Raw genomic sequence first — 57,671 nt, 5'->3', positions numbered from 1 at the left:
CCGAGCACGGCCTGGCCGGATACATCTTCACCCGTGACCTCCAGCGGGCGCTCCGGTTCGCCGAGGGGCTGGATACGGGGATGCTCGGCATCAACCGTGGTCTGATATCGGACCCGTCAGCTCCGTTCGGAGGCGTGAAGCAGTCCGGGATTGGCAAGGAGGGGTCGCACGAGGGCATCCGTGAGTACCTCGACCTCACCTACGTGGCGATCGACCTACCGTGACCGGCCCGTTTCGGGCGCCCGCCGGCCCCACCTGTGACACCCGGGCGGCCAACCTTGCCGACGCCGTCCCGGTCTCGCAGGTGACCTGGACGTCCGCCCAGCACATCGCCGCCGACGTTCCGAAAGAGGCACTGACATGCTTGAAACCGTCCGCGGACCACGCCAACTGATCGTGGGCGAAGGGGTCGCGCAGAACATCCCACGAGTGGTGGCCGAGAGTGGCTCGCGAGTCCTCATCGTGACCGACCAGGTTCTTCTGGGGCAGCCGGGCGTGGCAGAGATCGTGGCCGCCGTGCGGGAGAAGGTCGGTGTCGTCGGGATGTTCTCCGACGCGACTCCAGACGTGCCACTCACCGATGTCGCCCTGGCCGTCTCGGTCGCCGCCGAGGTGGACGCCGACGTGATCCTCGCCATCGGGGGTGGCACGGTGATCGACCTCGCCAAAATCGTCGGCGTCATCCGACGCCACGGTGGGACGCCGCGCGACTTCTACGGCGAGTCGAAGGTGCCGGGGCCGACGCTTCCTCTCGTCGCAGTCCCGACGACGTCAGGCACCGGCTCCGAGCTCACACCCGTCTCGGTGTTGACCGACCCGGACCGCGAGCTGAAGGTGGGGGTTTCCAGCGTCCACATCGTGCCCGACTTCGCGATCGTCGACCCCGAACTCACCTACACCTGCCCTGCGACCGTCACCGCCCACTCCGGCATCGACGCGTTCTGTCACGCGGTGGAGAGCTACACCGCGCGACCCCGGGCCCACGGGCCGCGCGACCCGGTGGAGCAGGTGTTCCTCGGCCGCAACCCGATCACCGACCACTACGCGCTCCTGGCCGCGGAGCGGATCGCCCGTAGCTTGCGTCGCGCTGTCAGGGACGGAGGCGACACGGACGCGCGCGCGGACATGTCCTACGGGTCCATGCTCGCCGGGCTCGCATTTTCCCACGCCGGCAACGCGGCCCCGCATGCTCTCCAGTACCCCATCGGCGCAGCCACGCACACACCGCACGGCCTGGGCGTCGGGCTGCTACTGCCCTACGCGCTGGACGCGGCCAGGGATGCCATCGAGGACCGGTTGGCCACCCTCGCCGGGGTGTGCGGGCTCGACGTGAACGACTCCTCGGATGCTGAGGCCGCAGACACGTTCCTCACCTGGCTCGACGGGCTCCTTGCCGACATCGGCATCCCTCCCACCTTGGCGGACATCGGCGTGGCACGCGCCGACCTCCCGCGCTTCGCGGAGATGGCCAGTGGCGTCACCCGCTTGATCCAGAACCATCCGGGCCCGACCGACACCGCCAGCCTGACCGCGATCCTCGAAGCGGCCTGGACCGGGGACCGGACCCGACACGTCCTGGCCTCCGAGCAGAGACAGTGACCGACCTTCCACATGACGACGAGTCGCCTGCCCCACCCGTCCACTCACCTCCATCGGATCGGCGACGGATCATGATGTGCTACGGTAACCGAGTTGCAGTTTTGATTTCCGTAGACGTTTTCCAGCGCCTGATGGGGTATCAAACCCGTCCAGGCGCTTTTCGTTTTTCGTGTCGTTTCGACGCGGGTGATCAACGCAGCGGCGTAAGGGTCCGCACAGTGCGGTCTCTAACAGCCTGCGAGGAGCAGACATGACTACAGGTACCGTGAAGTGGTTCAACGCCGACAAGGGCTTCGGCTTCATCAGCCCGGACGACGGCGGCGCTGACGTCTTCGCCCACTTCTCCGCGATCTCGGCGAGCGGCTTCCGCAGCCTCGACGAGAACCAGAAGGTGGAGTTCGACATCACCCAGGGCCAGAAGGGCCCGCAGGCGGAGAACATCCGCCCGCTCTGATCCACACTCTGCTAACGGCGGCCCGACTGATTCAGCGGGCCGCCGTTCGGCGTTTCATGCGCTCACCACGGCATCTCATCAGATCGCCCCCGTGTCATGTCGAGCCCGACACTCGCAGCAGGGCCGACGTTTGGCGGGTTACGTGTGTCTGGAGCGGATCCAGACACAGCAGGCCGTCCGGTGAGTAGAAGTACCGACGTACATGCGTAGCCCAGTCTTCGATCTTCGGGTCTTCCCCCTGCGACAGCCACTCAGACAGATGCGCGTGCTCGTCGGTGTGTCCGTTGTCCAGGAGCCACTGAAGCGTCTCGCGCCTGCCCGCTCCGAAGATGGCCTGGGCATCGAAGCCGATGCCCAGATCCATGTCACCTGTGCGGAACTTCGCTTCATACAGGCGTGGCGAGTCCGCGGGATCGCCGATCAGGAACAGCAGGAAGGCTGCTACGTAGATCTGCTCGTACTCGTCCCTCTCACCCGGGTCCGGACCTTCGCGCCACGTTCTTTCGAGGTCGAAGATCTCGCGGAGCATCGCGTGCTGGGGTCCAGGATCGTCTACGTCGACCATCCGGAGCGCTTCCCGACGCGCAGCCGGACTTGAGACGTCCAAGGACTTGGCCATGGGTGAACGTTAGCTGGGCAAGGGCAAGTCGTGGAGCAGATCATCGTGCTCACCAAGTTCGACACCGACGAGCACATCCGCGCGCGGTCCGTCCCGGCGCTGTCAGCCGCTGGTGACGCTGGTCGACATGCGGGCGCGGTACGCGGCGACGGCCGCACGATTTCCGCAACGACCGTCGCAGTACCTCTTGGACCTGTTCTTGGAGAGGTCCACCATCACGTTGTGGCACTCGGGGTGGGCGCACGAGCTCAGCCGGCGAAGCTCTCCCTGACGAAGCAGGTCGGCAACGGCGATCGATGTTCTGATGGCAAAGCGGGTCGCGAGTGGCGCATCCGCCGGCGCGACCTCCAAGCGATAACCCCGCTTGCCGCATTTCACCAGCTGCGGAAGCGCGTTGAACTCGTGGAGCAGTTGATTGACCACGTTCGCCGCGGCATCTCCGGTCGCCTGCCAGAGTTCACGGAGGCGGGGGCGGAGGCTGCGGAGCGTCTGCAGGTCGTTCCTGCCACAGGTCGGCCCCTCGTCCCAGGCCAGGATCTGAACAATGCGTCTGAGCGCGGCATCATCAGGCTGGACGCCGTCTGCTCCGGTCGTGTTCACCAGCGCCGCGGCGGCAACCAGTGCCCGTGCCGCGTCGCGAGGGAGGACCGTGCTGGCCCCCTCATGCCCACCGATATCGGGTTCTGCCCGCCATCGAAGCGCGTCTCCGCTGGTCAGGTCCGGTTCGTCGAAGGAGGCCATCATCTGGTCTCCGCCGAAATCTCGCACGGCGGGCGAACCCGGCCGCGAAGCCCAGGCCTACGACGCGATCCCGTCGATGACGCTGGCCTGATGGGACAGGAGCCGTACGGACCGAACCCATCTGCCCGCGACGGCTGGCTCCCCGCAGGTCCGGCGAGCCGCGATGTCACCGCGCGCTGGAGGTCGGGGCCACCGGCCAGTCGATGTCGGAGGCCGAGGCGGGGCTGGTCGTGCACAGCACGGAGACGAGGACGGCAACGGCGATCATGGCGCACCTACGCACAGTCAACTCCAGATTTGAGGGATGCGGGTGAGGGCAAAGCCGGCGGTCGTACCGCGTCGGGTTGTCCGCTCTGGTACGACCAACCTATCTGGAGCACCAGGGCTTGGCAAGGTTTTGCCAGAGGTTGGCACGAGTGAATCTCCGTTTAGGCAACTGCGGTCTAGGTGCAGAAATACGCCACAGATAGGGACAGGCCGGCCATGCCACAGGCACGCGAGCGCACGTTCATGGACCAGAGCACTGCCATGGGAGACCTCCCGTGTTGCCTCGAATATGCCAAGCTGGTTGTCTCGGACAGCGCAGATTTCACCCATGCGTCGAGCCGCGGCCGCCACACGGCGGTGACCCGGCTCCCCCGACGGCTGCTGGTCGGCCTCGGGTCAGCCGAGCACCCGCTTCAGCCAGCCAACGCGGGCCTGGTGGGCGGTTCGGGACACCGTGGCGGTAGGTACCCACTCGTCGAAACTGTGGAACGCGCCCGACCAGACGTGCAGCTCGGCCTGCCCGCCGGCACGCCAGATCCGGCTCGCGTACTCGATGCCCTCGTCGCGCAGCGCCTCGACCGAGCCCACTTCAATGAAGGCCGGCGGCAGACCGGTCAGGTCCGTCGCCCGCGCCGGGGCGGCATAACAGGACACCGACGGCGTGCCTCGGCGCTCGCCGAGCAGCGCGGTCCAGCCCGCCTCATTGGACAGCCCGTCCCACAGGCCGACCCGGCCAAGCTGACGGCAGGAGTCCGAGGCGCACCGGTCGTCCAGCATCGGGAACTGCAGCAGCTGCCCCTTGGGCCGGAGACCACTGCGGTCCCGCGCGAGCAGGGCCAGGCCGGCAGCCAGGGCGCCACCGGCACTGTTGCCGCTCAACACGATCCGGTCGGGATCGAGGCCGAGAGAGCCGGCGTGACTGGCGAGCCACAGCAGCCCCGCGTGGCAGTCCTCCACCGGGGCCGGATCAGGGTGCTCGGGCGCGAGCCGGTATTCGACCGACACCACGGCGAGGGAGAGCGCCTGAGCTCGGTCGAGCTCGCCGATCAGCTCGGTACTCCGGTGGCTGCCGGCCACCATGCCGCCGCCGTGGGTGTGGTAAACCACCGGGACCGGCGTCGTTACGCCCACCGGTCGGCAGATCAGCAGATTGATGTCAGGGGCACCGGCCGGGCCGGGGACCTTCCGTTCCTCGATCTCGAAAACCCCATCGCGGCGGATCTGCGCGTCGGTCAGACGGCCGGTCCAGGAGCGGTGCCGTCGGTCGGCAATCAGGTCGGCGGTGAGCGGCATCGGAAGCTGGGACAGGATCTCCGAGAGCGGACCGGCCAGCTCGGAATCGAACGGTGGTGGGGCCGCGGCGGCCACGGTCTCGATCGTCACGCCTCCTCCAGCAGTGCCAGAGCGTCCACTTCAAGCAGCAGGTCCGGGCGGTAGAGCGCGACAACCTGCACCACAGTGCTGGCCGGTGGCCGGGAGGTGTCGATGAACTCGTCGCGTACCGCCAGCACCGTCGGGACGAACGCGACGTCGGTGACGAAACAGGTGAGCTTGACGACGTCGTCGAAGCCGCCGCCGGCTGCGGCGAGGCAGCGGCCCATGTTGGTGAAGACCTGCCGCGCCTGCGCCTCGGGATCGTCGGGGCCGACCAGCTCCCCATCGGCGTCGAACGCCATCTGCCCGGCGATGGCGGCGAGCCGGCCCCGCGCGACGACGACATGGGTGTAACCCGAGCTTGGCTGCACGCCGGCGGGCTCGGCCAGGTGCGTGATACGTGGTGTTGGCACAGGTGTCCTCCCGAGGATTCGATGATGGTGCGGGCGTACGCGGCCACCACGGCGTCAGGACGCCGAGCGATCCGGGCCTGATTGCCGGGCGGGCGCGGCGGTGGTAGCCGGTTACCGCGCCCGCAGCCGGACCGGCAGGCTCTCCGTGCCGTTGACCGCGATCGAGCTGACCCGGCGGACCGGGCCGTCCAACTTGATGTCGTACGCCCCGTTGATCAACTCGGAGAAGAGCACCCGCATCTGTGCCCGGGCCAGCGTGGCCCCGATGCAGAAGTGCTCACCGACGGCGAGGGCGATGTGCCGATTCGGCGTACGCGTGATGTCGAACTCGTACGGGTCGCTGAACACGTCCTCGTCACGGTTGGCGGAGGGAAGCCAGAGCACGACCTTGTCGCCGGGGGCGATGCGCTGCCCGCGCAGTTCGTACGGGCGCGTGGCGGTCCGCGCGCTGTGGGTGGCACTCGACGTCCACCGCATGATCTCCTCGATCGCGCTGGGCAACAGCGCCCGGTCATGAGCGAGGCGTTGCCACTGCTGCGGGTGTTCGAGTAACGCCTGTGCCCCGCCGATGAGGGCCAGGCGGCCGTTCTCGGTGGCGCCGATGAGGTTCTCGCAGTTGAGCACGACCTCGATCTCGGTGAGCAGGTCGCCGCCCACCGTGCCGTGCAGCAGCGCGCTCACCAGGTCGTCGGTCGGTTCCTCCATCCTCCGGTACAGCAGGTCCATGAAGTAGTCGACGATGTCGGGGTGGGAGACGAGCGAACTGTGGGCCGCGAACGCCTCGTCGGTCCATCGGTACAGCTTGTCGTGGTCGGCTTCGGGCACCCCGAGGATGTGCGCGATCACCATCAGGGACAGCCGTCCCGCCACGTCGGTGGCGAAGTCGCAGGTGTCCTGCTCTGCCGCGCGGTCCAGGACGCCTCGGACACTGGCGCGCACGTAGCCCTCCAACGCCCGCACCGCGCGGGTGTTGAACCAACCGGCCATCAGCGTCCGCAGCTGCTTGTGACGGGGGGCGTCGGTGAGCGCGAGCGTGAGGTTGCCGCCCGGATCGGGGCCGGCTGCGGCTGGCCGCAGCAGCACCCCCTGCGCCGAGCTGAACGTGGCGCTGTCCTGGTAGACGGCGCGGATGTCCGCATGCCTGGTCAGTGACCAAAAGCCGGGCAGCTCGGTCGCGGGCTGCCAGTGCACCGGGGCTTCAGCGCGCATCCACGCCCACAGTGGGTGCGGATCCCCGCTGGCGTACAGGTCCGGGTCGGTGAGCCGGGACAGCGGCGGCGTGCCGGCCATGGCCCGGCCGGACGCGTCGGTCTCTGCTGGCTCGGTGGTGGTGGCCGGAATGGTGCTGATGGTCATGGCCGGACTGCTCCCGTCGCCTGGCTGTACACGTGCTCGGAAAAGTGCTTGGCGAGGTCGGCCGCGGTTTTCTCGGTGACCACCGCGGGGTTGTAGGTGACCTCCAGCCGCAGGCCGTCGCCGTCGGGCCACAGCTCGGCGTGCAACTCCAAGGGCAGGTCGAGATACGGCTGCCGGACGAATGTGACGCGGGCGTCCGGAATCCCCAGCTCGGGAACGGCATTGTTCTGGTAGGCGAACAGCGTCTGGTACGCCGGTGGCCGCCCGGCCTCGCCGAGCAGGTGGAACCCGGCCAGACTCTGGGCCGCCAGCATCTGCTGGACGGTACGGCCCACGATCCGGACGGCACCGGTGTCGCCGGCGCACGCGGCATCGCGCAGCCGCAGGCAGACCATGGTGATGTGGCAGCCGATCGCGCGTTCCAGGGCGGGGTCGTCGCGGCGGGCCACCGGCACCCCGAAGGCGATGTCCCGCTGGCCGGTGACGTCGGCGACGCTGGCCGCCCAGAGGGCGAGGAGGACGACGAAGCGGGTGACGTCGGCGGCGACGGCGGCGGCGTCAACGGCCGCGAGGGCGTCCGCGACCAGTCTGACCTCGACCCGCTCGGGTTGCCGGCGCGACCTGATCGGCACGAGCACGGATGGCGCCGTCGGGCCGGTCGAGGGGTCGAACGCGGTCGCACCGTCCGCTGCGTCGCGCTCGGCGGATGCGACGCGGCCGTCGGATCCCGTGCCGTGGCCGTCGAGGGTCGACGGATCGGACGACCACCGCAACGGCGGCACACCCGCCAGGGCGGCGCGCACCTCGGCGAGGCGGCGTTCGGGCTCGGCCAGGCGGCAGCGGGCCAGGTCGGCGCGGGCCAGGTCGGCCAGGGCCGGGCCGGGACCGAGCGCGGCCGCGAGCCGGTCGGGGTCGGCGTCGCCCAGGGCGATCCGGTACGCGGTGCCGAGATCGTTGGCGAGGACGGCCTCGGACCAGCCGTCGAAGGCGACGTGGTGCACCGCGCATCCGAACACGGCCGTGGGCGGTGCCGGCTCCGGCATGTCGACAGGCACGAGGACGGTGTGCCATATCTGGGCGTCCTGCGGTGCCAGCGGCGCGGCGAGCGCCTCGCGGGCGGCGGCGAGGGCCGCGTCGACGCCGGCCTGCGGCGGCAGCACGGTCAGCGCGGGCGCCGGCACGTCGTCGGGATACGCCGCCGGCTCCGGGTCGAGCAGGTATGCCGCGCGCAGTGACTCGTGCCGCAGGTGTACGGCGACGATCGCGACGGACAGGGCCGACCGGTCGAGTTCGCCCTCGACGACCCAGCTGAGCAGGCAGTGCCCGGTACGGTCGGCCGGGTTCAGCAGTTCCCGGGTCAGTTGCATGACCTGGACGGCGGTCAGCGGGGCGGCGTCGTCGTCGGGTACCGAAAGAGCGGCCTCCCGCCCTGCCCCCGAGACGGCGGTCGCGTCGGACAGCCGGCGAGCGAGGCCGCTGACTGTCGGGTACTCGTACAGCCAGGACACCGGCACCGGAATGCCGGTGCGCGCCGAGAGACGGGCACACACCCGGCCGGCGTCGAGCGAGGTCAGGCCCATCTCGGGGAACGGCGTGTCCAGCCGGATCGTGCCGACACCGAGGACGGCGGCGGAGCACTCGGCGACGTCACGCAGCACCGGGTCGTCCAGTGTGGCCGGGTCGCAGCCCGCAGCCGGGTCGGAGTTGGCAGCGGGGGGTGTCAGCAGCGCCAGTAGCGCCCGCTCGTCCAGCTTGCCCTGAGCGGTGAGCGGAAACGCGGCGACGCTGACCACTGCGGCCGGACGGTGGTAGGCGACGAGCGCGTCGCGGATCCGGGACATCGCCTCGGGCAGCGGGTCACCGTCGCGGACGGGCACGCAGAACGCGACCAGCTCCCGATCGCCGCGGCCGGTGGCGCGGGCCACCACGCGGCAGTGCCGTACGTCGGAGAGCAGTTCCTCGATCTGGCGTTCGACCTCGGCCGGCTCCACCCGGTTGCCACGGATCTTGAGCTGACGGTCGGCGCGGCCGGTCAGGTGCAGCAGTCCGTCCTCGTCCCAGGTGCCGAGGTCGCCGGTGCGGTAGGCGCGGACATCCCGATCGCCGACGCGGATCCGGGTGAACTTGACGGCGGTGAGGGCGGGGTCACCGAGGTACTCGATCGCCAGTCCGTCGCCGGCCAGGCAGATCTCGCCGGTTTCGCCGACGGCGCAGGGGCGCTGCCCGTCCAACACGTACACCTCGGTGCCGGGCACGGGTCGCCCGAGCGGAATGCCGCCGGGCCGGTCGCAGTCGTCGGCTCGGATGCGGTGGGTGGTGGCGAAGACCGTGCACTCGACCGGGCCGTAACCGTTGAGCAGGACGGTGTCGGGATGCAGCGCCAGGAACCGGCGTACGTGCGGCACGGACAGCCGCTCCCCGCCGATCATCACCTGGTCCAGGCCCTCGAACGCGTCGGGCGCCTCGTCCATGATCAGGTTGAACAGGCTCGCGGTGCACCACGCGGTGTTCGCACCGTGCCGGGCCACCCCGTGGCGCAGGGCCGACGCCGACAGGTAGGGATCGGCCACGATCACCGATGTGCCGCCGTTGAGCAGGGCGGACCACAGTTCGAGGGAGAACGCGTCCCAGGGGGTTGCGGCGGCGAGCGGGATCACCGTCCGGTGGTCGAAGCGGGCGAAGCCGCCGGGCTGCAACAGGCGGGCGGTGGCCCCGTGCGGGCTGACCACCCCCTTCGGCCGACCAGTCGTGCCGGAGGTGAAGAAGACGCAACAGGCGTCGGCGGCGGCGACGGCCACGGACCGGAAACCGGCGTACGTGGTGACCGGTGCGGCCGAGATCGGCCATGCCGGCACCGCGAGGTGCCCGGTTGGTTCGGCGCCGGTGACCACCAGTGGGGGCCGCAGGTCCGTGAGCACGGCGTCGAGGCGCGGCGCGGGCCAGTCCGGCGGCAGCAGGCAGTAGGCGGCTCCGGTCTTGAGCACGGCCAGCAGCGCGACGACCAGGTCGGCGCTGCGCGGCAGCAGGATCGGCACCCGGTCGCCGGGTCGCACCCCGGCGGCGACCAGGCCCGCCGCCCAGGCATCCGCGGCGGCGTCGAGCTGCGCGTACGTGATCGTGCGTGGGCCCTCCACGACGGCGGGGGCGCCGGGTCGGTACCGCGCCTGCCGGGCCACGGTCTGGTGCAGCCCTTCCGCCGGAGCGGTGTTGGGCGAGCCGATCGACCATCGCGGGTCTGCGTGCACGCTCTTTCCCCTCGTCGGTACCTCTCGGGGTGACCAGGCGACGTGCGCCGCCATGTTCGACACGAACGTTGCCACGACATTGCCTAGTCTGGCAACCTACTGGCAAGCCGGGCATGTAGACCGCATCGATCCACGCCGGACGGTGCTCCTGGTGACCGATCAAAGGTGGGTGCATGGCACGCGACCGTTCCCTCGACATCGCCGTATCCGGCATGGCCGGCAGGTTTCCCGGCTCACCGGAGCTGACCCAGTGGTGGGACGCTCTCACTGCCGGCCGGGTGCTCACCCGGCGTTACCAACGGCAGGAACTCGTCGGCGAAGGGGTGCCGTCGGACCTGCTCGACGACCCGGACTACGTGGCGGTGCACGGCCACCTCGCCGACGCTGACCGGTTCGACCACGTGCTGTTCCGGATGAGCCCGCGCGAGGCCGAGATGCTCGACCCGCAGCACCGGCTGATGCTGGAGTGCGCCTGGTCGGCCCTTGAGGACGCCGGCGCCAACCCGCTCGACACGGGGCTCACCACCGGCGTGTTCGCCAGCGCCAGCAGCAGCGACTACCTGCGGCGGATGGTGGCCGGCGGCCAGCTCACGCCGCTGACACTGGAGGACGCGCTGCACGGCACCGAGCCCGACTTCCTGGCCAGCCTCCTGTCCTATCGGCTGAACCTGAACGGCCCGGCACTGGCGGTGCAGACCGCCTGCTCGTCGTCGCTGGTGGCGGTACACCTCGCCGTGCAGGCACTGCTCAACGGCGACTGCGACCAGGCGCTCGTGGTCGCCGCCGGGATGGCCTTCCCACAGGCGGGGCACCTGCACGTGCCCGGCGGGATCCACTCCCCCACCGGCCACTGCCGCCCGTTCGACGCGAGCGCCGACGGCATCGTCGCCGGGTCCGGTGTCGCCTGCGTGGTGCTGCGGCGCCTCGCCGACGCCCTCGACGACGGTCCCGCCCCGCACGGGGTCATCCTGGGTACCGCCATCAACAACGACGGATCAGCGAAGGCCGGCTACTACGCGCCGTCCGTCGAAGGCCAACAGGCCGTCATCCGCGCTGCCCTGCGGGCCGCCGACGTCGGCGGCGAGTCCATCGGATACCTGGAGAGTCACGGCACCGGCACCCGCATCGGCGACCCCATCGAGTGGGCGGCCGCATCCGCGGCCCTGCGCGCGAGTGGTGCCCGCCCCGGGCAGGTCGCTGTGGGCGCGCTGAAGGCGAACACCGGCCACCTCGACAACGCGGCGGGTGTGGCCGGCCTGATCAAGGCGATCATGGTGGTCCGGGAAGGGGTGATCCCTCCGGTCGCCGGGCACACCACGCTCAACCCGCTCCTCGAACGCGACGGGTCGCCGCTGTACGTGCCCGAGCAGGTTCGGTCATGGCCCGGCACGGAACCTCGGCGCGCCGGGGTCAGCTCGTTCGGCGTCGGCGGCACCAACGCCCACGTGGTCGTGGAGCAGCCCCCGGTCGACAGCACCGCCCCCCGGGGCACTCGCCCCGGCCGTCACCTGGTCGTGCTGTCCGCAGCCGACGACGCCGCGCTCGACCGCGCCGCCACCCGGCTCGCCGCGCATCTCCGCGCTCACGACGTCCTGCCGCAGGACGTCGTGCGAACCCTGGCCACCGGCAGAGCACACCTGGCCGAGCGACTCGCCGTCGTGGGAACCGACACCGACGAACTCGCCGAGCGGCTGGCGTCCCGTGGCACCACCGCGCGCGGCCGCGTGCCCGCGACCGGTCCGGCACCGCTCGTGTTCGCCTTTCCCGGGCAGGGCGCCCAGTACCCCGGCATGGCCCGGCCGTTGGCCGCCGACCTGCCCGGCTTCAGCGCCGCGCTGGCGACAGTGCTCGACGAGTACGACCCCACCACCGCTGAGCTGGTCGGCCGCGCGCTGCTCGACCCGGGGTTCCCCGCCGACGACCTGGCCGAGACCGCCCTGGCCCAGCCTGCCCTGTTCGCCGTGGAGTACGCCGCCGCGATGGCGCTGCGTGAGCTCGGCCTGCACCCGGCGGCCGTCACCGGGCACAGTCTCGGCGAGATCACCGCCGCGTGCGTGGCTGGTGTGCTCGACCTGGCCGACGCCGCCCGGCTGGTGACCGTCCGCGGGGCGGCCATGCAGCAGTGCCCACCCGGTGCCATGCTCGCCCTGACCTGCGGCGAACAGGAGACCGCTGACCTGGTACGCGCATCCGGCCTGGCGCTGGAGACCGCTGCCGTCAACTCTCCCGACCACACCGTGGTGGCCGGCCCGCCGGACCTCGTCGACGCCTTTGAGGCCTGGCTGGGCGGCCGGGTACGTGCGCGTCGGCTGCGCAGCCGACGCGCGTTCCACACCGCGCTCGTCGACGCCGCGGACGGGCCACTGCGGGAGGCACTGTCCGGGATGCGACTGGGACCGCCCACGCTGCCGTGGGCCGTGAACAGCGGCGAACTGCTCCTCCCGGGAGCCTCCGTCGGCGCGGCCCTGTTCACCGCGCAGGCGCGCCACACGGTGCGGTTCGGACCAGCACTGCGGCGGCTGGGCGACCGGTTCGCGGATGCGGTGGTGGTCGAGGTCGGGCCAGGTCACGCACTGTCCACTCTGGCGGAGAGCGGCGGCCTCACCGCCGTGCCGCTGTGCGGCGGTCGGCCGGGCGCCGACGACGAGGCGGTGCCCACCGCCCTGGGACGACTGTGGGCCGTCGGTCAGCCGGTGGAGATCGACGCGACGTGCCCCACCGGGCGCCGCGTCCACCTTCCCGGCTACGCCTTCCACGGGCCACGCCACCTGGCCGCCGAGGCCAGGCCGGCGCCCGTCGGGCACAACCCGTCGGCTGTCGTTCCGCTGCCCGTCACCGCCCCAGCGTCGGCTGCGACCGCGTTCGCGACCGGGCGCGACGGCGGCATCGGCGCGACGCCCGGCGCCGACCGCCCGGCCGGGGCTGTCGAGCAGGACGTGCCGTCGCTGCTCGGCCGGCTGTGGAGCGATCTGCTCGGTCGGGACCAGTTGTCCGATGACGCCGACTTCTTCGCGCTGGGCGGCGACTCGCTGAGCATCACCCACCTGGCTCGCCGGCTACGTACCGAACTCGGCATCCGGGTGCCGATCCGCGACCTCATGACCCGCCCGACGCTCGGCGATCACACGTCGATGTGCCGGGCCCTGGTCGACAGCGACCGCGCGCCTGTCGCGGTTGGCTGATCGACGCCCGGGGGCGGCCGCCGCCGTCCGCCGCTACCGCACCTCCGTCCGCACCCTTGTCACCAGGGAAGAAGGAGCTCGTCCATGACCACGCTGTCGATAACCCCGCTGCTGGGCACACCGGCCGAACTGCCGTGCCCGGCGTACCTCGGCGGTCCCCTGCCGGACGGTCCGCTGCCGCCGGTGCCGGACCTGGTGACCGCGGTGGCCGCGCGCACGCCGTCCCGGCCGGCGGTGCGCTGCGGCACCGACGAGATGAGCTACGCCGAACTCGGCACACGCAGCTCCCGAATCGCCGCCGCGCTCACGAACGCCGGGGTGGGCCGCGGCGACCGGGTGGCGGTCCTCGCCGAAGCCAGCACGGCCACCGTCGCCGCCATCCTCGCGGTGCTGCGCTGCGGCGCGGCGTACGTACCTCTGGACCCCGGCCAGCCCGACCAGCGGTTGGCCGAGATCCTCGCCGATGCCCAGGTCAGCGCAGCGCTGGTCAGTGACAGCACCGCCGACCGTCTGGCGGGCACGGGTGTGCCCCTGGTGCCGGTCACGGCAGGCGACCCCGCCGCCGGCACCGACGGGGCACCGGTCGACGTCCCCGTGCTGCTCACCGACCCGGCGTACCTCATCTACACCTCCGGCAGCACCGGGGAGCCCAAGGGCGTGGTGGTCGAGCACGGGCAGTTGGCCGCCTCGACCCAGGCCCGGCGCCTCGTCTACCCGGGCGAACCCACGTTCCTGCTGGTGTCCCCGCTCAGCTTCGATTCCTCGGTGGCCGGCCTGTGGGGCACGCTGACCGCAGGCGGCTGCCTGATCGTGGCCACCGGCGCGCAGGTACGCGACCCGGAGCAGTTGGTCAGACTGGTCGACGACCACCGGGCCACCCATCTGCTGTGCATCCCGTCGCTGTACAGCTACCTGCTCGATGCCGCCGCGCGCCTGGGCGGGGGCCGCCTGGAGTCGCTGCGGACCGCGATCGTGGCCGGTGAGGCCCTGCCGCAAGAGCTGGTGGAGCGGCACTTCGTCGAGACCTCCGGTCACTGCGAGCTGGTGAACGAGTACGGCCCGACGGAGGCGACCGTGTGGGCGACCTACCAGCGTTTCACCGCACCAGCCCCGGTGACCATCGGCCGCCCCATCCCCGGCGCCCGGGTGTACGTCCTGGACGAGCAGCTGTGCCCGGTCCCCGTCGGCGAGTCGGGCGAGCTGTACGTGGCCGGCGCCGGTGTGGCCCGCGGCTACCACGGGCGGCCCGAGGCCACGGCCCGGGCGTTCCGCGACGATCCGTTCGCGGCCATGCCCGGCGAGCGGATGTACCGCACCGGTGACCTGTGCCGGTGGACCAACGACGGCACCCTGGAGTTCCTCGGTCGCCGGGACCATCAGGTCAAGGTCCGCGGACATCGCATCGAGCTTTCGGCCGTCGAGGCACAGCTGTGCGCGCTGCCCGGCGTCCGCGAGGCCGTGGCCGTCCCCGCCGCAGGTGACACCGAGCTGGTCGGCTTCGTCCTCTCCCCCGCCGGAGCTGCTCCGGAGTCCCTGCGACAGGACTTGGCCGACCGGGTTCCGGCGGTCATGGTGCCGAGCCGGATCGTCGTCCTGGACCGCTTCCCGCGCACGGCCAACGGCAAGACCGATCGGGCCGCACTGCGCGGCATGGCCGACTCCGGCCCCGCGACCGCCGAGGCGGCGACGCCGACCGGAACGGCCCAGCCACCCACAGCGGACCCGGCCGAGCTGGCCGAGCAGGTCAGTGCGGCGTGGACCGATGTGCTGCAGCGCGACGACGTCCCCGCCGACGTCAACTTCTTCGACCTGGGCGGTCACTCGCTGGCGATGTTCCGGCTACGAGACACCCTGGAGCGGCGTACCGGGCGCCGACTGTCGGTGGTCGCCCTGTTCCAGCACACCACTGTGGCGTCGCAGGTGGCGCTGCTGCGCGACGGCGGCGAAGCGGCCGACGCCGACGCGGCCAACGGCGAGGCCCGCTCCGCCCGTGCCCAGCGGGCCCGCGCGCTGCGCGCCCGGCGTACCGGCCTGATGCAGGAGGCAGAGTGATGACGATGCGCGAAACCACCACCTGGCTGCGGTGCCCAGCCCCGCTCACCGACCCGAACGTGCGTCTGGTGTGCTTCCCCCACGCGGGCGGCTCCGCCGCCATGTTCCATTCGTGGGGCGGGCGTCTGCCCGGCGTCGAGGTGCACGCGGTCTGCTATCCCGGCCGCGCGCACCGGATCGCCGAACCGCCGCCCACCGACCTCCGCCGGCTCGCCACGCAGATCACCGACGCGCTGGTGCCGTTGGCGGACCGCCCACTGATCCTGTTCGGTCACAGCATGGGCGCGGCCATCGCCCTGGAGACCGCGGTCGCGCTGCAGGAGCGTGGGATCGAGCCGTTCCACCTGTTCGCGTCGGGATCGCGCGACGCGCCGTACCCAGGGCCGGAGCAGTTGTCGGACCCGGACGAGCTGAACGACGCGGCGGTCGTGCAGCGCCTGCTGACGCTCGGCGGCACCGACCCGGAGTTGGCCGCCGACCCTGAGTTCCAGGAGTTGGTCCTGCCGTACGTGCGTGCCGACGGCCGGATGTTCCACGCGTACGAACCAGGCGCGGGGCCGATGCTGCGGTGCCCGGTCACGACGATCGTGGGCGACGCCGACGACGACGCCGACTGCCGCCCGTGGTCGACGCTGACCACCGGGACGGTACGCGCGTACGGTGTCCGTGGCGACCACTTCTACCTGGTGGCCGAGCCACCGCTGGCGCTGTTGGGCGACTGCCTGCCCGCGCCGGTGAGGAGTGGGTCGTGACGATCACCTCCGCCGCGCCGGGACCCGTGACCACCGACCTGCCCCGTTCGCCCGCCGACGATGTCGGTCCCGTGGGCGGATCGCCGCGCCGGACCGCGGCGGACGTCCTGGCACTGGTCGAGCGGCACGACGTGGAGATCGTCCGCTTCCTGTGGGTGGACCACAACGGGATCCTCCGCGGCAAGGGCGTGGCCCGGGACGTGCTGCCCGGCCGGCTACGGTCCGGGGTGCCGCTGTCGGTGGGTCGCCAGGCGGCGAGCCTGCTGGACCAGGCCCAGCCGGTGCCGGGGTTCGCGGTCATGGACGAGGTGCGCATCTCCGCCGACCCGGACACCCTGGCGCTGCTGCCGCACGCGCCGGGCTCCGCGGCGATGCTCGGTGACCTGCTCACCAGGGACGGTGCCCCGTGGGGTGCCTGTCCGCGGGCGTTCCTCCGCGACGCCGTGGCCGAGGCCGACCAGGAGGGGTACGCCGTCGTAGCCGCGTTCGAACCGGAGTTCACCCTGCTGCGCGACGGGGTGCCGTTCGACGACGGACTCACGCTCGACAACGAGGCGTTCGACGTCACCAACGACTACGTGATCGCGCTGATCCGCGCCCTGCGCTCGGCCGGTGTGGCGGTGGAGCAGTACCACCCGGAAACCTCGCCGGGCCAGCACGAGGTCACGGTCCGGCCCGCCCCGGCACTGCGTGCCGCCGACAACCACGTGTGGCAGCGGATACTCACCCGCGGTCTGGCCCGGCAGCACGGGCTGCGCGCCACGTTCGCCCCGGTGCCGCTGTCGGGGCTGCGCGGCAATGGCAACCATCTGCACGTGTCCCTCTGGCGCGACGGCAACGCGTTCGCCGCGCCCGGGGCGGGACTGTCGGACGTCGCGCACCACTTCATCGCCGGGGTGCTGACGCACCTGCCGGCGCTCACTGCCCTGCTGTGCCCCAGCGTCAACAGCTACGCGCGGCTGGTGCGGGGCAGGTGGGCCGGCGCCTACGGGTGTTACGGCTTCGACAACCGCGAGGCCGCGGTACGGGTCCCGTCGGTGCTGGGCGGCGACGAGTCCGGCACCACCAACGTCGAGATCAAGCCATGCGACGGCACCGCCAACCCGTACCTGGCGCTGGGCGCCGTCATCCACGCCGGGTTGGACGGGGTACGGCGGCGGCTCGACCCAGGCCCTCCGCTGACCGTCGACCCGAACACCCTGTCCGACGCGGAACTGCGTCGCCGCGGGGTCACCGTCCTGCCCGGCAGTCTGGCCGAGGCGGTTGCCGCGTTGGAACGCGACGAGCTGTTGATGTCGGTGCTGGGTTCGCCCCGCCGGGACCTCTACACCGCGATCAAGCGTGCCGACGTTCGCGACCTGGCGGCGATGCCCGAGTCGGAGGTGTACGCCATACACAACACCCGGTTCTGACCCGGATACACAGGGTTGCCGGCGCGGCAATGCGTCGGCAACCCGCCCAGGCAATCCCTGTGCCGTCACGCTGTCACGCTGCCCGCCGGCGTGGCTATACTCCGTTTCACCACATACCGTCGATGGCAATGCCGAGTCATTACCGGCGGTCATACCTGCGGCGCTTGATGTCGGTTGTCGGAGACCTTGGCCTTGGGGGTTTGGAGATGCTGCAGCAGTCCGAGTTCGGGCCCCGGCTTCGCGCACTGCGCGAAAAGCGCGGCCTTTCCCAGGCGGCGCTGGCAAAGGGTGGAATTTCCACCGGCTACCTCTCCCGCCTCGAGTCCGGGGCCCGGCGGCCGACCCCCCGTGTGGTGGCGTACCTCGCGCAGCGCCTCGGCGTGCCGGCCTCGGTCCTGGAAGACCCGAATGCCGACCCGGTGAACGTCGTGCAAGCTTCTCCGTTCACCCAGATTCTCGCCGCGATGATCTCCGCCAGCGGTGACGACCGCGTCGCCGAGCCACTGGCCGAGGCGCTGCGTACCGACGGCCAGCGAGACCCGGCCGAGCGTTGGCAGGCGCTCTGGCTGCTCGCGGAGATCCGCGGTGACGCCGGCGAGCGCGACGAGCAGCGCCACCTGTTGGAGGAGCTGGTCAAGCTGAGCACGCAACTCGGCGTCGCGCCGCTGCTGGCCCGCGCGCAGACCCAGCTGTCGCGTTGCCTGCGCACCCTCGGCGACACCACCGGCGCCCGGGAGTACGCGCAGCAGGCGCACAGCATCGCCGGCGAGCTTTCGCTCACCGACCGCGCGGCGACCCTGCAGGCCCTCGTCTCCGCGCTGGCCGAGGCGGGCCAGCTCGATGAGGCCCGCACCCACGCCGACGAGTTGTGCGGCCTCACCAAGCCTGCCGGCGGGACGCTGCACGTCGAGGCGCTCTGGTCCGCCGCGACGGTCCGCACCCGCCAGGGTGACCACGCCGGCGCCATCGCCTATCTGGAGGACGCGTTGTCCGGCGCGAACAGCCGCAACGACCTGCAGCTGTGGATCCGGCTGCACCTGGCCGCCGCCTCGCTGTATCTGCAGATCACTCCGGCGCAGCCGTCGCAGGCCCGCACCGCACTCGATGCTGTCGGCCCGGTCCTGAACCTGATCGGCACCGAGCGCCAGCACCAGGAGTTGCAGAGCCTCCAGGCTCACCTGGCGTTCGCCGAGGGGCGGCTCGACGACGCACGCGTGCTGTGCGAGGCGGCCGCCACCCAGCGTTCGCTGCTGTCGTTCCGCGATCGGCTCAAGCTCGCCGCCCTGCACGCGCGTCTGTCCATCTTGGGCGGTGAGGCCGACGCCGGCATCCGGGCGTTGCAGGACCTCGCCCGCCAGGCCGAGGAGGCCCACAACGTCGAGCTCGCCGCCGAGCTGTGGCGCAACCTCGCGGAGACCCTGGCCAAGCCGTACGGTGACGGCCCCGCCCTCGCCGGCCGAGCTACCACCGGCTGAACCGGGCCGGTGCCCGCTCGCCCCTTGGGAGCAGCCCGCCTCAGCATCGGTCAGGCGGCGCAGACACGGCGCAGCGACCGGCCGAACGCCTCGATGTCGGCGACGCTGTTGTAGTGGTGCACCGACGTGCGCACGAACCGTTCGATCCCGGCCGCGGCCAGGTAGAGCGGGGTGTGTGCGCCGACGCCGACCCACGTGTTGAGCCCGTCGTCGGCAAGGGCGTCACGGATCCGTTCCGGCGGCAGCCGGTCGTGCGTGAAGGACGCGATGCCGCCGCGTCGGCTGCCGGGCATCAAGGGCCGGGCACCGGGTGTCTGCCGAATGGTGGCGGTCAGTGCCGCGTACACCTCGGCCGTTGGCGCCGGCGACGCGCCGCGGGCGTACTCGGCGGCGGCGAGCAGGCCGAGTACCGCGGCGTTGCCACGCTCGGCGGTCTCGAACCGGGCCGCCGTGTCCACGTCGCACCGGTGCTCGTGCAACGAGAGCGCCTGCGCGACGTGCAGGTCGTAGAACACGGGGTCGATCCGTTCCCACAGGTCGGGGCGCAGGTAGGCGAAGCCGGTGCCGCGCGGACCGCGCAGGAACTTGCGGCCCGCCGCGGTGAGCGCGTGGCAGCCGATCGCATCGACGTCGACGCGGATCTGGCCCACCGTCTGGCACGCGTCCACCACGTACACCGCCGCGGAGCCGGCCAGCAGCGCGCCGATCTGCTCGACCGGCTGGATCAGCCCGACCGCCGACGGCATGTGGACCACGGACACCAGCGCCACCCGATCGTCGAGGTGGGCGCGCATCCACTCCAGGTCGAGGTCGCCGGCGCTGCCCACCGGGATCACCTCGAGGACGCACCTGCGGCGAGCGGCGAGCCGTTGCAAGGCGATGAGGTTGCCCGCGTACTCGTACGGGGTCGTCCAGATCCGGCTTCCCGCGGGCACGGTGAGATGGCACGCGATCCGGCACCACGCGTCGGTGGCACTGGCGAACAGGGCGATGTGCTCCGCTTGCGCACCGACGAGGTCGGCGAGCACGGCATACACCCGGCTGGTGAGATCGTCGGCGCGGGCCTGCTCGGCTTCGTACGGCCCGGCCGTGGCCTCTGCCTCGAGGTAGCCGGTCATCGCGGCCGTGACGCCGGGGGCCGGCAGGCCCGCGCCGGCGGTGTTGAGGTGGATCATGCCGGCCGTCATCGTCGGGCTCTGGCCGGTACGGGCGACTCCGCAGGCTCCGGTGGGGGCGTCCACGAGTGCCTGGCCAGCGCGGCGATCTCGGCGAAGCTGCGCTGCCCCGGGTCGCCGGGATCGCCGCCGGTGCGGCGCCACTCGCGGTATTTCCCGGCGTAACTGATCAGCGTTTCCTTGTCCCTGCGGCCCGGGGAGCGGGTCATGATGCCAGCCCACATCCCGTCCCACAACGCGTACGCCGGGTCGCCGAGCAGGATCCGGTGGGCCTTCTTCATGTTCCAGAAGGGCACGCCGGTGTTGAGGTGGTGAACCAGGTGGTAGTTGTCGTTGTGGCGGCCCAGCAGGAACCGTTCGATGGCCCAGCCGTGGCGGTTGCGGGTCATCAGGATCTGCCTGTTCTCGCTCTCCGGCAACGGGAAGTGTTCGGCCAGTTCGGACAGCCAGCCGATGGCGACCGCCGTGGTGAACAGCGGCACAATCCAGAACAGGACGAATTCGAGCAGGTAGCCGCCGGACACGATCGGGGTCAGCAGCACCGTCCATACTCCGAGCAGCAGCCAGCGCTCGGCCCGCAGGCTGATCGGCATCGAGACGGCAATCTGGTCCTCGCGGAACAGCAGCCGGTCCTCCACCACGTAGCGGACATACTCGAAGGTTCGCAGACCCAGAGCCGCAAGAAGAATGTTGCGCAGGAAGAAGGCGCGGTTGGAGCCGCCCGGATCGTAGATGCCGCACTCCACGTGGAAGCTGTAGTCGGGGTCCTTCTCCCGGTCCCCGAGGTAGCGGTGGTGGAGGCCGATGTGTGAGCTGCGGTAGGGGTTGTGCATGTGGAACACCAGGTGCCCGGTGAAGACCGTGCTGAGCACCAGGTTCAGGGTCTGATTGCGTGCCAGCACCTTGTGCGACGCTTCGTGCAGGAGGTTGACCAGGGCACGCTGGGTGGACCCGATGAGCACCAGGGACACCGGGTAGAACCAGTACGACACGCCCACACTGAGGTATACGGCGAACGCCACGACCGCGTAGTCGAAGAGGACGCCGAGTATTCCGTGGTGGTTGTCCAACCGGCACAGCTTGCGCAGCTCGCGCCGGATCTCGGGAGACAACTTGCTGAAGTCGAGTTCGGTGGGCGGGCTGAGGGTGTTCACCGAGGCCATTCGAGACTCCTCGCAGAGGGCACGCGCCGGAATGTGCACGTGGCAAAGGCCGCCGGCAGTGGCGAACCCAGCGCCCGCTGGCGCCCGGCCGTGGGACCAGCCGGCGACTGGCGGAATGGATGGCGAGCTGGGACAGGGTGGCGCTCAGCGACGACGGTAGAGGACGGCAACGTCTTTGACAATGCTGTTGCCTGACGTTGACAAGGCCGCTATTCCACGACTACGGTCAAGCCACCAAGAGGCGCGGGGGGGGGCACATTCGTGACGCCGCAACCCGTCTGCATTCTGCCGTGATTGCGTGTCTCGGCAGATGCGAGTCGATGCCGAGTGGCACCGCCTCCCACACCTCAGGGATGAGACATTGGATAAGCCGCAGTTTGGTCGACGCTTGAGGGCCCTCCGATTGGGACGCGGGCTGTCGCAGGCTGCGCTCGCGGGGGATTACATCTCCACCGGCTACCTGTCGCGGCTGGAGTCGGGCGCCCGACAACCCACGCCACGTGTGGTGGCGTACCTGGCAGAGCGGCTCGGGGTCGACGAGGCCGCGTTCCTCTCCCAGGCGACGTCGGCAACATTGGCAATCGTGCTCGCCTCGGTCACGTCGGGTGTGCAGCCCGACAGCGCCGAACGCGTGGCCGAGGCGCTCCGCCTCGACGACGGACGCGCGCCGGAGCTGCGCTGGCAGGCCCTGTGGCTGCTGGCCGGGCTGCGCAGTGACGAGGGCGCGCACGAGGCCGCGTACGCGTTGCTGACCGAACTGCTCGCGCTGGCCGAGGAACTTGACGTGCCCGAACTGCTGGTGCGCACGTGTACCCGGATGTCGCGCTGCCTGCGGGTCCTCGGCGACATCGTGAAAGCCCGCGAGTACGCCGAGCGGGCCGTCAAACTGTCCACCTCGCTCGCGCTGCCGGACCGGGCGGCCGCGCTGCACGTACTGATCCCCACGGAGGCCGAGGCGGGCCGGCTGAGCGAGGCACGCCGGCATGCCGACCTGCTGTGCGCCCTCACCGAAGGCACGCCGGGCACCGCCTACGTGGAGGCGCTGTGGGCATCGGCGACGGTCAGCATGCGCCAGGGCGACTACCGCGCCTCGCAGGAGATGCTGGAACAGGCGCTGCGACTGCTGGCCAGCCACGAAGATCTCAAGCTGTGGATGCGGCTGAGGCTCGCCGCCGCTTCGCTGTACCTGCAGAGCACCCCGGCCCAGGTTGCGGAGGCACGTGCCCGCCTGGACGAGGTCGCCCCCGTGCTGCGGATGATCGGGTCCGAGCTGCACCAGCAGGAGATGCTCTCCCTGCAGGCACACCTGGCGTTCGAGGAGGGACGGTTCGCCGAGGCCCAGGACCTGGCCGGCAGGGTCGACGACTCGGACGGGCGCCTGTCGTTCCGGGACCGGCTGCGGATCGAGGTGCTGCGCGGCCGCCTCTCCATCGTCGAGGGCGACACCGAGGCCGGCATCGCACACCTGCAGCGGCTGGCGCACAACGCGACCGCGGCGCACAACCTGGAGTTGGCGGCGGAGGCCTGGCGCAGTCTGGCCGAGACACTGTCGGCTTCGGCCAGGCTACGGGGAATGAGCGCGCGACCACCGGCGAGCAGCGGAAAGGACGGGTGAGATCATGGGGAAGACGCAGATCAGGCCGATGCGGGTCGAGGACGTGCCAGCCGCCGAGCGCGCCTCGGCGGTGACCTTCTTCGAAGGCGACCGGCTCAGTCGCCGGGTGAGCGAGCCGGAGGTCCAGCCCCGGTCCGCCGCGGTGGGCAAGCAGTGGATCGACCGGATGTCGTACCTCGTGGAGACCGATCCGGGCGGCTGTTGGGCGGCCATGGATGGTGACGACATGGTCGGCTTCGCCATCTCGCAGAATCGGGAACAGGTCTGGTTCCTGGCCACGTACGGCGTGTTGCCCCAGCACCAGGGGCGCGGGCTGGGCCGACAGCTGATGGACGCCGTCCTCGCCCATGCCGATGGGCGTCCGGGACTGTTCTCCTCGACAGTGCACCCGGGGGCCACCCGCCGCTACCGGTTGGCGGGTTTCCTGCTCCATCCGCAGATGCGCATGGTGGGCAGCGTGGACCGGTCCACGCTGCCGGCGGTCTCCGGCCTGAGCGAGGGCGACGAGAACGACATCGAGTGGATGAATCGACTGGACGTGAGCCGGCGCGGCGCCGGGCACGGCCCAGATCACGAATACATGATTCGCAGGATGCGCCTGGTGGTGTCCCGGCAGTCGGGTCGGCACGGGTACGTGTTCATCGACGAGGACCTCGGGCAGGCGAAGCTGCTGGCGGCCCAGGACCCGCAGACGGCGTCCTCGCTGCTCTGGGAGGCGCTGGCCTCGTCGCGCGGGCCGACGCTGATCAACTGCATCACCACCGCCAACCACTGGGCGATCGACGTGGGGCTCGCCGCCCGGCTGGACATCGGCCAGGAGGGCTACCTGGCGCTGCGGGGCATGACGGAACCCACGCCGTACCTGGCCAGCGGCCACTTCCTCTAGTCAGTGGGGCCCGGGCCGTCCGGTGGGCGGCGTCGCCACGGCGGCGCCGCCCACACTGGGCAGCGTCAGAAGTAGGTGCGGACGAAGTCGACCACGGTCTCGCCCCGCACGACCGGGATCAGCTGCCACTTGTCGAAGGCCGTGCACGGGTAGGACAGTCCGAGCATGACCCAGTCCCCCACCGCGAGCCCGTGCCCGGCGGGCAGCGTGAGGAAGGCGTGCTGGTCGTTGACGGCGCGGATGGCGCAGTCGGTCAGCTCACGGATCTCGCCGTCGACGCCGCGGACCAGCTGCGGTTCCGGCGGCCAGGCATCGAACGACAGGTCCCGCTTGCCGGCGGTCAGCAGGGCCAACCCTGGCTCCGGCATCGAGGTGACCCGCGCCCACAGCTTCAGGGCTGGCCGCAGCGAGCCGTTGGCGGCCTCGCCCCGGGAGAACGGCGACATCCACCGGTAGAAACCGTCGTCGTGGGTGACATAGCACCCGCTGCGCAGCACGGTGGTCACCGACATGCCTGGCCACGGCCCGCCGAACACCTCGGCGACCTGGTCGAAGAAGCAGCTGCCCCCTGCGGTGAGCAGGATCTCGTCGGTCTCGAACAGTCCCTCGCGATGCAGTGCGATGGTCAGTTCGCGCATTCGGTGCAGGAATTCGTTGACCACCGAGATGCTGTGTGGCGACGGGTCGTTGACCAGCACACCCTCGTAACCACCCACCCCGACGAGACGCAGGAGTGGGCTGGCCGCAGCCGCGCGGGCCACCGCCGTCGCTTCGGCGACCGAGCGCGCCCCGGCCCGTCCGGCGGTGCGGCCGACCTCGACCAGGACATCCACCGGCGCGGCGCCCACCTGACGCAGCGAGGCTTCCATCTGCGCCACCACCTCGACCGAGTCGACGAAGCAGACGAACTCGAACCGGGGGTCCGCGGACCGCTCCTCGTCGACCCAGCGCAGCCCGGCACTGTCGACCAGCTCGTTGGCGAAGATGACCCGGGACACCCCGAAGGCGCGATACACCCGCAGCTGGGCGGTGTTGGCCGCGGTCAGCCCGTACGCCCCCGCCTCGATCTGGCGAGCCCAGAGCTGCGGTGCCATCGTCGTTTTCGCGTGCGGGGCGAGCTGCATTCCCCGGTCGGCGCACCACTTCGCCATCGTGGTGAGGTTGTGGGTCAGGGCGTCGTCGTCGAGCACGAGCATCGGCCCGAGGAAACCGTCCTCGAACAGGTTGAGCCCGCGTTCCGCGGCGTGCGCGACGGTGCAGCCGTCCAGCGCCACCGGCAGCCCCTTGTACCTCCAGGTGATCAGCTCCTGGCGGATCGCCTCCACGGCCTCGGTATCGATCATGTTTAGCCCTCCCACGAGACGATGCGCTTTGCCAAAGCCTGCCAGACTTGGCAATGATCGGCAATCAGCAGACCTCGAGCCGAAGTTGTCGGGGGGCCGAGAAGTAGTTCTTATACTGCGGATTCAGGCGTTGCCAGCCCTGGCAAGACTTGGCAATATGGCTCCCAAGACCGGCGGCGTTGGCCATGCGCCCAGACGTGGGGTGTGTGCACCTCCCCAGGCTCCACGCGGGCAGAGCCGTCGACTCCGACAAGGAAGGGCAGGACCAGGTGACTCACACCATCGAGAACCCCGTCAACACCCGGGTCCGGATCCGGCAGGTGGCGGGCAACATCGGCGCTGAGATCCTCGGCGTGGACGCCGCCGAGGACCTCAGCGACGATGTGATCCGCGAACTGCGGCAGGCGCTGCTGACCCACAAGGTGATCTTCATCCGGCGTCAGGATCTGGACTACGACCGTCTGGTGGCGTTCGGCAAGCGGTTCGGCACCCTGACGCTGGGGCACCCGATCTACGGCGGCCCCGAGGGCAAGCCGCTGCTGCGGGAGATGGACTCCCGCGGCGAGGGCACCCGCGCGAACTACTGGCACGCGGACTTCACCTACATGGACAACCCGCCGGCCTTCGCCTTCCTGCACAACGTGGTCTGCCCCGAGGTGGGCGGCGACACGATCTGGGCCAACACCGGTGCGGCGTACCGGGACCTGCCGGAGGGACTGCGCACGCTGGCCGACGGACTGCGGGTCATCCACTCCAACGATTCGGACTTCACCGACGCCACCTACGACGGTGACGTGCGCACCAAGTACCTCAAGAACCGCTTCGCGGCCGAACACCCGGCCGTCCGGGTGCACCCGGAAACCGGCGAGCGCTGCCTGTTGTTGGGCGGGTTCGCGCGGGCGGTCACCGGCTACACCCCGCAGGCCGGCCGCGACCTGCTCCGGATCCTGACGGAGTACGCCACCAGGCCCGAGTACACGGTGCGCTGGAAGTGGCAGAAGGGCGACCTGGTGATCTGGGACAACCAGGCGACCCTGCACTACGCGATCAAGGACTACACCGAGCACCGCCGCGGTGAGCGGGTCACCGTCGCCGGCACCACCACGGTCGGCGTCGACGGCGCTCCCGCTGTCACCTTGCAGGGCAACACGTCCGACTTCGTGGCAGGCACGGGCATGTAGCCCAGCGTCAACGTGAGCGGACCCGTTCCCCGGGTGTGCGCCGGTCCGCCGGCGTACACCCGGGTTTCGCCGTGTCACCCGCATCCGGCGAGCCGCTACGGGATTCACCAGGCAGCGGGGGTGGTGCAACACGACGACGGCTCCCGGCGGGACCGGGAGCCGTCGTGTCAGTCAGTCCAGGAGTGTCGGCAGCGGAACAAGCAGCGCCGCTCAGGGCAGCGGGACCGCCGCCGAGGCGGCGCGCTCACCGGGCGGCACCTGGACCACCGCGTCCAGGAACGGGGCGGCGATCCGCTTCAGGTCCACCGGCTCGTCGCTGATGACGTACCCGGTCAACTGCCGCTCGTGCCGCCGGCCGGGCACATACCCGAGCATCAACCCGGGCCCGCTCAGGTGCGTGCCGGTCAGGACCAGGTCGGCGAGGTCGCGGCCCTCGGGGTCGTGATTGTCCTGTGACGGCACCGGGTGGAAGCCCATGGCGACCTTGAATGGGAACAGGCCCATCTTGGTCAGGTGGCCGTACAGGTTGGGTTCATCGCCCAGCGTCACCCACTTGAAGCCCTTGTCGCGGGCCACCCGCATCGCGCCGAAGTAGAGGGTGCGAGCCAGGCTGGCCCGGCGCCATTCCTCGGTCACGGCGGAGAAGCGGATGCGCACCATCTCCTCGTCCGGGCATTCGCGGACCAGGCACCCGCCGGCGATCTCCGCGCCGTCCATCGCGAAGACACCGTAGTACTTGTCCGGACCGTCCAGCATCGCGTCCCGGTAGCGGCACGCGATCGTGATTCCGTAGGTCATCTCCGCCACACGCGCGCGGTACAGGTCCAGGAACCGGTCGAGCAGCGGCGCCGGCAGGGTGTCATGGACAGTCAGCGTGAGCGCGGCCTCGGCCCGCTGGATGGACCGCCTGATGTCCTGGCGTGGCTTCGTGGCCAGCCGGGCCAGGAATTCCTCCTCGTCCGGGCCGAGTTCGGCACGCCACGACAGCAGTTCCGGCTTGTGGACGAAGCCGAGTCCGGCGAGTTCGGGCAGGAGGTCGTCCGGCGGGTGCGGCAGGCGTACCACGTCGATGTGCTGGTCGCTGCCGCGCCACGGCCGCTGCGCCACCTCCTCCGGGGCGATGTCAGCGACAGCCAGGCCGTGGTGGTCGGTGATCCGCACAGTGTCACCCCCTCGTCTCGGCCAGGACGGCCGTCGCTGGGTCGCCGACCGGCTCCGCGGCCACGTCGATGCGGTACCGGCGCGCGATCTCCGCGCATCGCTCGGCCACCTGCGCCTCGGTCGCGGCCCGGATCAGCACGATGCCGGCGTAGACCGAGGAGTCCACCGGACCGGCGAGGTGATCCCCGACCTTCGTGGTGATCTCGACGTACTCCACGCCAGGCGCGGCGCGCAGGTCGGCGGCGGCACTGATCGCGGTGACCGTGCCCACCGGCCGGGGCAGCATGTACTGGATCATGTAGTCGGATCGGGACGGGACGTTCAACTCGACCGGGTCGCCGATGGAGGTGGCGATGAGGGCGTCGGTCGTGTCCACTCCGTACTGGTGTTCAAGCTGCAGAGGGATGCCGCCGCCGGCGGTCCGGCAGGCGATCTCACCGACCAGGTAGCCGCGCGACGACTTGAGGACCTCCAGGTGGGTGACGCCGTCGGGGAGCCCCAGTGCGGTGACCACCCGATCGTGCAGGTCGCAGATCAGGTGGGCGTCGGTGTGGTCGTCCGGGAGCGTGTACGAGCCGATCACGCCACCGAGGCTGTCGAGGACCGGTGCGAGGTACCGGGAGGCGGCGGCAAACACGGCCTTGCCGTCGACGACGACCCCATCGCAGTGGAACTCGGTGTCGATGTCGACGAACTCCTCGGCCAGCATCGGGCTGTCCAGGTCGCCCAGTCGGGCCAGGGTCTCCCCGACCATGATCGACTTGGCGTGCTCGGCGTCGCGGACGACGAACACGTTCTCCGAGCCGCCGCCGAAGGCGGATTTGAGCACGTACGGCCAGCCCAGCTCGTCACCGACAGCGACGAGCTGACCGAGCGTGTTCACCCGACGGAACCTCGCCACCGGCAGCCCGGCCGCGGCGACCTTCTGCTTCATCACGAACTTGTTGGAGAACGCGTTCGCCACGTCGAAGCTCGGCCCGGGGATGCCGAAGTAGGAACGGATGAAGCCACCGGCAGGGACGCTCCACTCCGACGGGGCGACCACGTAGTCGAACGGATTACGCTCCCGGATCCGCAGGGCGGCAGCGCGTACCAGATCCAGGTTCTCGATGGTGTCGACGACCTCCAGGTCAGTGCCCGCGTCATACCAGTCGAGGTAGCCGGGCATGGAGATGACCGACAGCCGGATGTCGTCCCGTTCCTGGAGTGCGCAGCCGACGGCCTTGCGACCCGAGTTGATCAGCAGCACGTTTTTCATGTCACAGCCTCTTCCTCACGGTCCGACAAGGGCCGTGGCGTCAGCGCAGGCCGGCGCTGTATGCGGAGGTGTCACCGGCGATGGTGACGCTGGCCTGCCCGTCGATGCCGACCGGGGTCTGGCCGATGGTCGTCAGCCGCTCGCCACGACGGCGCTCCCGGCCGTAGTCGTAGATCGCGTAGTGCATGGTCGCCTGGTTGTCCCAGATGACGAGGTCACCGACGCGCCACTGCCAGCGGACGGTCTGCTCGGGCTGGGTCACGTACTCCTGCAGCAGCCGGATGAGGTCACGGCCGGCGGCGGGGGTCATCCCCACGACGCTGCGGGCGAAGCCGCCGAGCAGCAGCGCACGCTCGCCGGTCTCCGGGTGCACCCGCACGGCCGGGTGCTCCGCGACGTAGGCGGTGGACACGTAGTCGTCGCGGTGGTCCACGGTGTCGTCGGTGAAGTCGGAGTCGTTGCTGTGCAGGATGCGCAGCTCGTCGGCGAGTGCGCGCAGCGGAGCGGGCAGCGACTGGTACGCGGTGACGCAGTTCGCCCACATCGTGTCCCCGCCCACCGGCGGAATGATTTTGGCGTGCAGGAGGCAGAACGCGGGTGGGCGCTCGATGAAGGTCAGGTCGGTGTGCCAGTGGTTGGCCTTCGTGCCGTGGGCGGAGTCCATCTCGCGCAAGGCGGGACGGCGCTCCGGTGCGGCGTAGATGGGGTGGCTGAGCGTGAGCTCGCCCAGCCGCTCGGCAAACGCCTGCTGGCTGTCGTAGTCGAGGTTCTGGTCGCGGAGGAACACCACCTTGTGCGCGAGCAGGGCGGCACGGACGGCGGCGACGGCGGCGTCGCTGAGCGGTCCGCTGGTGTCGACACCACCGATCTCGGCGCCGATGTTGCCCGCGAGCCGGGTCACGGTGACGGACGATGGGGCCACGAGGGTCTGCGCCACGGTACTGCCTCTCTCTCAGATGAGTGTGGGCGTGGATTGCGCCTGGCTCGCCTGGCACGTACGAGGCCTGGCCATTGTTGCCAATCCTGCGAAGCGGGAGCACCCCTCATCGCGCCATCATCGTGACCGCATTGCCAAGATTTGGCAAGACGTGGCAACATGGCGGTCGACGGATAGCCGCGCCGGACGATTCCCCAACGGAGTCCGCCGCACCGCCAAGGCCCTGCCCGACACAGCGAGAGCCGCACCCGGCCGCGACGGCGATGGGAAGATCATGAGAAAGTTCTGGTTGTACACCGGGGCGACGGCCATCTCCATGGCCGGAAACACGTTCCTGTACCTGGCCGTGCCCTGGGCGCTGCTCGAATCCACCGGCTCCAGCCTGCTCGCCGTCACGAGCATGGCTGCCCAGACCGCGCCCTTCCTGCTTGCCCCGCTCCTCGGCGCGTTCATCGACCGGCACGACCGGCGCACCCTGTTCATCGCGGGCGAGATCGTCCAATGTGCCGCCGTGGCGATGATCCCGTTGCTGCTCCTGTTCCAACAGGTTGCCCTGGTCTTCGTCATGCTCGCCGTGATGGGCCTGGCCAAGGTGGTCTCCGACGTGGCGGGCGACTACGGCCTGATCCCCGCCCTCGTCCCCCGCGAACGGCTCGACCAGGCAGCCAGTTGGTTCAACTCCGCACAGCTCGTCGCCCGGTTCGCCGGCCCTGCCCTGGCCGGCCTGACCATCGCCGCCGCCGGCGTCACGTGGGCCCTCATCATCGATGCCGGCAGCTTCCTCGTCACCGCCGTCGCCGCCCTGTTCCTACCCAAGGTGCGCACCGTCATCGAACGCCACGGCCCCACCATGCGAGAGCAGATCCGCGAAGGGATCGCCTACTTCCGGGCCCGACCAGACCTGCGCCGGCTCACCGCAGCCGTCGCGCTCTACAACCTCGGTGCCGGCGCCGTCGAACCCACCATCCTCACGATTGGCACCAACCAGTGGAACTGGTCCCCTGGTGCGCTCGGTATCGCCGTCTCCTTCGGTGCCGTCGCCGCTGCCATCGGCTCCTGGGTCAGCCCTCTCGCACCGAACGGGCCGCACCGCCGCCACCTGCGCATCGGCGTGTGGCTCGGCGTCGCAGCCCTCGGCTCCGTCGGCCTGCTGCTCGTCGCGCCGATCCTCGTCGTCATCGCGTTCTGCCTGCTCTGCTTCGGCGAAGGCGGTGTCAATGCCACGACCATGGCCTACCGCCAAGCCGAGATTCCCGCCGAACTGTCCGGCCGGGTCAACGCCGTCATCCGTACCTTCATCACCGGCACCGTGCCGCTGTCGTCACTGCTGCTCGGCCTCACCGTCGGCCTCACCGGCTCCGTGTTCGTCTTTCTGCCCGCCGCCGTCACCGCCGTACTGGCCGTTGTCATCTGGACCAGATCGTCCACCCGTACCAGCCGGTCCACCGACCCCAGACCCGTCCGGACGGAAACCCCCGCCATGGCCCACGCCGTGCCTCAGGAAACGGTGGGGTGACCATGCCCAACGTGCTGCTCGTCAACTCCAACTGCCGCACCGGAGCCCGGCTCCTGCAGGACCGCCCCGACGTCCGGCTCTCCGTCATCACCATCGACAAGTACCGGCACTTCTACGATCCGGGCACCGACGTGGAAATCGTCGACTCCGTGGCCGACCTCACCGGCGTACGGCTCGCCGCCCTGCGAATCCGTGAGAGGCACCCCTTCGACTGGGTTGTCGCACCCTCCGAATGGAGCGTCCAGGCCGGCGGCTACCTGCGCTCCTACCTGGGCCTGCCCGGCCCCGGGTACGAGGTCGCCAACGCGTTCTCCAACAAGTTCGTGATGAAGCAGAAACTCGCAGCGGCCGGCTTGCCCGTTACCGCGTTCCGGCGGATGGAATCCCTCGACGACACGGTCGAGGCCGCCCGGCACCTCGGCTGGCCCGTCGTCGTCAAACGCGCGTGCGGCGGCGGCGCCGGTTACGTCGTCGTCGTCCGCGACCCCGACCACCTGCACGATGTCTTCGCCGACGACGGCCGCGCCGCCATGCGCACCGCACCGTTCCCCCTGCTGGCCGAACAGATGGTCGACATCGAAGCCGAATACCACTGCGACGGCGTGGTCATCGACGGTCAGGTGCGGTTCGCGCCCGTGTCCCGCTACTTCGCGCCCGTCCTCGACAGTGTCGGCGGCGTCATCGGCTCGTACACCCTGCCCGACCACGACCCCGAGGCCCACCTCATCGCCGACCTGCACACCCAGGTCGTCGACGCCCTCGGGCTCCACGACGGCGTCACCCACCTCGAAGTCTTCAAGAGCCCGGACGGCTACCTCATCGGTGAGATCGCCTGCCGCCCCGGCGGCGGCGGCATCACCGCACAGATCCGCCACCAGTACGGCATCGACCTGTGGGACACCTTCCTCGACCTCGGCACCGGCACCGGCGTTGACATCGCCCCCGCACCCCGCGACGACCACATGATCCAATACATGCTGCCCCGCCCCGCCGGCACCGTCACCGCCATCACCAGCCGAGAGGAACTCCTGCGCCTCGACTGCGTCGTCGACGCCACCATCACCACTCGCGTCGGTGACAACGTCAGCGGCCCGCTCGACTCGTCCGTCTACGCCGGCGTCGTCATCATGCGGGCCGCCACCCCCGGCGACATCACCCGCAACGTCGCCGCTATCGACGCCGCCTTCCAGATCGACGTCGTCGACGGCCGCACCACCGTCCCCAGCGGAGGCAAGGCCTAGGTGTGCGTACGCCTTGCCGAGAACCCGGCGCTGCCCGCCGGCCTGGTCCGCCGCTTGGTGCCCTACCGGCGCGGCTTCGGTGGTGGCCGTGCCGGCGCGGTCGGGCGGTGAGGATCGCCTTCTCTGGGAGGTCAGGCCGGACCGCTCGCCCAGGCCATCGCAGGTCAAGCCCTCGGCCCCATCCTGAGTCGGCTAGCCCCTCGGTCCCGATGACCACTCGCCAACGTGAGGTTCCCGAGCGGGATCACGCCGAGACCCGGGCCGCGCAGAGACGTCACCCAGCTCTGGTGCGTGCCGGTCCAGCCGCATCGGAGGATGAGGCCGGGCCCGTGGCCATGCTCGCGCAGACTGCCGCTCGATGTCGCCCGGAGCGGTCAGCTCAGCGACCGCGCAGCCGTTCGTCGTCGAAAACGATCTCGATCAGCGGGCTGTGCTTGAGCCAGTCTTCCAGGCGCTGGCGCTGGGTGACGCGCATGCGCAGACCGGGCTCGTCCTGCAGGGCGACTACCGCGGACAGTACGCGATGGCGCACCACGGGATCCTTGACCGGCACTGCCGTGGCCGGCAGGTCCGCCCGGACGCCGTTCTTGAGGTGGACGGTGAAATGCGGGTGCGCCGACAGGTTGGCGTGCCAGCTTCGAGGCACCGGCATCCCGCTGAGATACCAGCGGCCGCCGACATGGTGGAACCAGATCTCGATGCGCCTCGGGCGACCGGTGCGCCGGCCCAGCGTGGTGATGTCGATGGTGCGTGCCTCGCGCGGCGAGCCCGGACCGATGGCCAGAGCGCGCCTGACCGCGTCCACGTCGTAGCTTGTGTCTGCGGTGTCGGTCATGGTCGGCTGCCTCACTCGTGCCTGACGGAAATGGCTTGGGGCAAGTCAACCGTCACGCCGGGAGGGCTGCCAGGGGCATCCTGGCGGATCCTTGCACGATCCTGCCCGCGCGCTGGCACAGCACGGCGACGAGCCGGGCAGCCACGCAGGGGCCAACACTTCCTGCACGGCTGACATGGGCCCTGCCCCGTCCATCCAAGAGGATTGGGCAAGAGGCGAAGAGGATCATTCTTTTCGCGGGCCCGGCGCAGCGGTCTCCTGGAAGGGACACACTCCCCACGGATTCCGACGAATCCTCAGGCCAGGAGGCACACCATGAAGGTAGCCGTCGTCACCGGTGCAAGCTCCGGCATCGGCGAGAGCGCCGCCCTGCAGATCGCCCGGCGCGGTACGGGCGTCATCCTGACCTACAGCTCCAACGAACAGGGCGCCAAGGACACGGTCGCCCGGATCGAGCAGCGGGGCGGCACGGCCGTGGCGCTGCACCTGGATCTCGCCGACACGGCAGGATTCACCATCTTCCGGGAGACCGTCGCCGAGGTGCTGCGCGAGACCTTCCGGCGGGACTCCTTCGACCACCTGGTCAACAATGCCGGATTCGCCGGCATGGCGATGATCGAGGACACCCGCGAGGAGGAATTCGACCGGCTCACGGACGGCCTGTTCAAGGGGCCCTTCTTCCTCACCCAGGCCCTGCTGCCGCTCCTCGCCGACGGCGGTGCCATCGTCAACCTGACCAGCAACTCCACGCTGCCCCAGGTGACCGCGCCGGGATACTCCGTCTACGCGGCCCTCAAGGGCGCCGTGGCGGTGCTCACCCGCTACATGGCCAAGGAGTTCGGTCCCCGCGGCATCCGCGTGAACTCGGTCGCACCGGGAGCCACCGTCACCCGCTTCGCCGACGACGCGTTCAGCAAGAACCCGCAGATCATCCCGGAACTGGCGAAGACCTTCACCCTCGGCCGCGTCGGCGAGCCGGACGACATCGGCATGGTCATCGCCATGTTGGTCTCCGAGGAAGGCCGGTGGATCACCGCCCAGGACATCGAAGTATCCGGAGGCCAGAACCTCTGAACCACTCCTGCCGTGAGCTGTGAACCACGCCAAGCCCTTCCCATCGACACACGCCGCCCACGGCTCACTTTCCGACGGGCCACGACAGCCGCCCTGCCTGCCTGCAGGCTCATGAATGTGTGCCCATTCCTGCCCGGCCAGGGATCCCGTAGGCAGGTTCGTGCAAAATGGATTCATGCCTGCCCTGGACGAAATGCGTGAGCTTCTCAACCGGCATGCGCGGCCCGACATGAGCACGGCGATCGATGGCGTCCGGGTCTGCAAGTTCACCCATCCCAACGCGTCGGCGACGGGGATGTCGGGGACAGTGCTCGCAGTCATCGCCCAGGGCGGCAAACGCCTCGCCCTGGGCGAGCGCCTCTACGAGTACGGGCCCGGCGAGTACCTGATCGCCTCTGCCGACCTCCCCGTCACCGGCCATGTCCTGGACACCGGGCAGCCCACCCTCGGCTTCGGCATGACTCTCGCTCCCGCGGCCCTTGCTGAGCTCCTCCTGGAAGCCGACCCCCGAGACCTGCCGGCCACCCCACGCACCGCATCACCCGGCATCGCCGTCTCCACGGCCTCGCCTTCACTGCTGGACGCCATCGTGCGCCTGCTGCGGCTGCTGGAGCAGCCCGCAGACCGCAAGATCCTCGCTCCCATGGTGAAGCGGGAAATCCTCTGGCATCTCCTGCGCGGCGAGCAGGGAGTCGCCATCCGCCAACTCGGTCTCGCCGACAGCGGACTGGCCCATATCAACCGCGCCGTGCGTCAGATCCGGGAAAACTACGCCACCGCCTTCCGCGTAGAGGACCTGGCGGAGATCGCCGGGATGAGCGTTTCCGCGTTCCACCGCAACTTTCAGACGGTCACAGGGATGAGCCCCATCCAGTTCCAAAAACGCATCCGCCTGCAAGAAGCACGGCTCCTGCTCGCCAGCCGCCCCTCAGACATCACCGGTGTGGGCCTCAGCGTCGGCTACGACAGCCCTTCCCAGTTCAGCCGTGAATACCGCCGCATGTTCGGCACGCCGCCCAGCAAGGACACCCAGCTCCGCACTCCGCCAGCGGAACTCGCCACCGCGCTGCCCTGAGCTCGACCCTGTCGAGGATCTTGGTGTTTCCCCATGCGGCGCATCTCGCCCACGACGGCCGTCCTCAACCAGCACCACGTTGGCTTGGCTAGCCGCCGAACCGGCGCGCCCAGCACCGCATCTTTAGCAGATAAGCACCGTCGCGGCGGCGGCAAGCAGCCGGCCAGGTGGTAATGGGCCCCCACGCTATCCGCGGGGGCCCATTACCTGGCGACGTAACCTTCGCCATCAGCGTCGGCGCCGGCCGCCTTCAGGTGGACCGGGACGAGGCGGAGTTCAACCAAGACCGCCTCGGGCGGTTCGGGCCCCGAGCCGGGACATCAGGACGGCGGTCCGATCCATCGCAGCACCTGCGTGTGCTTCCTACCTACTGCCACGAACGAACGTTTGCGCGACAGAGCCTCATCCGACGTCCGGTCGGTGCGGTCCACTCCTGCGGGCGCTACGAGCGGGCGAAGCGCTTGGTGGCAGGCGCACCTGGTCTCCGCCGCAGGTTGCAATTGATCAGAAGAGGCGGATCGCGTCCCACTTCCATTTAGCCTCTACGGGCACGGTGAGGTTTCCGATGAAGGCCCCGAATCCGCCGCTCGTGTTGGCCAGCGAGGTGTTCATGTTGATGTGGCCATCGCCGTGGTAATACATGGCGGCGAGATCGGCCCGTCCGTCACCGTTGTAGTCGCCGCTGATCGTCTTGAATGAGCCCCAGCCCCACGAGTTCGTCGGGAACGTGTAGCTGGCAGTGAACGCCCCGAACCCACCACTGGCGTTGCCCAGCGAGGTCAGCACGTCGATCGAGGTGTCGGTGTTGCGTTGGAGCATGACCGCGTCATCGCGGCCGTCGCCGTTGAAGTCACCGCTGTGCAGCAGGACCTCGGTCCACTTCCGAGTGGGGCTCGCGGGAACGGTGGCGCTGCCGGCGAAGGCGCTGAACCCACCGCTGGTGTTGGCCAGCGCGGTCTGCATGCTGAGGTGGCCATCGCCGTGGTAATACATGGCGGCGAGATCAGCCCGTCCGTCACCGTTGAAATCGCCGGTGATCGGCTTGAACGAATCCCACGTCCACGACTTCTGCGGGATCCTGTAGCTGGCCGTAAACGCCCCGAACCCACCACTGGCGTTGCCCAGCGAGGTCAGCAGGTCGATCGAGGTGTCGCTGTTGCGGTGGACCATCACGGCGTCGTCGCGCCCGTCACCGTTGACGTCACCGCTGAGCAGCCGGATTCCGTCCCACAACCGACCATCGCTCGCCGGGATGGTGAGGCTCTGGGTGAACTCGCCGAAACCACCGCTGGTGTTGGCCAACGCAGTGTGCATGGTGATAACACCAGCGCCCTGGGCGTACATAGCGGCGAGATCGGACCGCCCGTCACCGTTGAAGTCCCCGGTGATCGTCTTGAACGAGTCCCAGCCCCACGACTCCTTAGGGATCTTGTAGCTGCCGTTGAACGTTCCAAACCCGCCACTGGTGTCACCCAGCGAGGTGAAGAGCTCGATTGCGCCGTCGCCGTACTTGTACAGCATCGCGGCGTCATCGCGACCATCGCCATTGAAGTCGGTGTTCCGGTCGTTCGCACCCACCGGGGCGTTCGCACTCACCCAGGAGGCCAAATCATCGACCCGAGTCTCCACCGCATCACGGCGAGTCTCGGTCTCGCCCAGGCAGCCGCCCTGCCACGACGTGCGGTGCAGGGCGACCAGTTGAGGCTGACCACCGACCATCCGAACGGCCGGACCACCGAGGTCACCGCGGCAGATCGTGGCCTGACCAACACCGGCGATGCCCAGGGTCCCCGCATCCACGCTCTGCACCGAGAAGGCGCCGGCGTGCAACTCGTCCGGTACCCACTCAGTAGCGGTGCGTCCGAAGCCAGCCACCGTCAACTGCTCACCGACAGTCGGCGCGCTCGCGCCCAGAGGAACCGGAGTAACTGCCACACGGCGGGCCAGCCGGACCAGAACCACGTCCCGGTCCGGGTGTGGTACCAGCCGGAGAGCCGATACGACAGCGCCGGTCGTCGTGGTGAGGTCGCTTCGGCCGACGGTGACGGTCGTCGGCTTCGGCGGCACGCCGGCCGTGACCGGCTGGCCGTCAAAACCGAAGCAGCTCTTCGCGGTGAGCACCCAGTACGGGTTGACGAGGGCACCACTGCAGCTGCGGAGACCAACTCCGATTTCGAGCTTGGCAGCGAACTGGAACGAGCCGTCGGTGACGGCAGTCCCTGAACTAACAGCTTGGGAGGGAACGGCGTTGAGCAACCCCGCAGCCAGGACGGCGATCAGCGGGCCGGCACTTCGGGCTGCCCACCGACGGTATGACGACGACACAGGCGATCCTTTCTGGATCTGCAGCGAGGGCAGAGACGGAAGCGCCAGCGCATTCGCGGTCGGCGGGTCGGATGTCAACCCCTGGAGCGACGATGCCGCGACGACCGCAACGACCAACACAATTCGTCCGCAAAGGCCCCCGGGTCCTTCATGGACGTCAAGGCGGCAAGGCCTTGGCAGGCCACCGTATGTCAACCGAAAGCAGCACGTTGCCCAGGATCAAGTGGCCTATATCACACCAAGCCGCCCTTGTGCTGACCTCTGGCAACCGGCTGACTACACCATGCCATCCGAGCTGCGGAGCCGACGATGCGCACCGCGAGTGGTGGCCCCGCTCAGATCTCGACCAGCCGTCGCGGCCCCCTAGGGCTCGGCCGCGACCCGGGTCCACTCCGACCGTAGCGGTGAATAGTTTCAGTGCCTGCCCGGGTGGTAGCGCGTCGAGGGTCAGGACTGCGGCTCCCGGCAGATCGGCGATCAGCCGGCGACTCGTGACCAGGGTGGGACAACCTGCGCCTACCGGGATCAGCGGGTCGCACCTGCGCCACGTCGAAGGCATCGTCGAGCAAGACGAGAAGCCGTCGGTCGGCGACCGCTGATCGGAAGCGCGAGGACAACTCGTCGAGCGTGCCCCGCCGTACGTCAGCGTCGCGGTCGACCGCCCCGCCCTGGAACAGCTGTGCGCCACCACCAGCGCCCGCCACCGGCTCACCGCGCGTTTCCACCTCACCGGCGATCCCCGACCGCTGCCGGCCGCGCACGAGACAGCCTTACTGCGTATCGCCCAGTCCGCCCTCGCGAACACCGTGCGCCACGCCGAGGCCACCACCGCCGACGTCACCCTCAGTTACCTCGGTGATCACGTCGCCGTGGACATCGTCGACGACGGACACGGCTTTGACCCGCACCGACTTCCCGCATCCGAAACACGCAGCGGCGGATACGGCCTGCCCGCGATGCGCGCCCGCGTCCTGGCCCTCGGCGGCACCCTCACCCTCGAGTCTGTCCCGGGCCACGGCACCGCTCTGGCAGCCCAACTGCCGCTCGCCTGCTCGAGCGACCACCCCGTCAAGGCGACCTCATGACCGACGTCCCCATCCGCCTGCTGCTGGCCGACGACCACCCCATCGTCCGTGCCGGTCTACGCGCCGTACTGGAAACCGAACCCGGCATCGAAGTCGTGGCCGAAGCCGCCACCGCCGAGGATGCCGTGGCCCGCGCCGACCAAGGCGACATCGACGTCGTGCTCATGGACCTGCAGTTCGGTAAAGGCATGAACGGTGCCTAGGCCACCGCAGCTATCACCGCCCGACCCGGCGCCCCCCGCGTACTGATCGTCACCACCTACGACACCGACGCCGACACCCTGCCCGCCATCGCAGCTGGCGCCACCGGTTACCTACTCAAAGACGCCCCCACCTGAAGACCTCGCCGTCGCCGTCCGCACCGCCGCAGTCGGCCGAACCACCCTCGCCCCGGCCGTCGCCGACCGGCTCATGAACCGGCTACGCGACCCCAGCACCACCCTGACCCCCCGCGAAATCGAAGTCCTCACCCTGGTCGCCGAAGGCCTGTCCAACCACGCCGTCGGTGTCCGCCTGCACCTCACCGAAGGCACCGTCAAATCCCACCTCGCCCGCATCTACACCAAACTCGGCGTCGACTCACGCACCGCCGCCATCGCCACCGCAACCCAACTCGGCTTCATCCGACGGTGACCCAGACACCACGGAACCCCGCGAGCGGTCCCACCGTTCCACATCCTCGAGCGACTCGGTGCCAACCGCGGGCGGCGTCTCACACCCGCATTGCCCAACGATGCGCATGGATGACGAACCTGGTTGCCGACCCCGGTAAATGGAGGGGGTTGGGGGACGGTTCAAAACCCCATAGACAAACTTAAAGCCTTGACCAGCGTTTCCGCTGGCCAGGGCTTTTGTCTGTCGGGACGGCCGGATTCGAACCGACGACCCCTTGACCCCCAGGACGCTTCGCCACACGTCCACGCACGTCACACGCAATCCCCAAGATCGGGCCGTTCGACCGACGTCGTAACGCGCACCATCGCACAGGCCGTGTGGTCCCTACATGGTCCCCGGGACGCCGACACGTTCGATGACCAGCCCACGGTTAGGAAGTGTGAACACGGCCAGGAAACGCGCGACAATAACCTGGCTTGACCTGCGCTGCCACGCTGGCCGCCACGTCCAGGAGCTGACCGCCGTGGCCCACCCCAACGGACACACGACCGGCACGTGAGCACGGGTCGACTGTCAGCTGGGGAATCGCACGAGATCGGCTAGGAAAGCAGCCGGACGCCTGCTCAACGCGGTCCCGCGCGGCCTGGTTTGGCCCCCGATGACACTACAATGTGGCCCGTGATGGCCGGCCTGTCCTCCCATCCGTAGCTCGGCGAGGCGGTCCGGACTCGTGCCTTGCAGTGTCGGCGTCGGCCCCTGCTCGTCTAGGGCTGGACGTCGTTGGAAAGGTTGATCCGGATCTCCGTGTTGCGGTATCCGGCGCGACCGAAAGCGGCCGCCATAGGCGCGTTGCCCAGGTCGGTGGTGGCGGTGATGCGCGACTCCCCGTTTGCCGCGTGAAGGCGGGTGATCTCGGCGAGCACCTCGTCCACGTAACCGCGCCCGCGGAACTCGGGCACCACCCCGAGATAGCCGACGTTCACGTTGTACGGCGTCGCGGAGGCAATCGCCATGCCCGCCACCTCGCCCTCGCGCGTGTATGCGATCCGCCACCACTCCCGCTTGCCCGGTGCCCTGAGGTAAAAGTCCATCTCTTCGCGCGCGGTCGCGTCCACACCCTTGGCGACCAGGTTCGCACGGGTCTGGGCATCCAGGCTGCCTTCGGCGATCCTCTTGAACACCGCGAGGAACTCCTCGTCGGAGGCCTCGGCGAACCGCAGCCTGCCAGCCGCGGGGGGCACCCCGTCGGCGGGTGCCCACTCGAACTGCAGCCGCTCCACCTCCCGGGTGAGGCCCGCCGCGTGCGCCGCCGCCCGCCGCCACTCCACGGCCGCCGAGGTGGCCGGATCCTCGCGCCAGCCACCGGCGACCTTGATCTCGTACTGCACCGGCTCCGGGAACCCGGCCAGCGCGGCCCTGATCAGCTCGGCGGCAATGGCGGCACGGTCGCCCACGGCAGGATCCACGTCGAGGCAGTCAAGCGCGACCGGGTGCGGGCTGCCCTTTGGCCCCCACCACAATGCCCGTCCCACGACCTGGCCGTCGTGCTCGGCAATCCATGTCCATTCCGGCCGATACATGTCCTCGGCCAGTTCGGCCAGGTAGCGGTCGGCGGGGATCCACCCAACGGGCTCGGTCACGATCCACGAGGTCACGCGATCGAGGTCCGCGGGGGCGGTAGCGCGGTAGGAGATCACGTGCAGAGGCTAGTGGAGCTCCACACCACTTCGCAGGGGCCGAGGCTCCGACCGCCAACGTCAGCACGGTGGCCAGCGCGGCCGTGGTGCCCATGGTGTTTAGAGTGGCGGTGCTGCTGGCGACGGTAGAAGCGGATCTCCTCGTCGGGCAGTCTCCGACCGTCCAGCCTCCCGGGACGGGACAAGGTGGAGCGCCTCAACAGCCGAACGACCTTGGCCCCGTCCCGGGAGGCTGGCAGCCCTTGTGGTGCCCAGCGAGGTGATCCGCACCCGGCTGATCTTTGAGGAGGGCCGGGGTCGGGGCGGAGCCCCGAGGTCTTCACGGTCTGGCAATCCCGACGTGTGGCCGGCCGGCCGGGCCGATGCCGGCCGGAGGTCGCCAGCAGGCCGGGGCCGGGCCGGCGCGGCCCCCGGCCGGTCAAAGCAGCGGCGTCGGCACACCGCAGCATCGAGGGCGCCGGCGTCGATACCGGTCAGTACCCGGGACAGGGTCCGGTCGTCGGGCACCCGCCGGGCAACGGTGAACGCGTCGCGGGTTGTACCGAGACGATCCCACGCCGCGTCCGGCAGGTCGGCGGCCCATTTGACGGTCTCCACGACGCGGGTCGATCCCGAAACCACCGCCGCGATCGCGATCGCGAGCAGTCCCGGCAGCGGATGGATCCGGCCGCGACGTCCCGTGGGTCCGGAACCCGGGCGAGGGCCTGCAGCAACCCTGGCGTGTCCTGTTTCGGAAGCGGCGAGATGCGCCGCTGCACCGATCGCGACTCCGGCGTGACATGACGCCTTTGATAAACAGCGTAAGTCCCGGCTACCTGAAAGGCATTGATCGAGGTCTTGACTCTATACGCCGCCCTGCTCATGATTTACTGCGGCGGTTCAACAGTGAGGGTCAATTTCATGACGCAGGTAGAGCCACCGGCAGGAGGTCCCACATCAGCCATCACGCTCAGCGAGCCTGAAAAAAATGGCCGACTCGCGCGTGCCAGCTCAGGCACGAGGGATTGGCTGACACGTGGGGCCCATCGGCGGGAACTGAGCATCGCGGGCCTCGGTTCAGTGCTCCTCGCTGTCGCGATGATCTGGCTGATTCCGCCGTACGCGGTTCGCGTGGTGAGTGCGGGCGCCAAGACTGTGCCGATCGCCGACCCGGCCCACACCATCGTCGGTGACCTGGGTGACCCGACGGCCCAAGCATGGCTGGTGGGATGGGGTGGCCACGCTCTCACCCACGGCCTGCGTGGCCTGTGGGATACCAACGCTTTCTATCCCGACAAGTACGGCCTAGCCCTGAACGACAGCCTGCTCGGCTATGCCCCGGCAGGGCTGATAGGCAACGGTGTAGTCGGCGCCGTGCTGCGCTACAACATCCTGTTCGTGCTGGCTTTCGCGCTCGCCTTCCTCGGCGGCTACGCGCTCCTTCGCCAACTTGGCGCGAATAAGGTCGCCGCCGCGGTAGCCGGGGCCGCCCTCGCCTACGCGCCCTGGCGCTACGGCCACGACGGCCATTTGAATATCCTCTCCACCGGTGGTATCACTTTGGCCCTGGCGATGCTGGCGCGCGGCCACGGATTCTCGTTCACCCGCGGCTACCTTGCCGAACGAGTCCGGCCGGGATGGGCGTTCGCTGGCTGGCTCGTCGCGGCCTGGCAGGTCAGCCTAGGCTTCGGCGTGGGGCTGGGATTCGTATACGTCCTCTCCGCCCTCTGCCTGATCACACTGATAGCCTGGCTGATCCACCGCCCACGCCTTGGCCTGCGGCTGATCGTCGGTGATCTGATCGGCGGGCTGGTCTTCACCGCGGTGACCGGATACTTCGCGTACGCGTACCAACACGTGCGCGAGCTCAACCCAGATGTCACCCGGGACTGGGACTACGTCGCGTACTTCTCCCCCACACTGCGCGGACTTCTCGTGGCTCCGCAATCCTCGCTGCCCTGGGGCACCCTGCACAACGACGCCCGCACCGCTCTTGGTGGCATACCGACTGAGAAAGCGCTGCTATGCGGGTATGCACTGTATCTACTGGCCTTCGCCGGCCTGTTTCTATCCCGCTGGTCAGCGGTGCAACGGCTTCTGCTGCTGTTTGGGGCGGTCGTCGGAGTGTTGTTCGCGCTGGGCACGAACGGGCCGATCTACCGCCTGCTCTATCTTTACGTGCCCGGGTTCGATGGATCCCGTACACCAGGGCGGTTGATCTTGTGGCCCACTCTCTGCCTGGCCATCCTCGCGGCCGGCCTGGTTACCCACCTGGCCGAGGTGGCTCGCAGGGGCGCCAAGCCGAAATGGTCGGTGGGAGCGGCACGGCTACTGACCGTTCCGTTGCTGGTCCTCGTGCTAGCTGAGGGCCTGCCTGACCTGGGCCACCCCCAAACCCCAGCCAAACCGGCCGCGATGGCGCTAGCCTCCGCGCACGCTCCGATCATGGTATTGCCGTCCGACGACGGCATCGACCTCCACGTCCTACTGTGGTCGACCGACGGTTTTCCCGCCATGGTCAACGGTGCGGCCAGCTACACCACACCCAACCGTCAGGCGATCCGCGACGTTATGACGACCTTCCCCAGCGAGCCGGCCTTGGATCGGTTGCACCAGCTCGGCATCCGCAGCGTCGTCCTGCTGCGCGACCGGGTCCAAGGCACCCCATACGAACCACTGCTTTACATCCCCGACGTACCCGGCATCACCCGCCATGACGTCGGGCCAGACGTGGTTTACACCATCGACACCAACACGAAGTGATGTTGGGCGTGTCCTCGCCGTGGTGCTTCGGCCTGGCCGGCATCCAGGACGAAGACCTGATCCGGTATCACCGGGATTCGGTGGGCGATCGAGGAGTGCTTCCAGACCGCCAAGACCGAGGTCGGCCTGGACCACTACCAGGTGCGTCGATACGACGCTGGTACCGCCACATAACGCTCGCTCTGTGCGCCCACGCCTACCTCGCCGTCACCGCCGCCCACGCCAAAAACGGGGTGCCGAATCCGATCACGGCCTCATACCCCTCCCCCTCGGCGAGGTTCGACGTCTCCTGGCACACCTGATCACCACCAACGTCCCATGGACCACACAGATCGATGGCCATGAGGGCGACGCCGACACCAATACCGCGCCAAAACAGCCCACTACCAGCGAAGACTCCAACTCCACCAGGTACGGCTGGCGTACTACGGCCAGGAACAGGGGCCAACTGGCGGTCCTGCCGCAAATCGAAGGCTCATCCGGCCGCCCGACGCAGCGACAGCCGACGACGTCTGCAGCGCTTGACGCGCAATCAAGAGCAGAACTGCCGCTCCATCCAGGACGCAGATGAAGCGGCAGGTCAGAGCGTTGTGCAGCAGGTACGTCAACGGCCAACCATCCACGCGGTTACCGCCAACAAAGATCATCCGTCACCGGATGTTACCGCCGACACCTGGAAGGATCTTCATCCTTCCAGGTCAACCGGTCGGGACGGCCGGATTCGAACCGACGACCCCTTGACCCCCAGGACGATTTGCTGAGCATTTCGGCACGTCACGCACGCTATGCGCATAGTCAAGCCGTTCTCTCGAAGGTGTACCGCTTAGCATCGCGCACCACGTGCGGTCCCCCGGTCCTAGATGGTCCGGTCGGCCCTCCGATCCGTAGCCTCGGCCGAGCTGTCCAAAACGGTCCGGCCTCCGGCGTTCGTGGTTGGCCCTGCTCCTGCAGGCGTTTCGTCGTACCTCATGGTCCGAGGGCTGTTGCTGTCAGCCCTGGCACCCGATCCCGGAGACATCAGCGGTTCACGAAGCCGGGGTAGGCGTCCACGCGTCCATCGAGCCGCTGCACCATGAGCTGGTCGCCTTTGCGCCAGATCGCCTCGCCGGGGTACACGAGGACCGGTTGATCCAGGACGAAGTGGCCCCAGCGGTCAATCAGCGTGAGGCGGTCGGCCTGCTCGCGGAACGATGGACTTCTCCTTTCGGCCGTATTCATGCTTGACAACATCGGCCAGGCGGCAGAGGGGCTCAACATCTGGCCTGACGAGTCCTGACCGGGATTACCGTGACCTACGAATTACGAGATCAAGTTGCCCGCCCCAATGACCTGGGCGCATGGGGTCTGACAGCGGAATGCCTATCGACATCTCACACCACTTCCCCGCCGTCGTCGACCTCTTGCGAACTAGATGCGGACTGATGCCCGCCGCGCTCGCGTAGCGGCTTGACGGTTACCGGCGCAGGGTCTCTACTAGTCGCCGTGGTGGATGGAGCCCAAGTACCCACGCCGAGGGACACCCCCGCGCAGGAGCCAGGTCCTGGGCTCTCGGCAAGTGGGTACCTCACCGACCGGCTCGCCCAGTACCAGTCCTGGTACGACAAGAAGGCGGTGAAGGCGAAGGCTACCCACCTCCGAACCCGCACGGCTGCCGTAGTCGGCGGTTCCCTCGTCCCAGTCCTCGTCAACCTCGACTTCCCCTACGCCCAGGCGGTGACCACCGTTGTGAGTCTGATCGTGGCCGGGGCGGTGTCGCTGGAGAGCGTGTTCCGCTATCGGGAGCAGTGGAAGAACTACCGCTCGACGGAGCAGACCTTGGGGCACGAGAGGATTTACTTCCTCACGCGGACCGGGGTGTACACCGACCTAGACGATGTCACAGCCTTCGCAAACCTGGTCGAGCGTGTGGAGGCGACCATCGCCAATGAGAATGCTGCGACCTTGAGCGTCATGACCCAGGTCGGCTTCGCTGGCGAAGACGGGCAGGCGGCGATCGAGCGGCAAGGCAGCAGGCAGTAGCCCTACCGCCCCGGGAGGGCAGGGGTCGAACCTGTCGCCTTGGGATCAGAGCGCGTTTGGTATCTGGGTCGGTCGGGTGTGTCGCACAGTGAGTCCGGTCGATGGGTAGCTCGGTCGGTAGGCAGGCATGGATCGATTGCGACGGTAACCGTCTGACCTGACCGACGCCGAGTGGGAGATCATCGAGCCGATGCTGCCGTCTCCGCAGTGGATGGGCAGACCAGAAAAGCACGGGCGCCCGGCAGTCATCGACGCCATCTTGTACGTGGTGCGCACCGGCTGCCCGTGGCGGTATCTGTCGGTCGATTTCCCACCGTGGCAGACCGTGTACGCGCACTTCACCCGGCTGAACAACCGGGGCGTGACCGAGTGGATCCTGACCGAACTGCACGAGGAGGTCCGCCTGGCTCGCGGCCGTCAGCCGGAGCCAACAGCGGGGATCATTGACTCGCAAAGCATCAAGGGCTCCGACACCGTGCCCCGCGATTCCCGCGGCTACGACGCCGGCAAGAAGATCAACGGCCGGAAACGTCTCATCGTCACCGACACCCTCGGCCTCCTGGTCACCGTCTGGGTCCTCGCCGCATCCTGGCAGGACCGCGACGGCGCCAAAGGAGCCCTACTCGCCACCTGCGCAGCGACCCCCATCCGGCATGTCTTCGCCGACACCGGCTTCGCCGGCCGCCTCGTCGACTGGGCCCGCGACCTGCTGCGCACCACCGTCGAGATCGTCCGCGAACCCGCCGACCAGCGCGGCTTCGTCGTGCACCCCCGTCGCTGGGTCGGGGAGCGAACCCTGGCGTGGATCACCGCCCACCGCCGCCTGGCCCGCGACTACGAGACCTACCCAGCACATCCGAGGCCATGATCCGATGGGCCGCCCTCGGCGGCATGCTCCGCCGTCTCACACGAGGCGAACCCGCCACCCGCCAACAACGCCGCATCTTCAACACACCCGACTGACAGCGATGCGAAACGCGCTCTTAAAGGCTTGCAGTGCGAGCGCGCAGAGATTTCAAGCGTTCAAGGTAACTTTGGGAACACCTGGGACCTCCCCTGACAGCTCTTTGAGGTGAGAACTTCACCGAGGCCGCCTTAATTTCGCTCGAGCGGGACCGAAGCAATTTTTGCCCTGATTAGCTGGCTTGCCGATTTGAGTAGCTGCTCCGTTATGGGGTCCGGAAAGTTCAAAGGTTGACGTTGTTCATCCTTCACGATTTCCCGGACCCCTGCTTCCATAAGCAGTTCGAGGCCAAGCAGGCCTCTTGCCTGGCTCACATCCAGGCCCGAATCCGCATCGAGCCACGCAGCCAATAGCGCCTCACCAGAGCGAGTTCCACCGTTACGAGCAGCCCAACGTGCGGCATCAAACTCGGCCGGTCCGATGTACCCGCAAGCGTCGAGAATCCAAAGCTGCCCACTGTCGACATCGCGGACTACGTTTCCACCACCGAGGTCACCATGCAACAAGGTCGGATGGGTGCTCACACACAATTCCTGAACCGTCTTCTGCCAATCCTCGGGGACGGGATAGCCGTGCAGGCTCAGGCTGACGAGAACCTTGCCAAGATGTTTGCCGATCGCCAAGTCAAGGCGTTGCAACTTCGCATGGATGTCTGGCGTCAAGGCAAGCTCAGTTCTCCCGACTTGGTGCGCCTGAGCCATCTGCACGGCGAGTTCGTTGGTCGTATCGAGCAACTGGCCCGCACTTAACTCTGGCGGAGGCCTATGCTCAATTGCGAAAGGCGCCATTACCAGCCAACTCGTGGGCATGTCACCTGAGTCTAGAACATTGACAACGCAGACTCCCGCGCGGCGCCAGAGCCGTTGAACCAGCGCTTCGCCAGGACGCAACCGTCCATACACCTTCAGCACGACCGGTCCGCGCGGGCTGTCGAACAGCAGCAGAAACTGTGGCTTGGCCTTAAGGTAGCCCACTGGACCGAGAAACCGCCCTAGCTGAAGTGCAGCACGTAGCCTCGCGACCTGCTGCCGCGCTTCTCGTATTTCTTCTTGTTCGGCAGCGTATACGCCCTTGCCGCCAGCAACGCGACGATCGAGTCTATCGATCTGCGCCGCAATGACGCTCTCTAGCCGCAACTCTTCAGCGATGGAACTAGCCACACCGACGTAACGATCGAACATAGCATCGACGGCATCAGGATAGACCCCGTCCGCACGGCGGCGCGCTTGCGGCGGTAGGTCGATGGACCTGATGATGGTGCGGCGGGCATGACCCCGGCCTTTGACAAGCGCGAGCAGTTCTTCCTGCTGGCTGTCGAGCCATCGGCGGTTCTCCGCCTGATCTTCAGGGCTCGGGTGTGAGGACTCAACGCAACCGATTCTGTAGGCGGCGTAGTCGAGCACCTCGTCCGTCAGGGTAAGCATGACGACCGGATCGGGGAAGTTGGCCACGTCGGCCCTTGCGACGGGCGTCAAGAGCGGCTCCGGGTCGTCGGTCGCCCAGACCATCGGCCCGGCAGTTGGTGATTGGTCGCCTAGCACCGCATGTGCGACACCGGCGACTGATCTCTTGAAGGCCGCCGACGGCAGACCGCGCAGGCCAGCGCGAGCCTGAAGACGTGCCATTTGATCGAAGGTGCTGAACCCGTATTGCAACTCGCGGGCCAGCAAGGCGGCGACATCAGGCGCGCCGGCGTAGTAGACGCCGGTGACGAGGAGGGTGGCGTCCTCCGTGGGCCATGGTGCCAGCGGCTCTGGTGGACGCATTTCCAATAGACCGGGATACAGCAGTACGTCCGCTTTGCCACGGAAAATCGGTAGAGCCAGCTCGGTGGAGTGCTCCCGGGTCACCGGCAGCATGACGCCGTTCATGACCTCATTGACACGGGCACTCACCTCCGCCACGGAGGTCGACGGTTCGGATACATCTGCAAAGCCGGCCAAATCCTTCGGCAAGACATAGATCTGATGCTGGTAGACGCTCTCCCGACGATCGAGACCTCTTCCGATCGAAGCCACGGCGACCACCGGGCTTTCCGGACAACCTGAGTTTGCCTGAGTCAGCAGCTCACGCAGTATCCGGACCGCAACGTCCACGCCCTGAGCGCGCGGACTGCTACCCGCCATGCCCAACAGATGCGCGAGCGCCAAGACGTGCTGCTGGTACAGCCGGGTGTTTAGGTCCCGGGCCGCGGCTGCTTCTAGGAACGCCGTCGGTGGCGGGCCCGAGACGTGCGCCATCTCTACAGACAGCGCGGCCATATCTTCGCCGAGAAACTCGGCGATCTTGGCGATGGTGCTCTTACTACGCGGGCGCCGGTCCGGGTGAGCCTTGTAGTCGTAGTAGGTCGCCCGGCTCATCTGCAGCTGCCCCAGCAGCTTGTCGACCGAAAATCGGTTCCTCTTTCGGGCGGCTTCAAGACGCTCGAACCAGCCGAGTTGATCTGTCATGTGACCTCCGCGGGATGAAGTGTCCAGAATCTCCAGACACTAATTTGTACAGTTTCGGAGTACTGCCGTCCATGCCTATCATACAGATCGGCATCGATTAGGGGGCCATGCGTGGCGACGAAAGATCCACATCTCGATCTGGCAGTCATGACCGCTGTCCGTTTGGTCCTTCAAGCCGAGCGTGAGCAGCGGCGCGCTTGCCGGAAAGCACACCTGCAGGCCGCGGCCAAGATTATCTCTCTGACACTCTTGACCGGCCTGACCATGTGGGCTGCGGTTGCTGGAAACGCCGATAAGCCGCTCTGGGCGACTCTCATCGTGGCGGCGGCTACCGCTCTTGGGGCGCTCACCGCTCTAATGTCGCTCATCAACAGGCGCAAACGGTGACAACAAGAGCTGTCCAGCCATATTCAATATCGGAAGCGCCGAGGTTCGCAGCCAATATAAGCTTGGCCGATCACCTGATGGATGGAGCGTGCTAAGGAATAGTCACAGCTCGTAATCCGAGAGCACGAAGACCAACTACACCACCCTTGTGCGCTCCCACATCATCGGCGACCTCGACGATTTGTCGTCCACATTGCCCGTCAACGGCAGAAGCCCCGCCCCCAGCCATCCCGTCGGCCTTCGTCCGCACTCCGTGGAGTGGGTGGGGCCTGCCCGGTCAAGGTGGAGCACCCCTACTGGCTGAACGACCTTGACCGGGCAGGCCCCACCTGCTCGGCTCTGCCCGGACGAAGGTTGCCGGGATGGCGCCAACCATCCTAGGCCTGAGCGCCCCGCCGGAGGCATGCCTTGGTCGCCTTCAACATCGAAGCCCCGGATCTGCCATCACCCTGGCGGCCCGGGGCTTCTTCGTATGTCGCGCCGCCGGCGGGGCTGCAACCGTTCGGGGTGCGCCCGTGCGCTTGCGCTAAGGGCGCGGGGTCCCCGAGCGGCGACCTGTTTGGGTCGGCCACTGGTCGGCGGCGCGAGCGGCCTGCGAAGCGGGCCGCCTTGACAACTCCACAGCGCACCAACCACGGACGGATCCAGGACCGGTTGAGGTCAGGTCAGGCCGCATCTGGAGCCGCAATACGGGCAGTACGCACGTTTTGCGTTCGAAACGACCCCGGCATCGCACTTTTCACAATGACCGTGTTCCCACAAGCCTTGGTCAATTCCAAGGCCACCGTTGTAGTAGTCGCGGTCGGGCCAGGCGACCAACTCCACCTCAAGACCTGGCTCGTCCTCATAGTCGGTCGCTTCAGCCAGGACCAACGCCGTTCGAATGCCGTATGGGTCCTCGGTGTACTGCGGCAGGACACGGCGCAAGACATCAATGAGCTCGTGCACCGGTAACGCCACGAGTCGCTCGGCGATGCGGGCCCGATCTTCATCCGTGGTCACGAGACGGACCATACGCGGCGCTTCACGGCCCCTCCGGCTGCGCTCGAGCCGTCCTCCGACGCCGCTCTCCCTATTAGTCAAGGCGTCGCCGAAAACCAGGCCCACATCCCCAACACGCAAAGGAGGCACCACATGGATAGATACCAGGTTCGGATCATTCCGAAGTGGCATTCCCCGGCTGAGGTCGCCGCGATCCTCGGCTACGGTCTGTCCAAGGTAAAGATGAAGATTGCCACCGGGGAACTGCGCTCGGTCAAGGACGGCAAGTACCGCCGCATCCTGCCGGAGTGGATCGATGAATACATCCATACCCAGATCGATCGCCAGGACGCAGCCTGATGTCCGGCAAACGCGCCAACGGCGAAGGCTCCATCTTCCCGTACCAAAACGGGTTCGCCGCCTACGTCTGGGTCACCAAGCCCGATGGCAAACGGGACCGCAAGTACGTCTACGGAAAGACCCGCGACGAGGTCCACGACAAGTGGGTGAGGCTGCACCAACAAGCCAAGGCCGGTCCTGTCGCTACGAACGTCCCCACCGTGGCGAGCTATATGACGTACTGACTAGCAGAGGTCGTAGAGCCAAATCTCGCCCCGCTGACCTACGCCACGTACGAGACGCTGAGCCGCCTGTACATCGTTCCCGGCATCGGCGCCAAGCGACTCGACGGGCGGCTGTCGGTACGAGACGTTCAGACCTGGCTCAACAAGGTCGCGAAGACCTGCCAGTGCTCCGCGCAAGGGAAAGACGAACGCCGGCCACCGAAGAACCGCAAGTACTGCACGGTTGGCCGGTGCTGCCAGGACTTCCCCGCGGCTCGCACCGTCAAGGGAATCCGCGCCGTCCTCCGCTCGGCGCTCTCCCAGGCCGAAGTGGAGGAACTGGTCGCGAAGAACGTCGCAGCCCTGGTGAAGCTCCCACCGATCCGCAACCGCAAGGGCAAGTCGTGGAGCAGTGAGGAGGCTCGGTCGTTCCTGGAAGCCTCCCGCGACGACGACGATTACCTCTACGCCGCCTACGTCCTGGTCCTTGTGCTCGGCTTACGTAAGGGAGAAGTTCTCGGCCTCACCTGGGAGCACATCAACTGGGACGGCTGGCAGAAGCCGTGCACCGCCCACGGCGAGAAGTTCTGCGAGCACTGCCGCGACAACCACGACATCAATGAGCCGTTGCTGTACTTCGCTGCTGTACAAGATCAGAAATGGCCACCCGGAAGAATCCGAATGGCCTCTGACCTGCGTCGGGACGGCCGGATTCGAACCGACCACCCCTTGACCCCCAGTAGTCCGGTGGTCCAGCGGCATGCTCACGCACGTTTGTCCAGGTCGCTTGAAGCATAGACCGGACGAGTAAAGGAGTCCCGCACACCACTCCCCCGCCACCTCGACTCCCTTACTGCCGGCCGGCGTCGTCGGGGTTCAAGCCCCAAAGGGCGACGGCGACCCAGTATCCATGACTCGGGGCGATACCGGCCGACGGTTCTGCTATTACGAAGTGGAGTCGAGGAAGCTGGCCTCAGCCCAGCGTGAATGTTGTCGGCGTCGCGCGCGACCCAGAGGCTCGGCTGCTCGCGGGATAGCACGTGGCAGCGTCAGGAAGACTGCCGGGCGGAGCCTTCAGCGCGGTGAGCATTGTCGTCTACCTCGTAGCCCCGGTTGGATTGCCATGATTCTGCGGTTACGGCTGCCGCTGCGGCGTATTGATAGGCCGCAGCGGTCAGCCAGGCCACCGCGAGGGCGGTGGAGTCCTGCTGATTCAAGCGACCGAACGCGTCGCGGCTACGTCGGTGACCCGCGCGCCGTAGTTCGCGCAGCACGGCTGCGGCTGTCGGCAGTTGGGCGTCCAGGAGCGCCCGCGCGTCCCGGTCGACGTCCGGCACCAGGGCAGCGCGGCCGGCGGCGACCACTCGTTGCAGGTGGTGGGTGAGGAGATGCAGCGGCGGTTGAGGTTGATCGTTGCCGGGAAGCTCCGTGGTTTCGGCGTCGGGTAGGTCGGCGCGCTGGAGCTGGTCGACTCCAAGGTCGACGTGTCCGCCGAAGCGGTCCGGCAGCCAGGGCGCGGCGACGGCGAGACCGTGGACCTGGCGGGGTCCGTGGAAGCGCCCGATCATCCGTACCGGCATGCCGGTGGCGTGGGCGGCGAGCAGGCGCAGGTTCGCGACGTACGGGAGCACCGGATCATCGTGTGGAGCGAGGACGATGACCGGCCCCGGCAGTTGCGCCGTCTGCAGGAGTAGACCTCGCTGGTCGGCGGCGAGGACGCCGTCGAGGAAGGCGAGGTCGTGACCGGCGGGCCGCTCGTGTTGGGCGAGTTCGAAGGCGTTCAGCCAGCGGGCGGCCTGTTCAGGGACCGGTTGCCGCCAGAGTGCGTCGGCTGGTTCCTCGTGCCAGGTCCGGCCTGTGGTTCGTACGGCCTGCACTTCCCGGCCGTGGCTGAGGCGCCGGTCGACGGACGCATGGGCGTTGATGACGATAATCCCGGCGCGGCCCAGCTCGCGGTGGCTGATCGTCACGTCGCCGAGGTTCACGCTTGCCCGAGCCGCGTTGCGGGCTGTGTCGCCATCGCCGGGGCGTGCCTGCGCCAGGCTCCAGATGGTCGAATCGCCATCGGTCAGGTAGCTGATCGCGCCGATGTGGCCTGTGGTGGTGCGCAGCGGCTCGGTGCACAGCCCGTACAGGTGCAGATCGCCGACCGGGCCGTAGCCGCGCCGGCTCGTACCTCGGGCGGCTCGCTGGTCGCCGATGCCTTCGCTCAGGAGGTGAGAGACGATGAGTGCCTCGCGCAGATCTTCGGTGAGGTCGGCCAGCCGGAACCCGGGGGTGCTCCGGCGGGCTGCACGGAGTTGTTCAACCACTCTGGTCGCGGCTGTCGCCAGCCGGGGCAGTCCGATGGCGCGTGCCTGGTGGATGGCGCGGAGCAGGTCCGCCTGGGTTACCGCGCCGGCGCCTGCCACCCCGTGTTCGAGGATCTGCGCAACGACGTCGCGTACCTGGGTGGCGGCGGCCTTCTCGTCGGCGGTGGCGGACGGGGCGGCGGGGTCGGGCGGGTCGGCCTCGGTGGTCACGACGGCCTCGGCGGTGGCCACGTCCGATGCGGCTGCGGCCGCGTGGTCTTGGTGCGTGGTCAGGACGGGTGCGGCGCTGAGCACCGCGGCTCGGTGCAGGCAGCGTGGTGCGAGCAGGCAGTTGCAGGCGGCTCCGTCCGCGGTGTCGACCGGGGCGGTGAGGGTGACGGTGACGTGGTCGTCGATGGTGATCGACGCACCAGAGTCGGACGTGGTGATGGTCCAGGACGGCTGCTTCTCGATAGCCTGGTCGAGCTTGGACCGCAGCCGGGTGGGAAGGGCGGCGACAGCGTCGGCGACGACGTGTGGTGCGACGGCGGGCAGACTCATCGGACCTGGTCTCCGATCCAGCGGGCCAGTTCGGTGGGGCTCAGCGCGGCGACGGGCATCCCGGCGGCCACGAGTTGCCCGGCGACGGCGGTGCTGTAGCGGGCTTGACCTCGATCATCGAGGCTGGCGCAGCCGAGCAGGGTGACCCCGTCGTCGGCGAGTGCCCGGACGGCGGCCAGTAGCCCGCCGATGGGATGTCCCTCCTCGAAGTCGCTGACGAGCACGACGAGACTGCGGCTGGGGGTGGTGACGAGCTGCCGGGCGTAGCGCAGGGCGGCGGCGATGTGGGTGCCACCGCCGACGCTGATCTCCAACAGCAGGCTGAGCGGGTCGGCGACCCGGTCGGTGAGGTCGACAACCTCGGTGGAGAAGGTGACGAAGTGGGTTCGTAGGGTCGTCACGCCAGCGAGGACGGACGCGCTGAGCGCCGCCCAGATCGTGGACGGTTCCATCGACCCGGATACGTCGACGAGGAGAATGACCTGCCAGTCGACGCTGCGTCGACCGCGGCTGCGGAAGACGAACCGTTCGGGGCGGATCTGCACTGCGCCGTGGGAGTCGAGGTGTGCGGTGTGCAGGTTGGCGTGCACGGTGGCGCCGAGGTCGAGGCGCCCGCTGGGTCGGCGGGTACGTCGTGGTGTGGCGAGTCCGGTCAGTGCCGGTCGGATCTGTCGGGCCAACTGCGCGGTCAGTTCGGTGACGAGCCTGGCGACGAGTGGGCGCAGTCGGTTGAGCCGCGCCTCGGGAAGCCCGCCGGCCAGTGCCAGGACGGTGTGCAGCAGTTCCACCGAGGGTCGGACGTCTTCGGGTGCGATGGTGAGCAGGGCGTCGGCACGTCCGCGTTCGGCGGCGCGAGCGAGCACCTCGTCGCGTACCGCGGCGCCGAACAGCGCTTCGAGGTCGTCGGCCCACTCACGCACCTGCGGGTATGCGGGTTGTCGCCCACCGCCACGTCCGGCGGCGGTGTGGGAGCCTTCTCCCCTGCCGCTGCCGTACAGCTCGTCGAGTGCGGTGGCGAGTCGGCGGGCGTGCGGTGGCAGGTCGTCGGGGCGGCGGCCGAGCAGCAGCCGCCAGCGCTGCGCGGCGGGCAGCGCGTGCGCCCGGTGAGCCGGGCGGGGTTCTGCCGGGGGCGGTGGTGGAGCCGACTTCTCGGCGGTGTGGTCGTCGCTGCCCGGCGGCAGTCCAAGGGTGGTCAGGGCCTGCCGTCCCGACTGGTCGACGGCGAGCCAGTCGGCGAGCAGGCTCGGTGCGACGCTCACCGTCGCGTCGACATCACCGATGCGTCGACGGACGGTGTCCAGAACACGGTCCCGGTCGGCGGGGCTCAACGCGTCGAAGCCGCCGCGCAGCGCTGGCAGCCGGCGGATGAAGTGGTCGTCGTCCCAGCCGTCGATGGTCTTCAGCAGCGGGGTCAGTGTGTCCCCACCGGCTTCGAGCAGGGCGCCGGCGAGGCTGAGCGCTCCGCGGAGTCGGTCGGTGCATTCCGCGGCCGGCATCTCGGTCCAGGACGCCAGGACCACGCCGAACTCGTGGGGAGCGGCGATGCCGAGCAGTACCTGGACGGCGTGGGCCGCTCCCCGCATCAGCGGTGATCCGTCGCGGGCGAGGCGGCTGACGGCGTGGCCGAGGCGCAGCAGGTGACCGCTGTCGTCGGCGTGCCGGACAAGGTCGAGCAGCGCGCGGGCGTCCCCTGGGTCGGTGGATCCGGCGAGCCCGTCAATGGCGCGGACTGCCGCGGCGTGCAGGTGTGTCAGGTGCTCGTCGAGGGCGGCTGGCGGTGACGGGGTGGCGGGGATGTGCCCCCGGTGCAGCCGCTGGAGCAGTTGGCTGGCCGTGGCGAGGTCGGCGAGGGTGGCGGTGCCGGTCACGGCGGTGTGCAGGTCGGCGAGGCGGACGTCGACGGCGTCGGGTAGTCCGCAGGCGGCGGCGCGGGCGAGCCCGGCGACAGCTTGTGCGGCGGTGGGGCCGCCGTCGGTCACCTCTCGGCGGCGCCGGGTGTTCAGCATGCCGGCGGCGGCTTGGGCGAGGGTGACACCGTGTGGGCTGGCGGCGGCGAGCCCGGCGTCGGTGCCGGGCTGCCAGTGCAGCCGCCAGCGGGTGGTGAGAGTTTCGGCCGTGGTGGTCTCTGCGGGCTCGGCGTAGGGCACCTGGCAGGCGAGCAGTCGCTGCAGGGTGGCCTCTCGTCGCCGGTCGAGTGGGGTACGCAGTGGATCAAGCCGAACGGTGCGGGGCGGGTCACCGGGGCCGGGCAGGCGCAGCTCGTGCAGCAAAGCCGTGGTCGCGGGAGTCAACCCGCAGACGGGTGTGTCCGGGCAGGGGTGACCGCGGCGCTGTCCGATCAGGGTGTGCTGCATGGCGGCGGCGACCGCTCGGCCCCGGCCGGCCGGTTCGCCCTGGGCGAGGACGGTCTGCAGCGCTTCGACGAGTTCACCTCGTCCGGCGGCGGGCAGGTTCCGCAGTCGGGCCAGATCGTGGGCGAGCCGGGTGATCTCGGCGGCCTCCGCCGGTCCCGTGGGGTGTCCCTGGTCCCGCAGGTGCCGGGTGATCTCGACGGCGAAACCGCGCAGGTGGGCGGCCAGCGCGGTGGGATCGGCGTGAGCATCGTGGACAGCCTGCTGCCAACGAGGATCGCGGATCCCGGCGGGATAGCCGGACCGCGCGTCGAGCAGGTCGAACGAGTACGGCACCAGAGAGATGACCGGGGTACGTCGTGGCGCCTCGGCATCGGGTGTCGGTGGTGTGGTGGGTGCTGGGTGTCCCGGTGTGGTCAGGGCGGGCGCGTGGAAGGCGCCGACGACGACGGCGAGACGGCCCGAGGTCTCCGCGATCTGCTGCCGCATCCACGCCTCGCGCCGCTGATCGAGGGCGCCGATGCCGTCGGCGTCATCGGTGCGAAGCGCCCAGCCGACTGCCAGCGCCGACCGGCGTACCGCCTCGGGCGGTGAGCCGGGGGCCGCGGCCTCGACCCAGCGGTCCCACAGGTCGTCTCCGGTCCGACCGGTCAGGGTGGCTCGCACGCTGTCGGCGTACCCGATCACCCGTGGTCCGACGGCCGCCGGGCGTTCCTGCCACGCCGGGTCGCTCAGCGGAAGATCGCAGCAGTGGGCCGGCACGCCTCGCCGTTGCGCCCACCGCAGCGCGGCGAGCTCCGGGGAGAAGTCGGCGAACGGGTAGAAGGCGAGCGGTCCGCCTTCGTCACCGCTGGCGGCGGCCAAGGCGACCGGCGCCTGGGTGTCGGGGTGCGCCAACCAGGTCAGCCACGGCTGCATGTCGGCGGGCAACTCGACCAGCACCGCGTCCGGGGCGGCCGCGTCCAGCAGGGCGGGGATCGCCGCGGCGAGCACCGGCGAGTGATGCCGCACTCCGATCAGGGTGACGCGGCCGGTGTCGCTGAGACGTGCGACGGCGGCGCGCGGGTCGTCAGCGGTGCTGTCGTCAGTCACGCAGGACATCGCGTTGTTCCCACAGCTGCCGCCACATCCGGCCGCCGGCCTCGGCGCGGCGGCGCAGGGCGCCGTCCCAGTACGCCAACAGCCGCGCATGGTCGGCCGGGTCGTCCTTACGCACCACACCCACCAGGTGCCCGGGGA

The 57,671-nt window shown here is 69.0% G+C and carries 43 protein-coding genes and 3 pseudogenes (2 of these 46 cut by a window edge); 24 read left to right on the top strand and 22 right to left on the bottom strand.

Annotated features, from left to right (window positions below; translation table 11 throughout):
- From HNR22_RS00480 to cspE, 3 genes are all read left to right on the top strand, one after another.
- Nucleotides 1-224, top strand: partial view of an NAD-dependent succinate-semialdehyde dehydrogenase gene (locus HNR22_RS00480; RefSeq protein WP_179778490.1) — the 3' portion only. 1,237 nt of this gene lie to the left of the window's left edge; 224 of the gene's 1,461 nt are visible here — the last part of the coding sequence; its start codon lies off the left edge, out of view; the stop codon is at nt 222-224.
- A gap of 136 nt (nt 225-360) precedes the next feature.
- Nucleotides 361-1,599 carry an iron-containing alcohol dehydrogenase gene (locus HNR22_RS00475; protein ID WP_179778489.1) on the top strand — a complete coding sequence of 413 codons (1,239 nt, stop codon included), beginning with the start codon at nt 361-363 and terminating at the stop codon, nt 1,597-1,599.
- 250 nt (nt 1,600-1,849) lie between these two features.
- The gene (gene cspE / locus HNR22_RS00470) at nt 1,850-2,053 is read left to right on the top strand and encodes a transcription antiterminator/RNA stability regulator CspE (protein ID WP_013283833.1); all 204 of its coding nucleotides are present in this window, start codon (nt 1,850-1,852) and stop codon (nt 2,051-2,053) included.
- Nucleotides 2,054-2,147: 94 nt separating this feature from the next.
- Here the strand turns inward: cspE and HNR22_RS00465 are convergent, their stop codons facing one another.
- From HNR22_RS00465 to HNR22_RS00440, 6 genes are all read right to left on the bottom strand, one after another.
- Complete coding sequence (locus HNR22_RS00465; protein ID WP_246380553.1) at nt 2,148-2,672, bottom strand: hypothetical protein; 525 nt, start codon at nt 2,670-2,672, stop codon at nt 2,148-2,150.
- A 102-nt stretch (nt 2,673-2,774) separates the two neighbouring features.
- Nucleotides 2,775-3,416: a CGNR zinc finger domain-containing protein gene (locus HNR22_RS00460; protein WP_246380551.1), complete on the bottom strand. Its 642-nt coding sequence runs from the start codon at nt 3,414-3,416 to the stop codon at nt 2,775-2,777.
- 660 nt (nt 3,417-4,076) lie between these two features.
- A complete protein-coding gene (locus HNR22_RS00455) occupies nt 4,077-4,973 on the bottom strand; it encodes an alpha/beta hydrolase (RefSeq protein WP_179778488.1) in 897 nt (298 codons plus the stop codon).
- A gap of 86 nt (nt 4,974-5,059) precedes the next feature.
- Nucleotides 5,060-5,467 (bottom strand): Rid family hydrolase, encoded by a 408-nt coding sequence (locus HNR22_RS00450; protein WP_179778487.1) that lies wholly within the window; start codon nt 5,465-5,467, stop codon nt 5,060-5,062.
- Between the two features lie 111 nt (nt 5,468-5,578).
- Nucleotides 5,579-6,823, bottom strand: a complete 1,245-nt coding sequence (locus tag HNR22_RS00445) for a cytochrome P450 (protein WP_246380549.1) — start codon at nt 6,821-6,823, stop codon at nt 5,579-5,581.
- Nucleotides 6,820-10,068: a non-ribosomal peptide synthetase gene (locus HNR22_RS00440; protein WP_218906104.1), complete on the bottom strand. Its 3,249-nt coding sequence runs from the start codon at nt 10,066-10,068 to the stop codon at nt 6,820-6,822. Before HNR22_RS00440 ends, HNR22_RS00445 begins: the two co-directional genes overlap by 4 nt.
- Nucleotides 10,069-10,241: 173 nt before the next feature.
- Here HNR22_RS00440 and HNR22_RS00435 point away from each other — a divergent pair, with 173 nt between their 5' ends.
- From HNR22_RS00435 to HNR22_RS00415, 5 genes are all read left to right on the top strand, one after another.
- Nucleotides 10,242-13,250 (top strand): type I polyketide synthase, encoded by a 3,009-nt coding sequence (locus HNR22_RS00435; RefSeq protein WP_179778485.1) that lies wholly within the window; start codon nt 10,242-10,244, stop codon nt 13,248-13,250.
- Between the two features lie 84 nt (nt 13,251-13,334).
- Nucleotides 13,335-15,302, top strand: coding sequence for a non-ribosomal peptide synthetase (locus HNR22_RS00430; protein ID WP_179778484.1), 1,968 nt, complete (start codon nt 13,335-13,337; stop codon nt 15,300-15,302).
- Nucleotides 15,302-16,054: a thioesterase II family protein gene (locus tag HNR22_RS00425; RefSeq protein ID WP_179778483.1), complete on the top strand. Its 753-nt coding sequence runs from the start codon at nt 15,302-15,304 to the stop codon at nt 16,052-16,054. Before HNR22_RS00430 ends, HNR22_RS00425 begins: the two co-directional genes overlap by 1 nt.
- On the top strand, nt 16,051-17,466 hold the full coding sequence (locus HNR22_RS00420) for a type I glutamate--ammonia ligase (protein WP_179778482.1): 1,416 nt from the start codon (nt 16,051-16,053) through the stop codon (nt 17,464-17,466). The genes HNR22_RS00425 and HNR22_RS00420 overlap by 4 nt, the downstream gene beginning before the upstream one ends.
- A gap of 206 nt (nt 17,467-17,672) precedes the next feature.
- Nucleotides 17,673-18,941 (top strand): helix-turn-helix domain-containing protein, encoded by a 1,269-nt coding sequence (locus tag HNR22_RS00415; RefSeq protein WP_179778481.1) that lies wholly within the window; start codon nt 17,673-17,675, stop codon nt 18,939-18,941.
- A 50-nt stretch (nt 18,942-18,991) separates the two neighbouring features.
- Here the strand turns inward: HNR22_RS00415 and HNR22_RS00410 are convergent, their stop codons facing one another.
- Complete coding sequence (locus HNR22_RS00410; protein WP_179778480.1) at nt 18,992-20,128, bottom strand: aminotransferase class V-fold PLP-dependent enzyme; 1,137 nt, start codon at nt 20,126-20,128, stop codon at nt 18,992-18,994.
- A complete protein-coding gene (locus HNR22_RS00405; RefSeq protein ID WP_179778479.1) occupies nt 20,125-21,279 on the bottom strand; it encodes a fatty acid desaturase family protein in 1,155 nt (384 codons plus the stop codon). The genes HNR22_RS00410 and HNR22_RS00405 overlap by 4 nt, the downstream gene beginning before the upstream one ends.
- Before the next feature lie 310 nt (nt 21,280-21,589).
- Here HNR22_RS00405 and HNR22_RS00400 point away from each other — a divergent pair, with 310 nt between their 5' ends.
- Entirely contained in the window at nt 21,590-22,894 is a 1,305-nt protein-coding gene (locus HNR22_RS00400; protein ID WP_179778478.1) for a helix-turn-helix domain-containing protein, read from the top strand.
- 4 nt (nt 22,895-22,898) lie between these two features.
- A complete protein-coding gene (locus HNR22_RS00395) occupies nt 22,899-23,780 on the top strand; it encodes a GNAT family N-acetyltransferase (RefSeq protein ID WP_218906097.1) in 882 nt (293 codons plus the stop codon).
- A gap of 65 nt (nt 23,781-23,845) precedes the next feature.
- Here HNR22_RS00395 and HNR22_RS00390 read toward each other — a convergent pair whose 3' ends face one another.
- Nucleotides 23,846-25,123, bottom strand: coding sequence for an alanine racemase (locus tag HNR22_RS00390; protein ID WP_179778477.1), 1,278 nt, complete (start codon nt 25,121-25,123; stop codon nt 23,846-23,848).
- A gap of 269 nt (nt 25,124-25,392) precedes the next feature.
- Between HNR22_RS00390 and HNR22_RS00385 the strand changes: the two genes are divergently transcribed.
- Entirely contained in the window at nt 25,393-26,304 is a 912-nt protein-coding gene (locus HNR22_RS00385) for a TauD/TfdA dioxygenase family protein (RefSeq protein WP_218906095.1), read from the top strand.
- A 210-nt stretch (nt 26,305-26,514) separates the two neighbouring features.
- On the opposite strand, the gene HNR22_RS00380 is transcribed toward HNR22_RS00385, so the two are convergent.
- The 3 genes from HNR22_RS00380 to HNR22_RS00370 are packed head-to-tail and all read right to left on the bottom strand — an operon-like array spanning nt 26,515 to nt 29,624.
- Nucleotides 26,515-27,465: a GNAT family N-acetyltransferase gene (locus HNR22_RS00380; RefSeq protein WP_179778475.1), complete on the bottom strand. Its 951-nt coding sequence runs from the start codon at nt 27,463-27,465 to the stop codon at nt 26,515-26,517.
- Between the two features lie 4 nt (nt 27,466-27,469).
- On the bottom strand, nt 27,470-28,723 hold the full coding sequence (locus tag HNR22_RS00375; protein WP_179778474.1) for an ATP-grasp domain-containing protein: 1,254 nt from the start codon (nt 28,721-28,723) through the stop codon (nt 27,470-27,472).
- Between the two features lie 40 nt (nt 28,724-28,763).
- Nucleotides 28,764-29,624, bottom strand: a complete 861-nt coding sequence (locus HNR22_RS00370) for a TauD/TfdA dioxygenase family protein (protein ID WP_197699617.1) — start codon at nt 29,622-29,624, stop codon at nt 28,764-28,766.
- Between the two features lie 55 nt (nt 29,625-29,679).
- On the opposite strand from HNR22_RS00370, the gene HNR22_RS00365 reads away from it, so the two are divergent.
- Together HNR22_RS00365 and HNR22_RS00360 are read left to right on the top strand one after the other, a co-directional pair.
- Nucleotides 29,680-31,176 carry an MFS transporter gene (locus tag HNR22_RS00365; RefSeq protein WP_179778472.1) on the top strand — a complete coding sequence of 499 codons (1,497 nt, stop codon included), beginning with the start codon at nt 29,680-29,682 and terminating at the stop codon, nt 31,174-31,176.
- A gap of 2 nt (nt 31,177-31,178) precedes the next feature.
- Nucleotides 31,179-32,417, top strand: coding sequence for an ATP-grasp domain-containing protein (locus HNR22_RS00360; RefSeq protein WP_246381032.1), 1,239 nt, complete (start codon nt 31,179-31,181; stop codon nt 32,415-32,417).
- Between the two features lie 379 nt (nt 32,418-32,796).
- Here the strand turns inward: HNR22_RS00360 and HNR22_RS00355 are convergent, their stop codons facing one another.
- Nucleotides 32,797-33,252, bottom strand: a complete 456-nt coding sequence (locus HNR22_RS00355; protein WP_179778470.1) for a nitroreductase/quinone reductase family protein — start codon at nt 33,250-33,252, stop codon at nt 32,797-32,799.
- A 315-nt stretch (nt 33,253-33,567) separates the two neighbouring features.
- Here HNR22_RS00355 and HNR22_RS00350 point away from each other — a divergent pair, with 315 nt between their 5' ends.
- Nucleotides 33,568-34,326: an SDR family NAD(P)-dependent oxidoreductase gene (locus tag HNR22_RS00350; RefSeq protein WP_179778469.1), complete on the top strand. Its 759-nt coding sequence runs from the start codon at nt 33,568-33,570 to the stop codon at nt 34,324-34,326.
- 175 nt (nt 34,327-34,501) lie between these two features.
- The gene (locus tag HNR22_RS00345; RefSeq protein ID WP_179778468.1) at nt 34,502-35,401 is read left to right on the top strand and encodes an AraC family transcriptional regulator; all 900 of its coding nucleotides are present in this window, start codon (nt 34,502-34,504) and stop codon (nt 35,399-35,401) included.
- A 504-nt stretch (nt 35,402-35,905) separates the two neighbouring features.
- Here the strand turns inward: HNR22_RS00345 and HNR22_RS00340 are convergent.
- A complete protein-coding gene (locus HNR22_RS00340; protein WP_179778467.1) occupies nt 35,906-37,846 on the bottom strand; it encodes an FG-GAP-like repeat-containing protein in 1,941 nt (646 codons plus the stop codon).
- Nucleotides 37,847-38,532: 686 nt separating this feature from the next.
- Between HNR22_RS00340 and HNR22_RS00335 the strand changes: the two genes are divergently transcribed.
- Nucleotides 38,533-38,811 (top strand): ATP-binding protein, encoded by a 279-nt coding sequence (locus tag HNR22_RS00335; RefSeq protein WP_425488035.1) that lies wholly within the window; start codon nt 38,533-38,535, stop codon nt 38,809-38,811.
- Nucleotides 38,808-39,444 (top strand): annotated as a pseudogene (locus tag HNR22_RS00330) (response regulator). Before HNR22_RS00335 ends, HNR22_RS00330 begins: the two are co-directional and overlap by 4 nt.
- 746 nt (nt 39,445-40,190) lie before the next feature.
- Here the strand turns inward: HNR22_RS00330 and HNR22_RS31785 are convergent.
- Together HNR22_RS31785 and HNR22_RS31965 are read right to left on the bottom strand one after the other, a co-directional pair.
- Entirely contained in the window at nt 40,191-41,123 is a 933-nt protein-coding gene (locus HNR22_RS31785) for a GNAT family N-acetyltransferase (protein ID WP_343059621.1), read from the bottom strand.
- 99 nt (nt 41,124-41,222) lie between these two features.
- Nucleotides 41,223-41,744, bottom strand: a complete 522-nt coding sequence (locus HNR22_RS31965; RefSeq protein ID WP_425488034.1) for a hypothetical protein — start codon at nt 41,742-41,744, stop codon at nt 41,223-41,225.
- Nucleotides 41,745-42,200: 456 nt separating this feature from the next.
- Between HNR22_RS31965 and HNR22_RS00315 the strand changes: the two genes are divergently transcribed.
- Together HNR22_RS00315 and HNR22_RS00310 are read left to right on the top strand one after the other, a co-directional pair.
- Nucleotides 42,201-43,865: a hypothetical protein gene (locus HNR22_RS00315; protein WP_246380540.1), complete on the top strand. Its 1,665-nt coding sequence runs from the start codon at nt 42,201-42,203 to the stop codon at nt 43,863-43,865.
- Between the two features lie 66 nt (nt 43,866-43,931).
- A pseudogene (locus HNR22_RS00310) lies at nt 43,932-44,167 on the top strand (IS701 family transposase); the annotation flags it as partial.
- A gap of 715 nt (nt 44,168-44,882) precedes the next feature.
- Here the strand turns inward: HNR22_RS00310 and HNR22_RS00305 are convergent.
- The gene (locus HNR22_RS00305) at nt 44,883-45,083 is read right to left on the bottom strand and encodes a hypothetical protein (RefSeq protein ID WP_179778466.1); all 201 of its coding nucleotides are present in this window, start codon (nt 45,081-45,083) and stop codon (nt 44,883-44,885) included.
- A 228-nt stretch (nt 45,084-45,311) separates the two neighbouring features.
- Here HNR22_RS00305 and HNR22_RS00300 point away from each other — a divergent pair, with 228 nt between their 5' ends.
- The gene (locus HNR22_RS00300; protein ID WP_218906093.1) at nt 45,312-45,884 is read left to right on the top strand and encodes a DUF4231 domain-containing protein; all 573 of its coding nucleotides are present in this window, start codon (nt 45,312-45,314) and stop codon (nt 45,882-45,884) included.
- Between the two features lie 157 nt (nt 45,885-46,041).
- The gene (locus HNR22_RS00295) at nt 46,042-46,752 is read left to right on the top strand and encodes an IS5 family transposase (RefSeq protein WP_281374215.1); all 711 of its coding nucleotides are present in this window, start codon (nt 46,042-46,044) and stop codon (nt 46,750-46,752) included.
- A 227-nt stretch (nt 46,753-46,979) separates the two neighbouring features.
- Here the strand turns inward: HNR22_RS00295 and HNR22_RS00290 are convergent, their stop codons facing one another.
- Entirely contained in the window at nt 46,980-49,298 is a 2,319-nt protein-coding gene (locus HNR22_RS00290; RefSeq protein WP_179778465.1) for a hypothetical protein, read from the bottom strand.
- Nucleotides 49,299-49,409: 111 nt separating this feature from the next.
- On the opposite strand from HNR22_RS00290, the gene HNR22_RS00285 reads away from it, so the two are divergent.
- Nucleotides 49,410-49,685, top strand: a complete 276-nt coding sequence (locus HNR22_RS00285) for a hypothetical protein (RefSeq protein WP_179778464.1) — start codon at nt 49,410-49,412, stop codon at nt 49,683-49,685.
- A gap of 660 nt (nt 49,686-50,345) precedes the next feature.
- Here HNR22_RS00285 and HNR22_RS00280 read toward each other — a convergent pair.
- On the bottom strand, nt 50,346-50,687 hold the full coding sequence (locus HNR22_RS00280) for a hypothetical protein (protein ID WP_179778463.1): 342 nt from the start codon (nt 50,685-50,687) through the stop codon (nt 50,346-50,348).
- A 132-nt stretch (nt 50,688-50,819) separates the two neighbouring features.
- Between HNR22_RS00280 and HNR22_RS00275 the strand changes: the two genes are divergently transcribed.
- On the top strand, nt 50,820-51,026 hold the full coding sequence (locus HNR22_RS00275; protein WP_179778462.1) for an excisionase family DNA-binding protein: 207 nt from the start codon (nt 50,820-50,822) through the stop codon (nt 51,024-51,026).
- Nucleotides 51,026-51,847, top strand: a pseudogene (locus HNR22_RS00270) (site-specific integrase); the annotation flags it as partial. The gene HNR22_RS00275 and the pseudogene HNR22_RS00270, both read left to right, overlap by 1 nt.
- 431 nt (nt 51,848-52,278) lie before the next feature.
- On the opposite strand, the gene HNR22_RS00265 reads toward HNR22_RS00270, so the two are convergent.
- The 3 genes in view from HNR22_RS00265 to HNR22_RS00255 are tightly spaced (each overlapping or abutting the next) and all read right to left on the bottom strand, a layout consistent with a single transcriptional unit that may run on beyond the window.
- The gene (locus tag HNR22_RS00265; protein ID WP_179778461.1) at nt 52,279-54,081 is read right to left on the bottom strand and encodes a hypothetical protein; all 1,803 of its coding nucleotides are present in this window, start codon (nt 54,079-54,081) and stop codon (nt 52,279-52,281) included.
- Nucleotides 54,078-57,524, bottom strand: coding sequence for a DUF5682 family protein (locus HNR22_RS00260; protein ID WP_343059620.1), 3,447 nt, complete (start codon nt 57,522-57,524; stop codon nt 54,078-54,080). Before HNR22_RS00260 ends, HNR22_RS00265 begins: the two co-directional genes overlap by 4 nt.
- Nucleotides 57,517-57,671, bottom strand: partial view of an AAA family ATPase gene (locus HNR22_RS00255; protein WP_179778459.1) — the 3' end only. Its footprint extends 961 nt past the window's final position; only the last 155 of its 1,116 coding nucleotides appear in the window; its start codon lies off the right edge, out of view — the gene reads right to left on this strand; the stop codon is at nt 57,517-57,519. The genes HNR22_RS00260 and HNR22_RS00255 overlap by 8 nt, the downstream gene beginning before the upstream one ends.

It is taken from the genome of Micromonospora jinlongensis (genome assembly GCF_013410645.1).
GTDB classification, from domain to species: domain Bacteria; phylum Actinomycetota; class Actinomycetes; order Mycobacteriales; family Micromonosporaceae; genus Micromonospora; species Micromonospora zamorensis.
Note: the sequence above shows the minus strand (reverse complement) of the source record. Positions and strands in the feature narration are given on the sequence as shown.

Coding starts and splice junctions, on each gene's coding strand:
- HNR22_RS00365 (WP_179778472.1), top strand. CDS start 29,680: ATGAGTGTGGGCGTGGATTGCGCCTGGCTCGCCTGGCACGTACGAGGC.
- HNR22_RS00475 (WP_179778489.1), top strand. CDS start 361: ATGCTTGAAACCGTCCGCGGACCACGCCAACTGATCGTGGGCGAAGGG.
- HNR22_RS00430 (WP_179778484.1), top strand. CDS start 13,335: ATGACCACGCTGTCGATAACCCCGCTGCTGGGCACACCGGCCGAACTG.
- HNR22_RS00395 (WP_218906097.1), top strand. CDS start 22,899: ATGGGGAAGACGCAGATCAGGCCGATGCGGGTCGAGGACGTGCCAGCC.
- HNR22_RS00425 (WP_179778483.1), top strand. CDS start 15,302: ATGACGATGCGCGAAACCACCACCTGGCTGCGGTGCCCAGCCCCGCTC.
- HNR22_RS00375 (WP_179778474.1), bottom strand. CDS start 28,723: ATGAAAAACGTGCTGCTGATCAACTCGGGTCGCAAGGCCGTCGGCTGC.
- HNR22_RS00460 (WP_246380551.1), bottom strand. CDS start 3,416: ATGATGGCCTCCTTCGACGAACCGGACCTGACCAGCGGAGACGCGCTT.
- HNR22_RS00290 (WP_179778465.1), bottom strand. CDS start 49,298: ATGACAGATCAACTCGGCTGGTTCGAGCGTCTTGAAGCCGCCCGAAAG.
- HNR22_RS00435 (WP_179778485.1), top strand. CDS start 10,242: ATGGCACGCGACCGTTCCCTCGACATCGCCGTATCCGGCATGGCCGGC.
- HNR22_RS00405 (WP_179778479.1), bottom strand. CDS start 21,279: ATGGCCTCGGTGAACACCCTCAGCCCGCCCACCGAACTCGACTTCAGC.
- HNR22_RS00305 (WP_179778466.1), bottom strand. CDS start 45,083: ATGAATACGGCCGAAAGGAGAAGTCCATCGTTCCGCGAGCAGGCCGAC.
- HNR22_RS00445 (WP_246380549.1), bottom strand. CDS start 6,823: ATGACCATCAGCACCATTCCGGCCACCACCACCGAGCCAGCAGAGACC.
- HNR22_RS00465 (WP_246380553.1), bottom strand. CDS start 2,672: ATGGCCAAGTCCTTGGACGTCTCAAGTCCGGCTGCGCGTCGGGAAGCG.
- HNR22_RS00350 (WP_179778469.1), top strand. CDS start 33,568: ATGAAGGTAGCCGTCGTCACCGGTGCAAGCTCCGGCATCGGCGAGAGC.
- HNR22_RS00315 (WP_246380540.1), top strand. CDS start 42,201: ATGATCTGGCTGATTCCGCCGTACGCGGTTCGCGTGGTGAGTGCGGGC.
- HNR22_RS00400 (WP_179778478.1), top strand. CDS start 21,590: ATGCGAGTCGATGCCGAGTGGCACCGCCTCCCACACCTCAGGGATGAG.
- HNR22_RS00355 (WP_179778470.1), bottom strand. CDS start 33,252: ATGACCGACACCGCAGACACAAGCTACGACGTGGACGCGGTCAGGCGC.
- HNR22_RS00345 (WP_179778468.1), top strand. CDS start 34,502: ATGCCTGCCCTGGACGAAATGCGTGAGCTTCTCAACCGGCATGCGCGG.
- HNR22_RS00415 (WP_179778481.1), top strand. CDS start 17,673: ATGCTGCAGCAGTCCGAGTTCGGGCCCCGGCTTCGCGCACTGCGCGAA.
- HNR22_RS00360 (WP_246381032.1), top strand. CDS start 31,179: ATGCCCAACGTGCTGCTCGTCAACTCCAACTGCCGCACCGGAGCCCGG.
- HNR22_RS00275 (WP_179778462.1), top strand. CDS start 50,820: ATGGATAGATACCAGGTTCGGATCATTCCGAAGTGGCATTCCCCGGCT.
- cspE (WP_013283833.1), top strand. CDS start 1,850: ATGACTACAGGTACCGTGAAGTGGTTCAACGCCGACAAGGGCTTCGGC.
- HNR22_RS00455 (WP_179778488.1), bottom strand. CDS start 4,973: ATGCCGCTCACCGCCGACCTGATTGCCGACCGACGGCACCGCTCCTGG.
- HNR22_RS00265 (WP_179778461.1), bottom strand. CDS start 54,081: ATGAGTCTGCCCGCCGTCGCACCACACGTCGTCGCCGACGCTGTCGCC.
- HNR22_RS00410 (WP_179778480.1), bottom strand. CDS start 20,128: ATGACGGCCGGCATGATCCACCTCAACACCGCCGGCGCGGGCCTGCCG.
- HNR22_RS00390 (WP_179778477.1), bottom strand. CDS start 25,123: ATGATCGATACCGAGGCCGTGGAGGCGATCCGCCAGGAGCTGATCACC.